56 protein-coding genes and 1 riboswitch (2 of these 57 only partly in view) are annotated in these 57,671 nt (G+C 35.6%); of the genes, 24 read left to right on the top strand and 32 right to left on the bottom strand.

Features of this window, described 5'->3' with window-relative positions; translation table 11 throughout:
• The 4 genes from brnQ to FC97_RS10205 all read right to left on the bottom strand — a co-directional run.
• Positions 1–888, bottom strand: the 5' portion of a protein-coding gene (gene brnQ, locus FC97_RS10220; RefSeq protein ID WP_054643955.1) for a branched-chain amino acid transport system II carrier protein. 450 nt of this gene lie to the left of the window's left edge; 888 of the gene's 1,338 nt are visible here — the first part of the coding sequence; it begins with the start codon at positions 886–888; its stop codon lies beyond the left edge, outside the window.
• Positions 889–1,016: 128 nt separating this feature from the next.
• The gene (locus FC97_RS13820; RefSeq protein ID WP_054643954.1) at positions 1,017–2,024 is read right to left on the bottom strand and encodes a glycoside hydrolase family 73 protein; all 1,008 of its coding nucleotides are present in this window, start codon (positions 2,022–2,024) and stop codon (positions 1,017–1,019) included.
• 394 nt (positions 2,025–2,418) lie between these two features.
• Positions 2,419–3,996, bottom strand: coding sequence for a peptide chain release factor 3 (locus tag FC97_RS10210; RefSeq protein WP_025084885.1), 1,578 nt, complete (start codon positions 3,994–3,996; stop codon positions 2,419–2,421).
• 88 nt (positions 3,997–4,084) lie between these two features.
• Positions 4,085–5,440 carry a hemolysin family protein gene (locus tag FC97_RS10205; RefSeq protein ID WP_054643953.1) on the bottom strand — a complete coding sequence of 452 codons (1,356 nt, stop codon included), beginning with the start codon at positions 5,438–5,440 and terminating at the stop codon, positions 4,085–4,087.
• A gap of 129 nt (positions 5,441–5,569) precedes the next feature.
• Here FC97_RS10205 and FC97_RS10200 point away from each other — a divergent pair, with 129 nt between their 5' ends.
• From FC97_RS10200 to FC97_RS10175, 6 genes are all read left to right on the top strand, one after another.
• Positions 5,570–6,031, top strand: coding sequence for a hypothetical protein (locus FC97_RS10200; protein ID WP_056968188.1), 462 nt, complete (start codon positions 5,570–5,572; stop codon positions 6,029–6,031).
• A gap of 249 nt (positions 6,032–6,280) precedes the next feature.
• Positions 6,281–7,078 (top strand): homoserine O-acetyltransferase/O-succinyltransferase family protein, encoded by a 798-nt coding sequence (locus FC97_RS10195; protein WP_056968187.1) that lies wholly within the window; start codon positions 6,281–6,283, stop codon positions 7,076–7,078.
• A gap of 13 nt (positions 7,079–7,091) precedes the next feature.
• Complete coding sequence (cysK, locus tag FC97_RS10190; protein WP_056968185.1) at positions 7,092–8,015, top strand: cysteine synthase A; 924 nt, start codon at positions 7,092–7,094, stop codon at positions 8,013–8,015.
• Positions 8,016–8,096: 81 nt separating this feature from the next.
• Positions 8,097–8,879 carry a transporter substrate-binding domain-containing protein gene (locus FC97_RS10185; RefSeq protein ID WP_054643227.1) on the top strand — a complete coding sequence of 261 codons (783 nt, stop codon included), beginning with the start codon at positions 8,097–8,099 and terminating at the stop codon, positions 8,877–8,879.
• 31 nt (positions 8,880–8,910) lie between these two features.
• Positions 8,911–9,606: an amino acid ABC transporter permease gene (locus FC97_RS10180; RefSeq protein ID WP_054643226.1), complete on the top strand. Its 696-nt coding sequence runs from the start codon at positions 8,911–8,913 to the stop codon at positions 9,604–9,606.
• Positions 9,606–10,352 (top strand): amino acid ABC transporter ATP-binding protein, encoded by a 747-nt coding sequence (locus FC97_RS10175; RefSeq protein WP_054643225.1) that lies wholly within the window; start codon positions 9,606–9,608, stop codon positions 10,350–10,352. Before FC97_RS10180 ends, FC97_RS10175 begins: the two co-directional genes overlap by 1 nt.
• Before the next feature lie 55 nt (positions 10,353–10,407).
• Here the strand turns inward: FC97_RS10175 and FC97_RS10170 are convergent, their stop codons facing one another.
• The 9 genes from FC97_RS10170 to recX all read right to left on the bottom strand — a co-directional run bounded on the left by FC97_RS10170 (position 10,408) and on the right by recX (position 16,953).
• Positions 10,408–10,983, bottom strand: a complete 576-nt coding sequence (locus FC97_RS10170) for a histidine phosphatase family protein (RefSeq protein WP_056968183.1) — start codon at positions 10,981–10,983, stop codon at positions 10,408–10,410.
• Positions 10,984–11,069: 86 nt separating this feature from the next.
• On the bottom strand, positions 11,070–11,654 hold the full coding sequence (locus FC97_RS10165) for a histidine phosphatase family protein (protein WP_054643223.1): 585 nt from the start codon (positions 11,652–11,654) through the stop codon (positions 11,070–11,072).
• A 1-nt stretch (position 11,655) separates the two neighbouring features.
• The gene (locus FC97_RS10160; protein ID WP_054643222.1) at positions 11,656–12,228 is read right to left on the bottom strand and encodes a histidine phosphatase family protein; all 573 of its coding nucleotides are present in this window, start codon (positions 12,226–12,228) and stop codon (positions 11,656–11,658) included.
• Position 12,229: 1 nt separating this feature from the next.
• Entirely contained in the window at positions 12,230–13,141 is a 912-nt protein-coding gene (locus tag FC97_RS10155) for an amidohydrolase family protein (RefSeq protein ID WP_054643221.1), read from the bottom strand.
• A gap of 26 nt (positions 13,142–13,167) precedes the next feature.
• A complete protein-coding gene (locus FC97_RS10150; protein ID WP_054643232.1) occupies positions 13,168–14,178 on the bottom strand; it encodes an aldo/keto reductase in 1,011 nt (336 codons plus the stop codon).
• A 2-nt stretch (positions 14,179–14,180) separates the two neighbouring features.
• Positions 14,181–14,531, bottom strand: coding sequence for a helix-turn-helix domain-containing protein (locus tag FC97_RS10145; RefSeq protein ID WP_054643220.1), 351 nt, complete (start codon positions 14,529–14,531; stop codon positions 14,181–14,183).
• A gap of 82 nt (positions 14,532–14,613) precedes the next feature.
• Complete coding sequence (locus FC97_RS10140) at positions 14,614–15,504, bottom strand: LysR family transcriptional regulator (protein ID WP_054643219.1); 891 nt, start codon at positions 15,502–15,504, stop codon at positions 14,614–14,616.
• 65 nt (positions 15,505–15,569) lie between these two features.
• A complete protein-coding gene (gene ntdP, locus FC97_RS10135; protein ID WP_054643218.1) occupies positions 15,570–16,103 on the bottom strand; it encodes a nucleoside tri-diphosphate phosphatase in 534 nt (177 codons plus the stop codon).
• Positions 16,104–16,182: 79 nt separating this feature from the next.
• Complete coding sequence (recX, locus tag FC97_RS10130) at positions 16,183–16,953, bottom strand: recombination regulator RecX (RefSeq protein ID WP_054643217.1); 771 nt, start codon at positions 16,951–16,953, stop codon at positions 16,183–16,185.
• Positions 16,954–17,019: 66 nt separating this feature from the next.
• Here recX and rlmD point away from each other — a divergent pair, with 66 nt between their 5' ends.
• Positions 17,020–18,399 (top strand): 23S rRNA (uracil(1939)-C(5))-methyltransferase RlmD, encoded by a 1,380-nt coding sequence (rlmD, locus tag FC97_RS10125; protein WP_054643216.1) that lies wholly within the window; start codon positions 17,020–17,022, stop codon positions 18,397–18,399.
• A gap of 175 nt (positions 18,400–18,574) precedes the next feature.
• Positions 18,575–19,309, top strand: coding sequence for a class I SAM-dependent methyltransferase (locus FC97_RS10120; RefSeq protein WP_054643215.1), 735 nt, complete (start codon positions 18,575–18,577; stop codon positions 19,307–19,309).
• A 140-nt stretch (positions 19,310–19,449) separates the two neighbouring features.
• On the opposite strand, the gene FC97_RS10115 is transcribed toward FC97_RS10120, so the two are convergent.
• Together FC97_RS10115 and FC97_RS10110 are read right to left on the bottom strand one after the other, a co-directional pair.
• Entirely contained in the window at positions 19,450–20,433 is a 984-nt protein-coding gene (locus FC97_RS10115) for a LacI family DNA-binding transcriptional regulator (protein ID WP_173585312.1), read from the bottom strand.
• 8 nt (positions 20,434–20,441) lie between these two features.
• Positions 20,442–21,878, bottom strand: a complete 1,437-nt coding sequence (locus tag FC97_RS10110) for a sucrose-6-phosphate hydrolase (RefSeq protein ID WP_054643213.1) — start codon at positions 21,876–21,878, stop codon at positions 20,442–20,444.
• Positions 21,879–22,095: 217 nt separating this feature from the next.
• Between FC97_RS10110 and FC97_RS10105 the strand changes: the two genes are divergently transcribed.
• Positions 22,096–24,048, top strand: coding sequence for a sucrose-specific PTS transporter subunit IIBC (locus tag FC97_RS10105; protein ID WP_054643212.1), 1,953 nt, complete (start codon positions 22,096–22,098; stop codon positions 24,046–24,048).
• 35 nt (positions 24,049–24,083) lie between these two features.
• Here the strand turns inward: FC97_RS10105 and FC97_RS10100 are convergent, their stop codons facing one another.
• The gene (locus FC97_RS10100) at positions 24,084–25,289 is read right to left on the bottom strand and encodes an MFS transporter (protein WP_056968180.1); all 1,206 of its coding nucleotides are present in this window, start codon (positions 25,287–25,289) and stop codon (positions 24,084–24,086) included.
• Between the two features lie 439 nt (positions 25,290–25,728).
• Between FC97_RS10100 and FC97_RS10095 the strand changes: the two genes are divergently transcribed.
• A complete protein-coding gene (locus tag FC97_RS10095) occupies positions 25,729–27,237 on the top strand; it encodes an ArnT family glycosyltransferase (RefSeq protein WP_054643210.1) in 1,509 nt (502 codons plus the stop codon).
• A gap of 174 nt (positions 27,238–27,411) precedes the next feature.
• Here FC97_RS10095 and FC97_RS10090 read toward each other — a convergent pair whose 3' ends face one another.
• Positions 27,412–27,768, bottom strand: coding sequence for a VOC family protein (locus FC97_RS10090; RefSeq protein ID WP_054643209.1), 357 nt, complete (start codon positions 27,766–27,768; stop codon positions 27,412–27,414).
• Positions 27,758–28,624, bottom strand: a complete 867-nt coding sequence (locus tag FC97_RS10085; protein WP_054643208.1) for a DegV family protein — start codon at positions 28,622–28,624, stop codon at positions 27,758–27,760. The genes FC97_RS10090 and FC97_RS10085 overlap by 11 nt, the downstream gene beginning before the upstream one ends.
• Before the next feature lie 145 nt (positions 28,625–28,769).
• Here FC97_RS10085 and FC97_RS10080 point away from each other — a divergent pair, with 145 nt between their 5' ends.
• The 5 genes from FC97_RS10080 (at position 28,770) to FC97_RS10060 (ending at position 33,180) form a co-directional block, all read left to right on the top strand.
• Positions 28,770–29,954 carry a galactokinase gene (locus FC97_RS10080; protein WP_054643207.1) on the top strand — a complete coding sequence of 395 codons (1,185 nt, stop codon included), beginning with the start codon at positions 28,770–28,772 and terminating at the stop codon, positions 29,952–29,954.
• Positions 29,954–31,399, top strand: a complete 1,446-nt coding sequence (locus FC97_RS10075) for a UDP-glucose--hexose-1-phosphate uridylyltransferase (protein WP_054643206.1) — start codon at positions 29,954–29,956, stop codon at positions 31,397–31,399. The genes FC97_RS10080 and FC97_RS10075 overlap by 1 nt, the downstream gene beginning before the upstream one ends.
• Positions 31,396–32,403 (top strand): LacI family DNA-binding transcriptional regulator, encoded by a 1,008-nt coding sequence (locus tag FC97_RS10070; protein WP_054643205.1) that lies wholly within the window; start codon positions 31,396–31,398, stop codon positions 32,401–32,403. The genes FC97_RS10075 and FC97_RS10070 overlap by 4 nt, the downstream gene beginning before the upstream one ends.
• A gap of 23 nt (positions 32,404–32,426) precedes the next feature.
• Complete coding sequence (locus FC97_RS10065) at positions 32,427–32,885, top strand: NUDIX hydrolase (protein ID WP_054643204.1); 459 nt, start codon at positions 32,427–32,429, stop codon at positions 32,883–32,885.
• Between the two features lie 73 nt (positions 32,886–32,958).
• On the top strand, positions 32,959–33,180 hold the full coding sequence (locus FC97_RS10060; protein ID WP_054643203.1) for an SHOCT domain-containing protein: 222 nt from the start codon (positions 32,959–32,961) through the stop codon (positions 33,178–33,180).
• 210 nt (positions 33,181–33,390) lie between these two features.
• Here the strand turns inward: FC97_RS10060 and FC97_RS10055 are convergent, their stop codons facing one another.
• Positions 33,391–34,242, bottom strand: coding sequence for an alpha/beta hydrolase (locus tag FC97_RS10055; protein ID WP_056968179.1), 852 nt, complete (start codon positions 34,240–34,242; stop codon positions 33,391–33,393).
• Positions 34,243–34,397: 155 nt separating this feature from the next.
• Between FC97_RS10055 and FC97_RS10050 the strand changes: the two genes are divergently transcribed.
• From FC97_RS10050 to FC97_RS10040, 3 genes are all read left to right on the top strand, one after another.
• Entirely contained in the window at positions 34,398–35,429 is a 1,032-nt protein-coding gene (locus FC97_RS10050) for a branched-chain amino acid aminotransferase (protein ID WP_056968177.1), read from the top strand.
• A 433-nt stretch (positions 35,430–35,862) separates the two neighbouring features.
• Positions 35,863–36,336 (top strand): nucleoside 2-deoxyribosyltransferase, encoded by a 474-nt coding sequence (locus FC97_RS10045; RefSeq protein ID WP_054643201.1) that lies wholly within the window; start codon positions 35,863–35,865, stop codon positions 36,334–36,336.
• A 192-nt stretch (positions 36,337–36,528) separates the two neighbouring features.
• Positions 36,529–37,317, top strand: coding sequence for an RlpA-like double-psi beta-barrel domain-containing protein (locus tag FC97_RS10040; RefSeq protein WP_056968175.1), 789 nt, complete (start codon positions 36,529–36,531; stop codon positions 37,315–37,317).
• A 58-nt stretch (positions 37,318–37,375) separates the two neighbouring features.
• Here the strand turns inward: FC97_RS10040 and FC97_RS13425 are convergent, their stop codons facing one another.
• The 5 genes from FC97_RS13425 to FC97_RS10025 all read right to left on the bottom strand — a co-directional run bounded on the left by FC97_RS13425 (position 37,376) and on the right by FC97_RS10025 (position 42,251).
• The gene (locus FC97_RS13425) at positions 37,376–37,549 is read right to left on the bottom strand and encodes a hypothetical protein (RefSeq protein WP_156314093.1); all 174 of its coding nucleotides are present in this window, start codon (positions 37,547–37,549) and stop codon (positions 37,376–37,378) included.
• A 17-nt stretch (positions 37,550–37,566) separates the two neighbouring features.
• Positions 37,567–37,710 carry a hypothetical protein gene (locus FC97_RS13580; RefSeq protein WP_156314092.1) on the bottom strand — a complete coding sequence of 48 codons (144 nt, stop codon included), beginning with the start codon at positions 37,708–37,710 and terminating at the stop codon, positions 37,567–37,569.
• A 994-nt stretch (positions 37,711–38,704) separates the two neighbouring features.
• Entirely contained in the window at positions 38,705–39,859 is a 1,155-nt protein-coding gene (locus FC97_RS10035) for a hydroxymethylglutaryl-CoA synthase (RefSeq protein WP_054643200.1), read from the bottom strand.
• A complete protein-coding gene (locus FC97_RS10030) occupies positions 39,859–41,085 on the bottom strand; it encodes a hydroxymethylglutaryl-CoA reductase, degradative (RefSeq protein WP_225868749.1) in 1,227 nt (408 codons plus the stop codon). Before FC97_RS10030 ends, FC97_RS10035 begins: the two co-directional genes overlap by 1 nt.
• A gap of 11 nt (positions 41,086–41,096) precedes the next feature.
• The gene (locus FC97_RS10025) at positions 41,097–42,251 is read right to left on the bottom strand and encodes a thiolase family protein (RefSeq protein WP_054643198.1); all 1,155 of its coding nucleotides are present in this window, start codon (positions 42,249–42,251) and stop codon (positions 41,097–41,099) included.
• 609 nt (positions 42,252–42,860) lie between these two features.
• Here FC97_RS10025 and FC97_RS10020 point away from each other — a divergent pair.
• Entirely contained in the window at positions 42,861–43,145 is a 285-nt protein-coding gene (locus FC97_RS10020; protein ID WP_054643197.1) for a hypothetical protein, read from the top strand.
• On the opposite strand, the gene galU is transcribed toward FC97_RS10020, so the two are convergent.
• Genes galU through map form a run of 3 tightly spaced genes read right to left on the bottom strand, consistent with a single transcriptional unit; the run spans position 43,146 to position 45,831 of the window.
• Positions 43,146–44,060, bottom strand: a complete 915-nt coding sequence (gene galU / locus FC97_RS10015) for a UTP--glucose-1-phosphate uridylyltransferase GalU (RefSeq protein ID WP_054643196.1) — start codon at positions 44,058–44,060, stop codon at positions 43,146–43,148.
• Complete coding sequence (locus FC97_RS10010) at positions 44,060–45,019, bottom strand: YihY/virulence factor BrkB family protein (RefSeq protein WP_225868748.1); 960 nt, start codon at positions 45,017–45,019, stop codon at positions 44,060–44,062. The genes galU and FC97_RS10010 overlap by 1 nt, the downstream gene beginning before the upstream one ends.
• A gap of 17 nt (positions 45,020–45,036) precedes the next feature.
• A complete protein-coding gene (gene map, locus FC97_RS10005) occupies positions 45,037–45,831 on the bottom strand; it encodes a type I methionyl aminopeptidase (RefSeq protein WP_025084677.1) in 795 nt (264 codons plus the stop codon).
• Positions 45,832–45,955: 124 nt separating this feature from the next.
• On the opposite strand from map, the gene FC97_RS10000 reads away from it, so the two are divergent.
• Complete coding sequence (locus FC97_RS10000; protein ID WP_054643194.1) at positions 45,956–46,411, top strand: flavodoxin; 456 nt, start codon at positions 45,956–45,958, stop codon at positions 46,409–46,411.
• 2 nt (positions 46,412–46,413) lie between these two features.
• Positions 46,414–46,875, top strand: coding sequence for a GtrA family protein (locus tag FC97_RS09995; RefSeq protein ID WP_054643193.1), 462 nt, complete (start codon positions 46,414–46,416; stop codon positions 46,873–46,875).
• A gap of 172 nt (positions 46,876–47,047) precedes the next feature.
• Here FC97_RS09995 and wecB read toward each other — a convergent pair whose 3' ends face one another.
• Positions 47,048–48,190, bottom strand: coding sequence for a non-hydrolyzing UDP-N-acetylglucosamine 2-epimerase (wecB, locus tag FC97_RS09990; protein WP_087882348.1), 1,143 nt, complete (start codon positions 48,188–48,190; stop codon positions 47,048–47,050).
• 400 nt (positions 48,191–48,590) lie between these two features.
• On the opposite strand from wecB, the gene fba reads away from it, so the two are divergent.
• Complete coding sequence (gene fba, locus FC97_RS09985) at positions 48,591–49,460, top strand: class II fructose-1,6-bisphosphate aldolase (RefSeq protein ID WP_054643192.1); 870 nt, start codon at positions 48,591–48,593, stop codon at positions 49,458–49,460.
• Between the two features lie 126 nt (positions 49,461–49,586).
• On the opposite strand, the gene FC97_RS09980 is transcribed toward fba, so the two are convergent.
• From FC97_RS09980 to FC97_RS09965, 4 genes are all read right to left on the bottom strand, one after another.
• On the bottom strand, positions 49,587–51,836 hold the full coding sequence (locus tag FC97_RS09980) for an HAD-IC family P-type ATPase (protein WP_054643191.1): 2,250 nt from the start codon (positions 51,834–51,836) through the stop codon (positions 49,587–49,589).
• Positions 51,837–51,846: 10 nt separating this feature from the next.
• Positions 51,847–53,130, bottom strand: a complete 1,284-nt coding sequence (gene eno / locus FC97_RS09975; protein ID WP_054643190.1) for a phosphopyruvate hydratase — start codon at positions 53,128–53,130, stop codon at positions 51,847–51,849.
• A 92-nt stretch (positions 53,131–53,222) separates the two neighbouring features.
• A riboswitch (Fluoride riboswitch) is annotated at positions 53,223–53,288 on the bottom strand.
• Between the two features lie 529 nt (positions 53,289–53,817).
• Complete coding sequence (locus FC97_RS09970; RefSeq protein ID WP_054643189.1) at positions 53,818–55,026, bottom strand: GGDEF domain-containing protein; 1,209 nt, start codon at positions 55,024–55,026, stop codon at positions 53,818–53,820.
• 168 nt (positions 55,027–55,194) lie between these two features.
• Positions 55,195–56,538 (bottom strand): FAD-dependent oxidoreductase, encoded by a 1,344-nt coding sequence (locus FC97_RS09965; RefSeq protein ID WP_056968173.1) that lies wholly within the window; start codon positions 56,536–56,538, stop codon positions 55,195–55,197.
• Positions 56,539–56,743: 205 nt separating this feature from the next.
• On the opposite strand from FC97_RS09965, the gene FC97_RS09960 reads away from it, so the two are divergent.
• Both FC97_RS09960 and FC97_RS09955 read left to right on the top strand, forming a co-directional pair.
• Positions 56,744–57,178, top strand: a complete 435-nt coding sequence (locus tag FC97_RS09960) for a GNAT family N-acetyltransferase (RefSeq protein WP_054643188.1) — start codon at positions 56,744–56,746, stop codon at positions 57,176–57,178.
• A 69-nt stretch (positions 57,179–57,247) separates the two neighbouring features.
• Positions 57,248–57,671 carry the 5' portion of an EAL domain-containing protein gene (locus tag FC97_RS09955; RefSeq protein WP_054643187.1) on the top strand. Its footprint extends 260 nt past the window's final position, so 424 of the gene's 684 nt are visible here — the first part of the coding sequence; the start codon lies at positions 57,248–57,250; its stop codon lies off the right edge, out of view.

The raw sequence follows: 57,671 nt of genomic DNA, 5'->3' as shown, positions 1-57,671 counted from the left end.
CAAACATGCAATAATTGCAATTAAGGCCAACAACAAACTGCCAAAAGAACCAAAGTAATAATTGAAGACTTGTGCTAAAGTTACTCCCCCATTAGAAGCCAATGGTAATTTTGCTACACTCATTGTTCCTATTAATGCTAAGAAACCATAAATCACACCCATAATTATTACGCTGATAAGGCCTGATTTAATGGTATCTTTGGCAATTTGACTGGGATGTGTGATTCCTAATGATTTAATCGTATCGATCACCACGACTCCAAATGCTAACGAAGCCAAGGCATCCATCGTATTGTATCCTTCGGTAAATCCGGTCAGAACTGGACTTGTCGCATATTGATTTTGTGGAACAGCCTGCAAATTCCCCATTGGTTTTACAAAAGCTGTCACTATCAAGATTCCTAATAAAATTAGAAAAATTGGCGTTAACCACTTACCAACATAAGTCATCAATTTACTTGGTTTTCGTGACAACAACCACGTTACAACAAAGAAAATGGCCGAAAAAATCAACAATACTAACCCCTGATGACCTTTATCGACAAAAGGAGCAATTCCTAACTGAAATGAGATTGTCGCTAACCTTGGAATAGCAAACAACGGTCCCATTGTCATATAAAGTAGAATCGTAAAAATATAAGCAAACGGGCGATTAACTTTCCCCGCTAAATCAAAAACACTATTACTAGCCGTGATTCCCATACTGGCAACGCCTAGAAGTGGCAATCCTACTCCAGTAATCAGAAGGCCAATAATTGCTAAGCCTACATTACTTCCGGCTTGTTGACCCAAGAAAACTGGGAAAATCAGATTCCCGGCTCCAAAGAATAACCCAAATAACATTGAACCAATGAAGAATAAATTTCTCCAAGTTAATTTTGTTTTCATTTATTTCACTCTCTTAACTAAACTCATCTAAATATCATAATCAAATCAACGTTTCGACACAACTAATATTTGAATTTTCGTAAAAAAAAGACACCCCATTGGGATGTCTAAATAGACTTACACGTCTATTATTTAACAACGTATGTATCTTGTACCCATTCGTTAGTAGCAACACGGTAATATGTGTGGCCATTAAGAACCCTAGTTTGATCAGTTTGCCATGGTGTGTTATTTCCTATAGCACGGTTAGTGATTACTGAATATGTACCATCACTTTGTAGGGCAAGCAATTTTACATAAGGACTTGCACTATTTCTAACTGTAATAACACCTTTTTGAGTATCTTGTGAACCACTGTTTGTTTGAGCATTACCATCATACTGTGTCAAATTGTATGTTGAAATGATGTTGTTCAATGAAGAAGCATAGTTAGGAGCTGTTGCATATCTACCCTGAAGCCATGCAGTTGCATCCTTATATGAACTTGTATTTTCTTTCCATGTACCCTTGTAATAGCTAGAATTCCATGAAACACCATTACGAAGTTTGTCACCATTATCTAAGAATGATTCGTAGTAACTAGGGTACTTTCTGAAGTTAGCATAAATTGTATACCAACCTTTTGAGACACTGTATTCAGATGTAGGCATTGTTACAAAAGCACCATTATAGTCACCCTTAATACCAAACAAGTTATGACCTTGAGTAGCTAATGTTGAAGCGCCCCAACCACTTTCAAGAATGGCTTGTGCCAACATTACTGACGTATATAGGTTATATTTTGAAGCGGCTTTTTGAGCCATAGGAACAGCTTCATTTAAAAAGGCTTGTTGTTGTGAAGATGATAAACCTGAAGCAGCTTGTACAATTGCAGTTGCATTTGAAGCTGCATATGATGACTCACTAGCTGCTTGCACGATTGATGAGTTAGCAACAGTTGTATCAGCCTTTTTTACGTCAGAGCCGGCAATGACGTTTTCATCGTTATTTTGTGATTTGTTATTTACTTGTTCTGTATTTGTGTCAGATGCTGTAGAATCTGCATCGGTTGTAGCAGCTGATACTACTGAAGGCGTAGCAGTTGCAGCCAATGTTCCAAGTACCAAGGCACTTGTAATTAGATTTTTTTTAGACATAGAATGTTTCCCCTTAATGAATAATCTAGTTATAGATTACTATTTACAAAATTTAGTTTCAATAAAACCCGGATTTTGTAACAAGAATTAAACATTCGAAAATAAATTGTAATTTTTTGTTACTTGACATTAATAAATCCTTAAGAAACTTAAGAATTTTTTACATCAAATAATCCAATTACATCTTTTCCAAAAGAAATTGGATAACAAATTCCATAAAAATGAAATGTTTAATTGAATAAACCCATTGGTAGCCAAATTAATTTTTTAAAAATGAAGAGCATAATCCCCTGCTTTCACGCCATCCGGGCTTTCTTTTGCACCTCCCTTATATGTGATTTTTTACACTACCATGAAAATTCTACAATAAAAAAAACCGCCATTCAGCGATTTCCTATAATTTTGAAGTTAACTTAACATTTGGATATTTGTTAGCAAACCAGTTTTCAGCAAATTTATTCTCAAACAAGAACAGTGGTTTGTCATCCAAATCTTTCACTAACATATTTCTAGTTGATGACATTGAAGCATCTAATTGTTCTGGATCTACCCAACGGGCAATTCTAGAACCAATTGGTTTCATAACAACATCACAATTATACTCGTTCTTCATTCTAAATTGGAAGACTTCAAACTGAAGTTGTCCAACGGCACCTAATATATAGTCATTAGTTGTATATTTCTTGTAAAGTTGAACGGCACCCTCTTGAACCAATTGTTGCATCCCTTTGTGGAACGACTTTTGTTTCATAACGTTCTTAGCTTGAACTTCCATGAACATTTCTGGTGTAAATTGAGGCAAGTCTTCAAATTGAACTGACTTTTTACCTTCATAAATCGTATCACCAATTTGAAAATTACCAGTATCGTATAAACCAACAATATCACCAGCAACAGCGGTCTTAACTGTTTCTCTTTGATCAGACATGAATTCAGTTGCATTGTTCAAACGCATCACTTTACCAGTACGGTTCAAGGTTACATCCATTCCCCGAACAAATTCACCTGAACAAATACGTACGAAAGCAATTCTATCACGGTGATTAGGATTCATATTAGCTTGGATCTTAAAGACAAAACCAGAGAATGTTGGATCATCAGGTTTTACAACTTCTTCACTATCTTGTTCCTTGTGTTCGGCTGGAGCTGGTGCCATATCCAAGAATGTGTTCAAGAAAGTTTCTACACCAAAATTAGTCAAAGCTGAACCGAAGAAGACAGGTGTTTGATTACCTGCTAAAACTTTATCTAGGTCAAATTTGTTCCCAGCTTCTTTGATCAAATCAACTTCGCCTAATGCTTGTTCGTAAACGCCTTCTTCTTCAATTGGATTAGATTCAGCCAATTGTCCTTTGTCATTCAAAGGTAGGAAACGGTCATCACCATCTTTACGGTAAAGTTCCAAACGATTATTACTAATATCGTATAATCCCTTTAATTCCTTACCCATACCGATAGGCCAGTTCATAGCACAACCTTCGATATTTAAAAGATCTTCCAATTCAGCAATCAAATCAAGCGGATCACGACCATCACGATCCAACTTATTCATAAATGTGAAGATAGGAATACCACGTTTTTTAACAACCTTAAATAGTTTCTTTGTTTGAGGTTCAATACCCTTAGCAGAGTCAATTACCATGACCGCAGCATCAACCGCCATCAATGTACGATAAGTATCTTCAGAGAAATCCTCATGTCCTGGAGTATCCAAGATATTGATATCCTTATCGTGGTAATGAAATTGCATAACAGAACTGGTAACAGAGATACCACGTTTCTTTTCAATTTCCATCCAGTCAGAAGTAGCAAATTGACCAGATTTTTTAGCCTTAACAGTACCAGCTGAACGAATAACTCCACCAAAGTAAAGCATTTGCTCAGTAATAGTTGTTTTACCAGCATCCGGGTGAGAAATGATAGCAAAAGTTCTACGTTTATTTACTTCTTGTTCTAATTGTTTTTGATCCATATTTTATTAACACACAAAAATTCTGTGTACTTTATTCCTCCATACATACTTTGTAACTCTATTCTTCATCGAAAAAAAAGAAATACAGTTAGTATTTCTTTTTGAACATGTTCGAAGTAACTGTCTTCAATTTACTATCTGGCACAGTCACAATAACATTTTCAATTCTTGATCCATTCAATTCACCAGATGTAATTACTGTTCCATCCTTTAACTCGAATGATTTGGGATGTTTAGGATCAGGTATCTCACCAATATTCATAATTAGATAACCTGCAATCGTATCAACATCCTCTACTTGAATCTCTTCTTCAAATAATTCATCAAAATCTTCAATTGTCATCAAACCAATGACAGAAAATTTGTTAGCACCCAAACGTTGGAAGTTCTTTGTTACAGGGTCATATTCATCATCAATTTCACCAACGATTTCTTCCAAAATATCCTCAATCGTAGCTAAACCAACAATTCCCCCATACTCATCAACAACCATAGCAATTTGAGTCTGTGTACTACGCATTTTTAAAAGCAAGGCGTCAATATTAGTTGCTTCTGGAACAAACAGTGGTTCTTTCATAATTGATTTTAAATTGATATTTTCAAAACCAATTTCCCGAGACTTCTTCAATAGATCCTTAATATGGACAATTCCAATAACATTATCCTTATCTCCACCATACAACGGAATCCTTGAATATGGTTGATCTAGAATTGCATCAATATTCTCATCGACCGGATTATTGATATCAATCATAAAGGTATCCATTCTCGGTGTCATAATCTCGCGCGCCGTCTTATCACCAAAACGAATGATTCCTTGCAGCATCTGATACTCATCAGAATTAATCGTTCCACTATTACGTGATTTACGTAAAGTAGCAATCATTTCATTCCTAGAAATAGGATCATCCTTTTGACTAAAATCAATTGGCGTGATCTTCGTCAACATATTAATTGTCTTATCCAATAACCAAACAAATGGATTTAAAATCTTGCCAACGAATCTTACAAAAGGTTCAGTAAAACTGGCTACTTCATAAGGCTTTTGTAACGCTATTCTCTTCGGATACAATTCACCGAAAACTAAGGTAATAAACGATAAAATTATCGTTATAATAATGATTGAAATCTCGTGACTACCTGGAAATTGGCCAATCAATGATTCTACCCTCGTACTTAAAGTAGTTGCCGCACTAGCTGATGACAAGAAGCCTGCTAAAGTAATCGCTACTTGAATCGTAGATAGGAACTTATTGGGATTATTAATCGCCTGTAATATTTTCTGAGCCCGTTTATTCTCATTCTTTGCTTTTTCCTCAACGGACGTCTTATTAACAGAAACTATCGCCATCTCGCCTGCTGCAAAAAAAGCATTTAATAATGTTAAAACTATTATTAAAATCAGCTGCCCAGAAAGCGACGCTCCAGAAGAGTCACCACTCATTTAACTCGCACTCACTTTCATTTGTAAACTTAAACATAAACAAAACAATTATAACAGGTGTTTATGTATTCAACAATAAACCTTTTTCATGTTAAAATAAGAACATTAGTATATAGGGAGTAATCAAAAATGTCTAATAAAAAAATTTCCATCATCTACCTATTCTTCTTCATCATCCCGTATGTTCTCTGTCTATCGATCATCGGGGTATCATATAACTCATTGGTTCTACATGCTTTGACTTGGAGAATCGTTGTTGGTGGATTCGTGGGTGCCTTTGGTATGTTTGCCGTTAAGGTAATTGCTCAACGTCCTGTTTTGATTATGTACCGTAGCTCAACTCGAAAAATCCTCAAAGATCTTTTACATTTCTTTGTTCTTGAACGCAACAAAGTTGTTATTGGTGCAAATCTTTTTGTTGATTTTTGGCTATCGATGTTAAGCATTTACTTAATAGCTCGATTCTTACCACTGAGTCTAATCCTTGGTCGAACAATGGGTTGGTTAGTCTTCTTATTGATGATCTCATTGACTTTGGCCTCATATTTAGAATTCGAATCACTTTCAATTTATACAGAAAAAAAGAAATAACACTTGACTAATTAATTTTTTAATTGTAAATTTGAGTCATCTTAATTGCAGGAGGAATTTGACATGTTGAAATTTAACCAAGAAAATATTAAATCATGTTGTTGTGTAGTAATTGACAAAAATTACTATACTTTTTCGACATGTCTAATACCACTCAATTGATAAACAAGTAGTGTAAACTGTAAATCAAGAGGAGCTGACATTAGTCGGCTCCTCTTTTTGTTTGCCCAACTTAGAAAGGAGATACTTGTGGAACCTATTAGAATTGGAATTTTAAACTTAATGCAAAATAAAATTGAAACCATGCACAATTTTCAAAACGCTTTAGATCTTGATAACGTTGAATTAACATTTTACTATTCAGCCACCCGCTACGTTGATCGTGTGCTTGATCCAGAAATAACAGATAACATGGAACCTTTAGATTTAGAAGAAATTAAAGACCTTGATGGTTTTATCATTAGCGGTAGTCCAGTTGAAAAATTAGATTTTCCTCAAGTTTCCTACTTTGATGAAATCAATGATTTAATCGACCAATTAAATCAAATTAACATTCCACAACTTTATGTCTGTTGGGGCGCCATGGCTGCCCTTAATCATATATATAACATTCAAAAAAAGCTTTTACCTCACAAAGTATTCGGAATTTTCCAAAATCAAATTTTGAAAGATTCTAAATATCTTGAAAACATCAGTGATAATTTTCCCGCACCTCACGCTCGTTACGCCGAAATGGATCACGAAGAAATGCAAAATAATCCACACCTATCAATCAAAGCTATCAGTGAAAACGGACTATTGACTTTAGTTGAGGCCGTCGACAAAAATCAAACTTTTATCTTTTCACATTTGGAATATCAAAAATATGGCTTAGATAAAGAATACCGCCGTGAATTGGCTAGTCTCAAAGTAAAGCAACCACTTCCCGCTTTGAATTATTATTCGCCATTAGATAAAAAGCCAACCTTTGCTTGGAAACAAACACAGCTTAACTTTTATCATAATTGGCTACAATCAGTTTCAGAATATAAATTAACTACTTGCTAAGGAGATTACTATTATGACAAAAATTGCTCAAAATATTACAGAACTTATTGGAAACACACCTATCGTCAAACTAAATAACGTCGTTCCTGAAGACGCCGCCGACGTTTACGTAAAATTGGAATTCTTCAATCCTGGTAGCTCTATCAAAGATAGAATTGCTCTTTCAATGATTGAAGCTGCTGAAAAAGCTGGCAAGATCAAACCCGGCGATACGTTAGTTGAACCTACTTCAGGTAACACTGGTATTGGTTTGTCACTAGTTGCTGCTGCTAAAGGTTACCATTTAATCATTACAATGCCTGAAACAATGAGTATTGAACGTCGCAAATTGATGCAAGGTTACGGTACTGAATTGATTTTGACACCTGGTAAAGATGGTATGGGCGGCGCCATTAAGAAAGCTACTGACTTATCTAAAGAAAATGGCTACTTCATGCCTATGCAATTCCAGAATCCTGCTAACCCTGCAATCCATGAGGCAACTACTGGTAAGGAAATTGTTGAGGCCTTTGGCGACACTCCAGTTGATGGCTTTGTAGCCGGTGTTGGTACTGGTGGTACTCTTTCTGGTGTTAGTCACGCTCTAACTAAGAAATATTCCAACGTAAAAGTTTGGGCTCTTGAAGCTGCTGAATCTCCTCTATTAAAGGAAGGAAAAACTGGTGCCCACAAAATTCAAGGTATTAGTGCTGGTTTCATTCCTGACACACTCGATAAGGATGCTTATTCAGATATAATAGAAGTAACTAGTGATCAAGCTATTAAGATGGCACAAGAAGTTAGCCACAAAGAAGGCTTTTTACCAGGTATTTCTGCTGGTGCCAATATTTATGGAGCTATTCAAATTGCTAAGAAACTCGGCAAAGGTAAAACTGTCGTGACTGTTGCACCTGATAATGGTGAAAGATACCTATCAACTGATTTATTTAAGTTTTAAAAGTCATATCTTTTTTAAGTATTTTTATTTTATGAGAGAATAGAAAATGGTAATTTTCTATTAGAGGGGGATTTTTTTATAATGAAAAAGCGTATTGCTTTAATTTTAACAATGATTGCAGCCTTTGTTTTGGTTCTAACTGGTTGCTCAAACAAGAGTGCTAACAGTGATACTAAGACTGATGGTACTTTAACAATCGGTTTGGAAGGTACTTATGCACCTTACTCATACCGTGACGATGGTAAACTTAAGGGATTCGAAGTTGATCTCGGTAAAGCCGTTGCTAAGAAGCTTGATTTAAAAGCTAAGTTTGTTCCAACAAAATGGGATTCATTAATTGCTGGTTTGAACTCAAATACTTTTGACGTTGTCTTGAACAATGTGGCTGAAAACCCATCACGTCAAAAACATTACATCTTCTCTACACCTTACATTTACTCAAAATCAGTTATCATTACTAAAGGTGGTACAGGTATTAATTCTGTAGATGACATTAAGGGTAAGAAGATTTCTGCAGGTACTGGTACTGATAATTACAATCATGCTGAAAAATTTGGTGCTAAAGTAGTTCCTGCTGCCGATTTCCAAACTGACATGTCAATGATCGATCAAGGACGTGTTGCTGGTGCTATTAACTCTAAGGAAGCCTTCTTATATTGGAAAGAAAGCCACAAGAATACTGATTTGAAATATATCACTATTCCTAATAGCAAACTTGAACCATCAAAGATTGCTCCAATTTACAACAAGAAATCAACTCATCTACGTAACCGTGTAAATAAAGCTATCAAAGAACTATACAAAGACGGTACAATGAAGAAGCTTTCTAATAAGTACTTCGGTGAAGATATCACCAAAAAATAAACTTTAAAATTATCGAGGGGGTTATAAGTTCATGTGGCACACTATCGTTACTTCATTACCGGCAATGATTTCTGCAATGTTGCAGTATACCATTCCGTTGGCCATCATTTCCTTTATCTTTGGCCTGATCTTAGCCGTATTAACAGCTTTAATTAAATTCATCCAACCGAGTGAAAATAAATTGATCAAATATCCTTGGCTAGTACTCCGTGCGATTGCTAACTTCTATGTTTGGTTATTCCGTTCCACTCCACTGTTGGTTCAATTATTCATCATCTTCTTTGGTCTTCCAAGTGCTGGCGTTCAACTATCACCATTCATTGCTGCCGTAATTGGTTTCTCATTGAACACTGGAGCCTACGCTTCAGAAACGATTCGTTCAGCCTTGTTATCAGTTCCACAAGATCAATGGGATGCAGCTTTTACATTGAATTTTACGACTAAGCAAACTTTAATGAAGATTGTGTTGCCACAGGCCGTTAGAATTGCTCTACCACCACTATCCAATTCATTCATTGGTTTAGTGAAGGATACATCTCTTGCCAGTTCTATTACAATTTTGGAAATGTTCCAGGTCAGTCAGCAAATTACTGCTAAGAACTTCCAACCATTATTGATGTACTCATTGGCCGCTTTCTTGTATGCTGTTGTCTGCTCGTTACTTACTTTATTGCAACATTATCTCGAACGGAGAACTTCAAAATACGTTAAAGGAAGTGAAGCCTAATGATTTCATTGAAGAATATTGTTAAAACTTATGGTAATAAACAAGTTCTTAAGAATCTCAGCGTTGACTTCCCTGATGGTAAAACAACCGTTATCCTAGGACCTTCTGGTTCTGGTAAATCAACACTACTAAGATCATTAGACCTTTTAGTTCGACCTGAGAGTGGAACTTTAAACTTCTCTGATCTAAAACTTGATTATTCTAAACCTGTTTCCAAAAAACTTAGTTTCGACGTTCGTAAAAAAACTAGTATGGTTTTTCAAAATTGGAATCTCTTTCCTAATCTAACCGTACTCAAGAACATCACTACCGCTCCTGAAACAGTACTTGGTAAATCCAAGAAAGAAACCGAAGAACGTGCCCATAAGTTACTTGCTCAAGTCGGATTATCAGAATACGCTGATCGTTATCCAAGCCAACTATCTGGTGGTCAACAACAACGTATTTCAATTTGCCGTGCTTTAGCAATGGATCCTGAATACATTCTTTTGGACGAACCAACTAGTGCACTTGATCCAGAATTGGAAACACAAGTCCTTTTGATTTTGGAAGAATTAAGCAAGATGGGCCAAGCAATGATTATTGTGACTCATAACATGGAATTTGCTCGTTCAGTTGCTGATAAAATCGTCTTTGTTGAAGATGGCGATATCCTCTTCGATGGTTCAACGGATGAATTCTTTAATCATCCAACAACACGAATCAAAGACTTTTTATCAGGTATTACATTTAACGAAGAAAAATAGTAATAACCCCTAATAAAAAAGCAGCCAATAAAATGGCTGCTTTTTTTGTTAGAAATTATTTTACTTGTTCAACAAATTCAAACTTATCATCATCAAAAGTTAATTTAAGCACGGCACAATTGTGAAAACTGATTTCTCTAGCAATCTTCCCCATCGGGAATAATGATTGCATAAACATCAACATGACCGCTCCATGACAAACTACTAATGCATTTTCATCATCAGATACTTGTGCCATTGTTTCCTTAAGAGTCTTAATAACACGAGCTTGGAATTCTGTAGCCGACTCTCCACCAAATTCAACGAAGAAGTCGCCATAAGATCCATCAGTATAGTAAGTTTTAGGCAAAAGTGTCTCGCTCTCGCCTTCAAAAATACCGAAGTTCCATTCTTTGACCCCTTTCAAACGTTGATAAGGTTGATCAGTTACTAATTCCAAAGTATCGGAAGCCCGCTCTTGCGTTGATGAAAAGCAGTAATCAAAATGCATTTGATGTTCTTCAAAAAATTGTCTTGTAGCCTTGGCATCCTCAATTCCCTCAACTGTTAACGGTGAATCGCAGGCTCCCTGTGTTTTCTCTAGTTTATTAAAAAGTGTTTGACCATGACGCATCAAATATAGTGTTTTCATCCTTAATTTCTCTCCCCAAATCTGATATACGCCTAGGATACGCGACTTTTAATTTTAGAACTACAAAATCAAGTCGAAAGTTTAAATTAATCTACCACATTGATTGTTTTAAGATATTTAAATTCGTTATTCTCAAATTCGAACTTTAAAACAGAACAATTTTTCATTTCTACATGCTTGACTATTTCCTCCAGTGGAATCCAATTCTTCAAGAATAAATAGATTGAGGCACCATGACCTACGACTAAAACATTTTGATTATCTTGTTGACTCATAATATCGGTTAAAACTCTTACCATCCGTGCTTGTACGGCATCAGCTGAGTCACCACCGTATGGAACAAAGGCATCGCCGACTGAACCAATTTTAGGATCATATTTAGGATTGAGTCGTTGATTCTCACCTTCGAATAAGCCAAAATTCCACTCTTTCAAACCCTTCAAACGCTGATAAGGTTGGTCAGTTACTAACTCCAAAGTATCAGAGGCCCGTTCCTGAGTTGATGAATAGGCGTGATCAAATTCTATTCGACTATCTTTAAAATATCTGCCAACTTTTTTGGCATCAGCAATACCTTTTGGGGTTAGAGGTGAGTCGCAGACACCTTGAATCTTGCCCAGTGCATTAAATTGTGTCTGTCCATGGCGCATTAAATATAAGGTTTTGACCATTCTAATTCACTTCAATCGTTTTTTGATATTTAAAAATGCCTTGATCATATTCAAATTCAATTACTGAACAATTAGTAATATGTGGCAATTTTTCTGTGATCCACTTCAAAGTAAACATATGAATTGCTCCACCATGACTGACAGCTAGGACATTTTCACCATCACTAGCTTGTTCCATAATGTCAGTTAATGTCTGATTAACTCTAGTTTGAACTTCACTAGCGGCTTCCCCTTCATAGGGTACAAAGAAATCACCGTATGAACCAATCTTTGGATCGGGATTAGGATTGAGCTTTTCACTTTCACCTTCAAAAACACCAAAATTCCATTCTTTTAACCCTTTAAGACGTTGATACGGTTGATTAGTTACCAATTCCAAGGTATCGGAAGCTCTTTCTTGAGTTGATGAATAAGCATGATCAAAAGTTAATTGATGTTCTTTAAAATACTGACCAACTTTTTTAGCATCATCAATACCCTTTTGCATTAATGGAGAATCACATGCCCCTTGAATTTTATGTAACTTATTAAATTGAGTTTGCCCATGGCGCATCAAATAAAGTTTTTTTGTCATGCTATTTCTCCTTCAACAGATTTATAAAATTGTCACGATAAATGCCGTCTTTTTGAATACCATTAATACTCATTTCATCAATTGCTTGCATGATTTCCTTTGTTGCTCCATTAGGCATCACTGCGAAAGGTGCATCCGTTCCAAATATCAAATGTTCAGGACCATAAAAATCTGATGCTAATTCTAAAGCTTTAGGATTGCCCAAAATTGCTGTATCAATATAGAATTTTTTAAAGTCTTCATAATACTTGGGCAAAGTATATTTAATACGTCCGGCAAAGAATGGAACCATTGCTCCAGCATGATGAACTATTATTTTTAATTCAGGATACTTCTCAAAATAATCAGCTAAAACCAGTTGATACATGGCCTGTGTTAATTCATATTCCCAACTGAAAGTCAGATTGTTATCTGGTTTTCTATCATCAAATACGGGATGCAACCAAATTGGCACATTTAACTCTGCAGCCGTTTTAAAGACTCTTTCAAATTCGGAATCAGCAATCGACTTTCCCAATGCTCTTGTAAAAAGTTGAATCCCCACTAGGGACTGATTTTTAGAAACTTCCTGAATAATTTTGACGGTTTCATCCAGATTATTCATAGGTACCATCGCCACAACTGACTCAAAAATATCAGAATTGTCTTTTTGAAGCTGTATCATTTCTTCATTAGCATCCCAGCACATCTGAGCAGATTTTTCCCCATCAAAATAATCTTCGGGATTCAAATTAACATTTGAAATAACTTGCTTAACATCCTGAGGAAAGTCCTGATGACGCAATTTCAAATCAGTTAAAGATGGAATTTGTAAAAAAAGATTATCCTCAATAATACTGGGGACATCTTTCTTAATACTCTTCAACAGATTGGCTGGCAAAACGTGTGCAAAAACATCTAATTTTTGATTCATAATTTTTCCACCTATCCTATCAATCATTAACGTGTAAAATCATTTTCTTCTTTAGTAAAAGCACCAACTAACTTATGTGGCAAATAAGGCGCCTCCATATATTTAATATCTTCATTATCCAATTTAACATTCAAAGCATCAACAGAACTAGCCAAATGATCTGGATTAGTTGCACCAATGATTGGAGCTACAACCTGTTTCTTTTGCAATAACCAAGCAATAGCAACTTGAGCCATCGTGACATGATGTTTAACTGCTACTTCTGAAACCCGTTTAACAATTTCCATATCATTTTGCTCAGCATTGTCATATTTACTTTCAGCCACTTTATCAGTCTGAGCACGTTTGGTCTCACCATTCCAAGTTGGACGTGTTAAATGTCCTGAAGCCAAGGGACTATAGGGAGTTACCGCAATATTTTCATCCTCACAAAGTGGCAACATCTCTCGTTCTTCTTCACGGTACAAGAGATTTAGATGATCTTGCATCGATATAAATTCGGTCCAATTATGTTCTCTAGCTACAGCTTGAGCACGTTCAAATTGCCAAGAATACATAGCTGAGGCCCCGATATATCTAGTTTTTCCTGATTTAACCACATCGTGCAAAGCTTCCATCGTTTCTTCGATCGGAGTGTTGTAATCCCAACGATGAATGATATATGAATCAACATAATCCATATTCAGCCTTTTTAAGCTTTTATCAATTTGAGTCATGATAGCCTTACGTGATAATCCATGTTGGTTCGGTTTGTCAGATTGACTGAAGAAGACCTTCGTAGCAACTACTACTTCATCACGATTAGCATACTTTTTTAGTGCTCTTCCTAAAAACTCTTCACTATCACCGTAAGAATAAATATTGGCCGTATCAAAGAAATTGATTCCCAAGTCTAAAGCTTTTTTAACCACTTGTTCACTTTTATCATAATCGACAGCCCAAGGGAAAACACCTGTTTCTGGGCGTCCAAAACCCATTGTTCCTAAACAAATTCTTGAAACATCCAATCCTGTGTTACCCAATTTACGATAATCCAAATTCAAAACTTCCTCTCATTTATTTCATGACGCAAATAATCGATTCGTTCCAACTGTTTTTCCTGTAAATGGATCTCATCTAATTTTGATTTACGTTTCTTTGTCAAAAAATCAATTCGTGCTTGCTTGGAATTAGGTGTTTCCAATAACAAGCGCATATATTGCTCGATTTCTTTGTTTCTAAATCCAATATCATGTAAAGCCATAATAGTACTTAACCGTTTCAAATCTTGGTCATCATACTGCCATTCTCCCATAACAATTTTAACAACATCACACAATCCCCACGATTCATATTCATTCAAAATACGAATGGGAATATTATATTTTTGACTAACTTCTTTTTTATTCATAAGTAATCTTTCCTACAAAAAAATAGACATCCCTTAATGGAATATCTATATTATTAAGCCATTTATATGAAATGTATAATGCTTATTCTTCATTATTTGAAATACTCTTTAGGTATTTCTTAGCAAAATTAATAAAAGTTGATACATTGCGAGCCGCTATTTGATCAGCTTTCCATGCCAAAACAGAATTGTATGTTAGCGCAGGTTTTAGAGGTATAAATTTCATTCCATCATAGTTAGCGTCCAATTTCAGACATAAAACATTGCCAAGACCAGCTCGAGCCATGACAACAGCATTGTAAAGTAAATTATAATTTGCGACTATATTAATTTTTTTTAAATCACTTCCAAACCAGTGATTCAGTTCGCTCTCCATAGGTCGACTATTAGAAAGAATCAATGTTTGATTCCGCAAGTCCTTTGATTCTATATAATCTAATTGAGCCAGAGGTGAATCAATTGCTGTCATAACGCCCCATTGTTCAGTTGGATGCATTCTAGCAAAATCATATTTCTCAGTGCTGACTGGTTCAATTAATAATCCCAAGTCCAATAATCCTTGCTCAATTCCCCATTTAGTATCCTTTGAATTACCACTTTGAATTTTGAAAGTTACTAATGGATATTTCTGACGAAATATTGTCATGATTTGAGCCAATTCATTCATACTCTGTAGTTCACCACCACCAATAGAAATTTCTCCAGCAATCTCCCCTTTGTCCTTAGTCATTTCTTCTTTGATTTTGTCGCTTAGTTGACGCATCTCTTCAGCTCTACGTCTTAACAATAGGCCATCCTCAGTCAAAGTTATTTTGTGACTTTGACGAACAAACAATTTTGTACCCAATTCCTCTTCCAAAGCTGCAATCTGCCGTGAAAGTGTTGGTTGGCTAACATGTAGCAAACTGGCTGCTCGAGTAATATTTTCTTCACGCGCAATCATCAAAAAATAATTCAAAACACGTAGCTCCATTGTCTTATTCCTCCTGAATACTAAAAAAGACCACCTATAGGTGATCTTATTAGGATATAGCAATCCTAATGGTGTGACAGTTCCTCATATCTTTGCATCCAAAGATCAACGTAGGCCTGTGAAAATGGGCCTTTCTTCTTATCGATCCAATCAATTAAAACGTCGACATTATAATGTAAAATCGTATCTATTTCGGGTGGATAATTCCACATTTTACTGTGCGCTGCATATTCATCTACATCGAGCAGTCTTTTCTCTCCATCCGGAAAAACTTTAACATCTAAATCATAATCAATATATTTAATGGCTTCTTTATCTAAGGCAAACGGTGTTGCTAGATTGCAATAATAGGACACTCCACTATTCCGAATCATAGTAACAATGTTGAACCAGTACTTTCTATGAAAATAGACTAATGCTGGTTCTCTAGTTACCCAACGACGTCCGTCCGCTTCTGTGACAAGAGTATTCTCATTACAACCGATAATCTCATTCTCACTTGTCTTTAGCACCATTGTTTCACGCCAAGTACGATGTAAATGACCATCATGCTTATAACTCTGGATTGCTACGTAATCCCCTTCTCTAGGAACTTGCATAACTTTACCCAGCTTTCTAAACCTAATTCTTATCCAAAAAAAGTATAACAGAGCTGTGAAACGATTGAAAGATAAACAGTTAATTGTTAGCGTCTAAAACACGTTTGATTTCATCATAATGATAACCTTTAGTCATTAAATAATTAATCAATTTAGCCTGTGTATCATAACGATGCTGAACTTTTTCAATCATCTTGTTTAATTTATCAAGTTCCTCATCTTCATCAACTTCTAAATCCAATTTTTTAATAGCCTCATTAGTAATCTCACTATTAAAGCCCTTTTGATATAAGCTCTGACGAATTTTCGTCAGCATTTGTTGAAATGAAGCCCGTTTTTGTTTTCTAGCTTGCTTTTTAGCAAATTCGATGGCATTCTCCAATAAAACATCCTGATCAATATCAAATAAACTGTCCTGAATGATATTGTCTGGCACACCCTTTTGAAACAATTTTTGTTCAATTATTTTAGGTCCATTAGCGGTCATCCGTAATTGATCAGTGATGAAACTCTTAGCATAACTAGCATCATCCAAATAGTGCAAATTACGCAACTTTTCTAATGTGAATTCAACAGCATCTTTGTGGTATTCCTTCTTATATAGATACTCTTTGATTTCTTTCTCTGTTCGCAATTGATAGCTCAGATAATTTACTGCATCACCGTAAGCCTTATTTACATTTTCTCGATGTTCGATCTCCGCAACTTCTTGATCCGTCAATTCCACATCTTTCATCAGACGAAATTCAATCAAAGTAGTCTCTGCTACAGGAAAAGCATACTTACCATCAAGATAGATATTGTAACGCCCCTTACGTTTCTGGGCCTGAATTTTCGTAACTTTTGCCAAATTATTATTACCTCACATGTTATACTCAAGTGTAAGTTTATCGCAAAAACATTCAAAGGAAAAATTATGGATACAAATATAACTCAAGAATTAAAAGTTGGTGACAAATTTCCACTAACTATCAAACGAATCGGTATCAATGGCGAAGGCATTGGCTTCTTCAAACATGTCATTGTTTTCGTACCAAAAGCCGTCCCCGAAGATGTCATCGTCTGTGAAGTCACTGACGTGCACCCTCGTTTTCTCAATGGTCGTATTCACAAAATCAGACAGGCCAGTCGTTTCAGAAATCCTGAAACACCTGCTTTAGCCGATAAAGTTGGTGGTCTAGATTTTGCCCACATTAAATATGAAGATCAATTAAAATTTAAGGCTGACATTCTCCGAGAATCACTTGAAAAATATAAGCCTTACGCATATGAAAAATATAATATTCGCCCAACCGTAGCTTCAGTTCAACAGGAAAAATATCGTAACAAAGCTCAGTTCCCTATCCAAGAAATAGATGGTGAAATTCGCTGTGGCCTTTATAAAACAGGTACACAAGAATTAGTCGATCTAACTGAAATGCCAACGCAAATGGATTTAACCATGTCAGCCATGCGTAAAATCGTTGAAATTGTTAAGGATTTGGAAATTCCCGTTTTCAATCCTAAACAAAAATCGGGAATTCTCAGCATGATCGTCATTCGTGAATCAGTTGAATTTAACCAACTTCAAGTTACTTTCATTACTCGTTCACCAAAATTCATCAAAGAACATCAATTAATTGAACGTATTCAGAAAGAAATTCCTGAAGTTAGTTCAATTTCTCAAAATATCAATAAAGAAGACCAAGGCGCTGTTTGGGGTGACGAAACTAAATTACTCTGGGGTGACGAATATCTACAAGAAGATATCAACGGTTATATTTTTAACTTTTCACCACGTGCCTTTTTACAATTGAACTCACTTCAAACTGATAAACTGTATGACCTAGTTAATCAAGCACTAGAACCAACTCAAAGAGACATCCTGCTAGATGCATATTGTGGGGTTGGAACAATCGGCATTACTATGTCAGAAACCGTTAAACATATTTACGGAATCGAAATCATTCCCGAAGCTATCGAAGATGCCAAAGCAAATGCCAAATTAAATGAAGTAGAAAATGCCGACTATTACGTTGGATCAACTGACAAGATCTACCCAGAGTTATTAAAAGACGGCATCAATGTCAATTCAATCGTCGTAGATCCACCAAGAACCGGACTTGAAGGCAGTATGATTACAACACTAAACCGCAATCCAGTTGATAAATTAGTTTACGTCTCATGTAACCCATCAACATTAGCTAAGGATTTAGTAAGATTAGCTGAACGTTATAAAGTCGTTTATCTACAACCAGTAGACATGTTCCCTCAAACACCACATGTTGAAACAGTCGTTAAGTTAGTTAAAAGATAGAGAGCGGAGTAAGCCTGCCTAGATTCTGAGTATTTGCAGGGCTTTGCGAATTGGCTGCGCAGCAGACAGTTCGTGAAGTCAGGCAAAGCACAGGAATCTGGCCTACGCAGCTCTTTTCCACTATTTTGCATAGAACCATGGTTATTTAAAACCTAACAAAAGAGATGAACTATTCATGGAAGAAAATGAGTACGATGACAAAAGTTTCTTTGAAGCCTACAGTAAATTTCCACGTTCTGTTGAAGGCCTAAAAGCCGCCGGAGAATGGCCAACCTTTCAAAAAATGTTACCCGATTTTCACGACAAAAGAGTTTTAGATATCGGTTGTGGCTTTGGCTGGCATGACATTTATGCAGCAAAAAATGGAGCAAAATCAGTTTTAGGAATCGATTTATCTGAGAACATGCTCAAAGTGGCTCAGGAAAAGAATCATTACGACAACGTTCATTACCAAAAAATGGCAATGGAAGATATCGATTTTTCCGAAAATAGTTTCGATGTCGTTATCAGTTCCCTAGCCTTACATTACACTCCAGATTTCAATCTTATTTGTCAAAAAGTTAGACACAGCTTATCCCCAAATGGAGCATTCATTTTCTCTGTTGAGCATCCCATCTTCACAGCCTATGGCAATCAAGAATGGTTTTATGATCAAAATGGAGAAATTTCCTGCTGGCCTGTCGATCATTACTTTGAAGAAGGCAAACGAGAAGCTGATTTCTTAAACCACAAAGTTGTTAAATATCACAAGACTCTAACAACCTATGTGAATACACTGTTACAAAACGGATTTACGCTAAAAGTCTTAGAAGAACCCACACCACCAAAGCATTTGCTAGATGTTCCAGGAATGAAGGATGAGTTTAGAAGACCAATGATGCTGATAATATCAGCAAAGAGAACGGAGTAAGCCTGCTCCCACTATTTTGCATAGAACTATGGTTATTAAAAATATTGCTACAAATAAAAATACGTTAAATTGGGTAATAATAAACTCAACTTAACGTATTTTTCATAAAAAAGTCGTAGACCTCACATCTACGACTTTTTCTATGCAGTGGTTTCACCAGTAATCAACTTAACTGGCAAAACATAGTTATCTTCTAATTCACAATCGTGATCATCGACCCGTTTTAATAACAAATCAATCATCACCATTACTATATCTGAAATTGGCTGCATAACTGTTGTCAACTCAGGATGATAAGACTGAATAAAGTTCGTCCCATCATATCCAACTAACCTCACATCTTCAGGAACCCTCATCCCTAAAGCTTTAGCTTGCTGTATGACTAACAATGCCGTCAAATCATCAGTACAGAAGATTCCATCAACTTCTCGCTTAGATAATAATTCTTTAATTTTCAAACCTTTAATATTAGGCGTGGCGGAAAAACTAATTTCCATCACATCAAAATCCAAATCACTCTTCTTTAATTCATCTTTAAAGCCCGTCAGTCTTGCATTGGTTGGACTGTTAGGATGATTGGCTCCTGTGATAATTTGTAACTTTTTACTACCTGATCTCACTAAAGCCTGAGCAGCAAGCTCGCCACCATGATAATTATCAGAACTAACTATCGGAATTTCATCTGATAAATAACGGTCAAACGAGATAATTGGTAAACCCACTTTTTGATATTCCTCAATACCCAAATTGTGTGAACCCGCAATGATTCCGTCAACTCGATTAGCCATCAACATTCTCAAATAATCTCGCTCTTTTTCAGCATCACTACCTGCGTTGCAAAGAATGATTCGAAAACCCTTTTTGAACAATTGATCTTCAATTTCTTGAACCATCTGTCCAAAGAAGGGATTACTGACACCAGGCAAAATAACTCCAATTAATTGAGTCTTCTTGCCTTTTAATGATCTCGCCAAACTATTGGGTTGGTAATTGAGCTCTCTCATAGCTTCAAAAACCTTTGTTTTAGTTTTTTCCGACAATGAACCATAGTTATTAATAACTCGTGAAACTGTTGTCGCTGAAACACCCGCCAATTTTGCAATATCATCTAATGTTGCCATAATCTACCTCATTAATAAATCTTGTCCAAACTAACTTTTTTTACTTCAATATTTTCTGATTCCACAGAGAATTGCTCACCTTGTGGAAAAATTCGACCGATGATAACTTTTTGTCCACCATTAACGTATAATTCAAAAACTGTATTATCTAAATACAAATCAGCCTGAATTTCTTTACCCGCAATAACTTTAGTACTTCTTGTCGTACCAAAGTTAGTTGCAAAAGGAACTCCAGCATTTGTGCGATCAACTAATATCTTACCATTAGTCGTATCAAGAATAATTTGTAATTCTTCATTAAGTTCCGTCTTAAGTGTTATCGATCCAGCTAAGTTTTTCCCCAGTTTGAATGATAACTTGGCTTGAGGCGTAATTTCTTTTGAGTTAAGTGTTTCCTTAACTAACTGTTTATTTTCGACTACTGGTATTTGATACAAATGATTATCTTTAATTTTTAATTCTTTGACTAAGCTAAAGCAGTTAGCCCAGCCTTCTTTATCTGAAGGATAAGTAGTATCCGGAAGACCGATCCAACTGACTGTTAAAGCTCGTCCATCTGGAGCATTGAATCCATGTGTAGCGTAAACGTCAAAACCCTCATCTAAGTTTGCAATTGCACTTGGATTAATAAAACTAAATGTCTCCCAGTCAAAGTCCTCACCGATGACTACAGCGTTGGGATAGACATTCGAGTATTGTAACACATCTTGTTCAATTCCTTGCGGACAAAACATCAAAACAGGACGATTATCAACAAATAGTAAGTTGGGACACTCAATCATATAACCACAATCTTTATCAGTAAACTTCAGTTCTGTTTTGTAAGACCAAGGACCTGTAACTTCAGAGGCCTGATATACCAAAACATGACCTGTATCATCGACTCGACGTCCACCAATTAAGCAATAGTAAGTATCTTCATGCTTAATAATCTGAGGATCACGGAAATGATCCGTATAGCCTGGTTTAGGGTTCTCAATCAATGGTATGGAAATTTTTTTAATTTGATTATCCTTATCCATCCAGGCACCATCTTGTTTGGGATGACGTACCCAATTCTTATCACGAACATTGCCGGTATACATCATAAATAACTTATCGCCGACAGGAATCGCAGAACCAGAATACGCACCGTGACTATCTTGAACATCCCCTGGTAACAAAGCTGGTCCATGATCTTGCCAATGAACCAAATCATCTGAAGTTAAATGAGCCCAGCTTTTCAAACCATGCACAGCTCCATAAGGAAATGATTGATAGAACAAGTGCCACTGATTATTAAAATAAGAGAATCCATTGGGATCATTTAAAAGACCAGTTGACGGTTGAATATGATAACCCAAGCGCCAATGTGATTGAGCAATCCTCTGTTTAATATCAATTAACTCCTGCTCTGACCATTCTCGATATGGTTTATACCTCAATGCGGTTGTCCATTTTGTAATCATAATTTTGACCCATACTTTCTTTGATATTGGCTTCATTGTAACTTGATTTGTTCTAAAATGTCAATCGTATAACATTTGTTTAAATCCTAGTTTTATATAATGTTAATCGGTTACAAATATTTTACAGGTTTATAATTGTCAAACGTTTGACAATTTTTAAAAACCATGTATTATTAATGTATCGAAACGCTTACATACGTTTTAGGAGGGAATTATTATGAATCATGAACAAGTTGCGGATCGAGTACTGAAATATGTGGGACGTGATAACTTAATTGCGGCAGCTCACTGTGCGACTCGATTAAGATTAGTTGTTAAAGATGAAAAGAAAATCGATCAAAAAGGATTGGACAACGATGACGACGTCAAAGGTACTTTCAGTATCAATGGTCAGTATCAAATCATTATCGGACCTGGCGATGTTGATAAAGTTTACGATTTCTTAATTCAAAAGACAGGACTTAAAACTGTTACTCCTGATGATCTTAAGAACTTGGCTACTAACGGCAAAAAATCTAATCCAATCATGGCCTTCGTCAAACTTCTTTCTGATATTTTTGTTCCATTGATCCCCGCTCTTGTAGCTGGTGGTCTATTGATGGCTTTGAACAACGTTTTAACATCACCCAACCTCTTTGGTGCTCAATCAGTTGTGCAAATGTATCCTGGTATGAAAGGTGTCGCCGAATTAATTAACCTTTTGGCATCAGCACCATTTACTTTCATGCCCGTACTAATTGGTTTTTCAGCTACTAAACGTTTTGGCGGTAATCCTTACCTTGGTGCTGCTATCGGTATGGCAATGGTTATGCCTGCTTTAGTTAATGGCTATGACGTCGCTAACGTTATGGCTGCTGGTAAGATGACTTACTGGAATGTCTTCGGTTTAAAAGTTGCTCAAGCTGGATATCAAGGTCAAGTTTTACCTGTTCTAGCCGTTGCTTGGATTCTAGCTACTATTGAAAAATGGCTTCATAAGCATATGCCTGCAACTTTAGACTTTATCTTTACGCCATTACTTGCTGTAATCGTAACTGGTCTACTAACATTTATTGGTGTCGGACCTATCATGAGAGTTGTTTCTGATGGTTTAACCAACGGTATCGTCTGGATGTACAATGCAACCGGATTTGTTGGTACTGCTATCTTTGGTACCTTCTATTCACCTATTGTTATTACTGGACTTCATCAAAGTTTCCCTGCCATTGAAACTCAGTTACTAACTAACATTGCTAAAACTGGTGGAGATTTCTTTTTCCCAATCGCTTCTATGGCCAATGCTGCTCAAGGTGCTGCCTGTTTAGCCGTCTTCTTCCTTTCTAAAGACAAGAAGCAAAAAGGTTTAGCATCATCAGCTGGATTATCAGCTCTACTAGGTATTACAGAACCAGCCATCTTCGGTGTTAACTTAAAGTTACGCTACCCATTCATCTGTGCCATGGTTGCTTCCGGAATTGCTTCTATTTTTATTGGTATTTTCCACGTTCTATCTAGTGCTTTAGGTGCTGCTGGTATCATTGGATTTATTTCTTTCCCACCTAAGTATTACCTTCCATTCTTCATCAGTATTCTAATCAGTATTGCTTTAGGTTTTACTCTTACATATCTTTACGGAATCAAGTTTGATAAGGTAACAACTGCTAAACCAGTTGAAAAAGCTGATGATGATACTGTTGCTGTGGCCGATGAATTAATTGCTGCACCTGTATCTGGCGAATTGATTCAGTTAAAAGATGTTAATGATCAAGTTTTCTCCGCTGAAATTATGGGTAAAGGTGCTGCCATCAAGCCTACTGATAATAATGTTTATGCTGTAGCCGATGGAACGGTTACCGTCGCTTATGCCACAAAACATGCTTATGGAATCAAGACTAACGATGGTGCTGAAGTCCTTATTCATTTAGGAATCGATACCGTTGATCTTAAAGGTCAATATTTCACATCCAATGTCAAACAAGGCGACACCGTTAAAAAAGGTGATTTACTTGGTACCTTCGATATTGAAAAAATTCAAGCTGCTGGTTACGATCCCACAGTTATGATTGTCGTAACCAACACAATGTCTTACGGCGACGTGGATAAATTGAATAAGACAGACGTCAAATCCGGCGATGACATCGTAGCTTTGACAGAACTAGCTTCAAATTATTCCGCTGCTGCAAATGTTTAACCCTTCATGAATCACATAAAAAATGCCTAAATAGATTAGGCATTTTTTTGTGGTTTTTTAAATTGTGTAAACAACAATGCTACTAAAATGGTTGTAATCAATCCATTAACCAAATATAGTATCCGATAATCAACAACTGCAAAAGCAGAACTATAAATCAAGACGCCAATTGGATTCAAAATTTGAACCATAGTGTACATCAAAGTATTGACCCGCCCTAAGGCTTTTTCAGGAATAACTTCTTGCACATACGTAAAAACTGGTGGATCAGAAATTGCTCCCACAAAGCCAGAAATGAATTGGATCACAGCAAAGATTGCCAGTGTATATTGTGAGGCAAATTTAATTAAGAAGCCTAATAAAAGAAGTTCAAATACTGATATCCAATAGGTTACCCTTTCAAATTTGAAGACATCCTTAATTTCAACAATCGTAATAACAATTCCGCCTAAGAACACTCCAAATGACAAAATACCTTGAACATTACCACTAACAACAGTTGAATACTTGAGAATATGAATCAAAACATAAGGAATTCCAATTTGTAGAGAAATACCAGCTAAATTCAATACCATTGCAATTACAGTCAAAATAATTAATTGTGGTTGTCCCTTTAGGACTTTAACCAAATCAACCTTCTCATCATCACCAGTGGCCGTCTTTTCAACCGTCACTTGATTGAAATGTGTACTCCAAGTAAACAATAAAGTCAGACTCTCCGTAAAAATCTCTACCAAAATAATCCACGTGAACGGTACAACTCCAAATAGAAAACCTGCTAAAGGTGCGGCCACAATACTAGCCATAGATACACCCGTTGTCTGAATTGAGTTAAGACGTTGAATAGATTTTTTACTAACAATTTGTGGCGTTGAAGATAAATATGTAATAGAAAACAGTCTGCCAAAAATATTCATGGCACAAACAACTACGATAGCCGTGTACAAAATATTAGTTCCTATTGAATACGCCAATAAATATAGTAATAACGAGGCTATCAATAATGCCTCAGAAATCAAAGCCAGTCGTTTATGAGAATATTTATCAATTATCTTTCCAATGATAGGTGCCAAAGCCAGTCCAACGATTGGACCGATAAATAAGCTAGTGCCATAGCCTAAAGCTGAACCAGTTACCTTCAATAGCTTTAAAGACAATGAGAATGAAAAAATGGTTTCTCCTAAGGCATTAATAACCGAAGTACTTCCAGCCTTGATCAATTGTAAATTATCTTGTTTCATAATAGTCATCCCTAACTTGATTGACCAAGTTATAGCACATAACAAGATGGAAAAATCCATTTCCCTTTCAAGCGGTCATCTAACCTGCCTATCAGGTAAAGATTATCAATTGACACGCTAAATAAACCAAATTCCGATTTTTCATCATAGTTTTTAGTTACTAGAATCCAAAAGTATTCCATTTATTTTCACTTCAAATCTTCAACTCATTTCTGTAACTCACAAAAAATAAAGAAGATAATTCACTTTTCTAGTAAAATGAAGAACGTAATATCAAAAACAGGGGGATTTAATTATTTTTAAAATAAAAAGTTCTAAAAGAACCTTCTATAATTGGCTACAATTATCATTATCTTTTATCCTGATAATAGGTTTAGGGATTTTACTACTTGTGAAATTAAATAGTACACCCGGTCTACATGTTGACGAGACAAATTATATGAATGAAGTTATAAGTAAAGTTAACTTTGGTACCGATATACACGGATTAAAGAATCCTATTTATTTCGCAAGCGTGTGGGGACAGGGACAATCTATTTTATATGCATGGATTATAGTTCCAGTCATTAAAATCTTTGGCTTTTCTCTATTTATGTTTAGACTCCCGATGGCTATTTTAACGTTAACAGCAATCATTGCTATAGTATGTTCTCTTTATCTCAGTTCTCCAAATAAAGCTTTACCTTTTTTGGTTACATTATCCTTAGTGACAACTCCTTGGTTCCTAGTATCAGGACGATGGGTCCTAGATGCTAACGTCTCTCCAATCTTTGTTATCCTTGGATTAATTAACTTTTATCTTTCAACCCTAGAGCACCCTATAAAAACAAAATACTACTTCTTAGTTTTATCATCTGTTTTTATTGCCCTATCAGCATACGGTTATGTAGCCTCTTGGATTTATCTACCTTTCCTCATAATTACAATGGCTTTAACAACAATTCTTAAAAAATGGCTTTCAAAAAAGGAAGTAATTCTTTGGGGTATTTTAATTTTTATTCTGGTTTTACCATTAATGGTATTTGCTTTTCGAGTAAATATTCAACATACCAATAAATTTTCAAAGTTTCTCATCTTTGATTTACCTTATTTACAAGCTAATCGTGTTAGCTCACTAATTAGTTTCAAAGGATCATTATTTAAAAACAGCTTAATGAATATTTTCTCTGGAACAAAGCAAATATTGACTGGTAGTGATAAATTACCACAGAACAGTAGCCTACCCTATGGAGCTATTCTTCCATTTATGCTCATTTTTGCTATTATAGGTTCATTAGGAAAAAAAGAGTTATTTAGTAAAAATGAAATCAAATTTAGAATTATAATATTAGAATCATTATTTACTTTTATACCTGGGTTAATGATTATCAAACCCAATTATAATCACTGGAATTTTTTATGGTTCCCACTGGCTATCCTCACAGGATTTGGTTTATACATTGTTTTTAACTCTATTGGAAAAGTAGGAAAATTAATTCTGATAACAATTCCCATTTTAGTATTTGGTACATTTACCTTTAATAACTACCTTGGCATTGGAAATCAAAAAACTGTTTTTAATGCATCTTCTGGGTCCTTTGCAAATACTCAAAATATTAATTCAATGATGGACAAATATTATAGTAATAACAATCTTTACATTGAGAACTTATCAGGAAACTTCCCAATATTCAGATTAGTACAGCATCCAATAAATGACTCCCAATATTTAAAGGTACAAAATAAAAACAGAAGAATACCTTATAAAATAATTTCCGCACCAACAAACCGTTATGGATACTTAAGGGACATTAATAATATTGCTAAATCTCGAAAAGGTGATTTGGCAATGGTTTACCGTCAAAATTTAGGTACCTACAGTAAACCACTTTCAAATAAATCCGAATGGAAATTTATAAAGAATGCTTATTTTAATCATTACCCTGTCATGTTTTTTCAAAAAAAATAAATTACCATCATATCTAATAAAGAGTCAATAAAGAAAAAAGCAGCATTTATTTAGAATATATAGCGTATTTGTAATACGTTTATTCTAATAAATGCTGCTTTTTTTCTAAATTACTGAAAATAAATAATTAAGCTCATTTTCCGGTTGGTAGCGACAACTTTGTAAATTTCAGAATTAATATTCTTCCCTAGCAACAACAAAATAATTACCTTCAGGATCTTGGAAGTTAAAAGTCAACACACCATTAACTTCAGAAACCTCACCTGCACTCAATAAATCATCATGCAGTTCATTGAAACGGTTAGAAAAGAACATCAATGATGGTACTGTTTCATCCACTTCTGGTGAATAAATTCTGACGTAATCCTTAGGAAAAATCGATAATTCAGTTTCCGCAGAGATTCCTACGATGACATTCTGGTAGCCACCATTTAAAGTCTGACGAGCCATTACTTTGGCTCCAAATTCTTCGACCCAAAATTCTACGTTCATATCAACGTCATCAACGTAAAGCATAATTCTAGTTTTCATCTAATAAATCCCTATCCCAGACAACACCCATAGTTTTTTCACCAGTATGTACACTGATAGCTGGTCCTAAATGACTCGTTGAAACCTTGGCATCAGGGAAGTTGGTTTGAAAATCATTACTCCACTTCTCCAACATTTCACGATTATTAGAATCAACTACTGTGATGTGTAACTTCCAATCTGGATGCGCATCTGCATATTTTTGTATCTCCAATGCAATTACACGGAAAGCTCGATGCATAGTTCTCTCTTTACCAATTGCAAAAATTTTACCATCTTTGAATGTCAATAATGGTTTAACATCCAACAAACTACCAATAATAGCAGAACGATTGCTTAAACGACCGGTACGACTCAAGTGTTTCAAATCGTTAACGGCAAAATAAATATCGGTTGAGTCTCGTAACTCTTCCATTTTAGCAACAATTTTTTCAGGATCTTCTCCCTTTTGAGCCATTGAACCAGCTAGCATAACCAAATCAGCCTCGGCGGCACTCGCAGCCATTGAATCGAATGGATAAACTTTAGCCTTATCATAATCCTTCACAAACATACGTAAGTTGTCCATAAATGAAGTAATTCCTAATGATAAGTGAATTGAGATAATTGTGTCATAGCCTTCTGATACCAAACGATCATAAGCCTCTTGTATCTGTCCCATCGAAACTTGAGCTGTGGTTGGTAATTCTGGTTCATTACGCAAATAGTCGTAAAACTCTTGATCCGTTAATTCTTCTGTTTCCTTATATTGTTCATTCCCCAAAATAACCGTGATTGGTAAGACGGTGATGTTGTATTGCTTGATTTGCTCAGGTGTTAGGTACGATGCTGTATCAGTTACAACTGCCGTTTTCATATTTTTCCTCTTTTTCAAGTGACTTTGTATTCATGCATATAATAATAACATTTTATTATATTTTTTAAATCTATAGGGTTGTTTTAGTTATTCGAAAGCGCTATCATTTTTGTTAAGTAAACATTTACTAAATGGAGGATCAATCATGAATACTAACGAAATATTACAAGGATTTGCAGATAAATTTAACCAAACAGCTGAAAAATTATTCTTTTCACCTGGTCGTATCAATTTAATCGGTGAACACACTGACTACAATGGAGGCAATGTCTTCCCTTGTGCTATCAGTTTAGGTACATATGCAGCTTACGGCAAACGTGATGACGATACTGTTCAAATGTTTTCCGAGAACCTACCCGACAAAGGTATCATTTCCTTCTCACTTGACGATCTTAAATTTAACAAAGAGGACGATTGGGCCAATTATCCTAAAGGGATGATCTATTTTATTACCAAAGCTGGTTATAAAATAGATCACGGTTTCAATCTTTATATTCACGGTAATTTGCCTGATGGCGCAGGATTATCATCTTCTGCTTCAATCGAATTATTAATGGGAACAATTCTCAAAGACGCATTCTCACTCGACATTGATCAACTTGATTTAGTAAAAATGGGTCAAAAAGATGAGAATGACTTTATCGGCGTCAATTCAGGAATTATGGATCAATTTGCTGTTGGTATGGGTAAAGAAAATCAAGCTATCTTACTCGACACCAATACAATGGAATACCATTACGCACCAGTTGAACTAGGTAATAACGTTATCGTAATTATGAATACTAACAAGCATCGTACCTTGGCTGACTCTAAATACAATGAACGTCGTAGTCAATGTGAAGAGGCTTTGAAACTGCTTCAAACTAAATTAGACATCAATTCATTAGGCGAACTATCAATTGACGATTTTGATCGTAACTCATATTTGATCAACGATGATATTTTGATCCGTCGTGCTCGTCATGCTGTTTTTGAAAATCAGAGAACTCTTAAAGCTATCAATTATCTTAAAGAAAACAACCTTGAAGAATTTGGCAAACTAGTCAATGCTTCTCATATTTCACTACACTACGATTATGAAGTAACTGGTAAGGAACTTGATACCTTGGTCGCCGCTGCTTGGAAACAAGACGGTGTACTCGGTGCTCGTATGGTTGGTGCCGGTTTCGGTGGTTGTGCTATTGCTATCGTTGATAAAGATAAGGTTAACGCCTTTAAAGAAAATGTCGGTCAAATTTATCAAAAAGAAATTGGCTATGCTGCTGACTTCTATATTGCTGAGATTGCTGACGGACCTAGAGAAATTGCTACAACCGAGGTGGAAAAATAATGTCTTGTGTCGATAAATTTGTCGATCAAATAATTAATGCTGATAATGATTACCAAGAAATGGATCGTGTTTACTTATACAATCGTATTTGTGCCTTGGTTGGCGACGATAACCATCTTCAAGCTGACGATACTAAAGAAGCTCTGATTAAAACAGCTATCCAAAATAAAAAAATTGAGAATAGCCAAACGGCTAAAGAAATCCTTAACGATCAATTAATGGACTTCGTTACCCCACTACCTTCACGTGTTAATCATAAATTCTGGAATCTTTATCAAAAGAATCCAACTGATGCTATCAAATATTTCTATCAAATGAGTCAAGACAATGACTACATCAAAGTTAAAGCTATTGCTAAAAATATCTCTTATCAAGTAGCGACTGATTATGGAAATCTTGAGATCACTATTAATTTGTCTAAACCTGAAAAGGACCCCAAGGCTATTGCTGCCGCTGGTAAAGCTAAACAAACCGGCTACCCTAAATGCCAACTTTGCTTAGAAAATGAAGGTTACTTAGGACGTTTAGGTTATCCTGCCCGTAGTAATCACCGTGTTATACGCTTTACACTCGGTGGCGAAACTTGGGGCTTCCAATACTCACCTTATGCTTACTTTAAAGAACATGCTATTTTCTTAAATACAACTCACAAACCAATGATTATCAATCAACATACCTTCAATAACTTAATTGAAATCATCAAAATATTCCCTAATTACTTTGTTGGTAGTAATGCTGACTTACCAATTGTTGGCGGTTCTATGCTTAGTCACGATCACTATCAAGGTGGACACCATATTTTTCCAATGATGAAAGCTCCAATTGATCGTCAAATTGAAATCGATGTCGATGGTGTCTCCGCAGGAATCGTTAAATGGCCCCTTTCCACAATTCGTTTAACAAGTAAAGATCCTGAAGAATTAGTTAAGGCTGCCACTTTGATTCATGAGCACTGGATGAATTATTCTGACGAATCAGTTGATATTAGATCCCATAGTGGTGAAATTCGTCATCATACTGTTACGCCGATTGCCTATCGTCAAGATGAAAACTACGTTATGGATATCGTCTTGCGTGACAACCAAACCTCTGATAAATACCCAGATGGAATTTTCCATCCCCACAAGGACGTCCAACATATCAAAAAGGAAAATATCGGTCTAATCGAAGTTATGGGACGTGCCATCTTACCTGCCCGACTGAAGACAGAATTAAAAGAAGTTGAACGTTACCTACTAGATCAACCTAATCAAATGGCTCAATATCACAAAGCTTGGGCAGATCAATTGAAACAAAAATACGAATTTACAACTGACAATGTGGAAAAAATTGTTGATAAAGAAACAGGTCTCGTCTTTAGCCGTGTTCTTGAAGATGCTGGTGTCTTCAAGTGGGATGAACAAGGACAGACTGCTTTTGACAAATTTATTCGGAGCCTTCAATAATGGCTACCTTACGTGACATTGCCAAGAAAGCCAGTGTCTCACCAGCCACTGTTTCCCGAGTTTTAAACAATGATTTGACGTTATCGGTTACTGATGAAACTAGAGCCAATATTTTAAAAATTGCGACTGACCTTAATTATAAAAAGGCCAATCATCCCAACAGTCATTATCAAAAACATTTAGCTCTAGTCCAATGGTATTCCGAATCTAAAGAACAAGACGATCTCTACTACATGACCGTGCGTGAGGGAATTGAACAGCAAGCACCCAAGTATGGATTCCAAATCAGTCGTATTTTTCACAACGATATTGAGGAAATCCCTAATGACACTGACGGTATCATTGCCGTAGGTAAATTCAGTCAGGAACAAGTTCAGACTATGGCTTTGATTTGTCCCAATATTGTTTTTATTGACGACGACCAATTCAGTAAAGGATTCGATTCAGTTCTAACTGATTTCAAATATGGCATTCAAAAAGTGGTTAATTACTTTGTCGATCAAAACATTGAAGACATCGGTCTGATTTATGGTGAAGAGACATCAACCGACAACCAAAGAATCATCCCTGACTTACGTTTTGATTCCTTCAAGTCAGCCATGGAAGAGCACAATTTGTTTGATCCACAAAATTGTTTTAAAGGTGACTTCACTAAAGATTCCGGTTACCTTCAAATGACAAAAGCTTTGGATAAAGAAGATTTTCCACATGCTTTCTTTATTACCAATGATTTGATGGCAGCTGGTGCATTAAAGGCTCTTCAAGAAAATAACATTGTCGTTCCTAAAAGAGTCCAACTCTTCAGTTTCGACAACACCGCCCTTTCCCGTTACGTCAATCCCGAGTTAAGTTCTGTGGATGTCGCTACTAATCAAATGGGTGCGACTTCAGTCGATTTAATGCAAGATTTATTAACTAACCAACAGCATGTTGCTAAACGAATCGAACTAGCTACTAAGCTCATCTTTAGACAATCCACTTACACAACAATTGAAGATCTATAAATAACGTTTTGCTGGAGGTAAAGATGGATTATATTCACGATATTCGCCAAAAAATTGGTCATGAACCGATTATCTTAAATTTTGTTGGAGGAATTCTAATTAACGATAAGAATGAAGTCCTTTTACAAAAGCATTCCGATATGAATAAATGGGACCTCCCCGGGGGTGCCATGGAATATGGTGAAACAGTTGAAGGTACTTGTCGCCGAGAATTTCGAGAGGAAACTGGACTTGAAGTTATACTAAATTCATTTTTAGGACTCTCTTCTAATCACATCCAACGCTACCCTAACAGCGACGTTGCCCAAGCCATCGTGACCTTCTTTCTAGTTGACTACTGCAAAGGTGAACTCAATTCCAAGAATAACGAAACTTTAGACTTAAAATACTTCTCTAAAGAAAACTTACCTGAAATATTCAATCGTCAACACGCAAGCTGTTTGCAGCACTATTTTGAACACGATTTTCCATACTTCGAATAGCAAGCAATATAATTGTTGAAACCCTAACTCCTACCTATAATTGAGACAATTCCATTTAAAGGAGATGCTAATTATGATGGGATTAACTGGTTGCCACTTATTCAGTGGCTTAAACTTCATGGGTGGAGGATTCCTCTTTTATGGAATCATTGCCTTATTGATCTTCGTTGCAATTGTTTACCTATTTAATAATCATCATCAAAATAGTGCCTTAGACATTTTGAATCGTGAGTATGCTCAGGGAAGAATCTCGGACGCTGACTATGCTAAACGAAAAGAGAATTTAAAAAAATAAAATAATAAAAAATAAGAACAACTCCTATTGAGAGATACTCAAGTACATAACATATGTCTCGAATACTTAATAGAAGCTGTTCTTTTAATTTAAAATCTTTATTTGGATTACATAAATACTGCAGTTTTACTCTCTAATAATTGGAACCAACGAACTAGTTGGTATTTAGTTACAATCAAATTACTTTTTTGTAGAGGACGGAATTTTTCCTTATTTCTTCCACAAGAAGTTAATTAAAATCTTATCGACTTGCTTATTTTCATGTAGTTTACTGTGAGCAGCCATCTTACCAACAATCTTCTTTTCCCGATAAGATTTAGCACGACCTGAAACTAAATATCTCAACGACTGCGAAGAAGCATTAGTTACGGCACCATCAGAATGAGTTCCATCATTCTTATCACCAAAGATATTAAGTACTCTAGTATTGGTTGGATAAACCCTTCTAAACTTCAACAATTCTTGATAAAACTGATTCATTGGCGTAGGTTTACCATTTTTATCTAAAGTAATACGACCAGGCTCATCATCCTCATCAATGATACCGTCAAAATGCCCGGCAATATCAACCACCTTATTAATTTTAGGTAATTTCTTATTACTATAATTATCCAAAATGTAATAATTAATAGCCATGTTTCCCATTGAGTGACCTACTAAATTAACCTTTTTAAATTTATAATCCTTCTGCAAAACTTCAATAACATTTTTAGCCCAGAGTCCCGCCGTATGATAATTCAACATCTTGTTATCATCATAGTTGACTTCAACAATTGGATTCTTAGCCTTCTTAGGAATAGAACCAATCATTTTAGCATAGCCATTGGGACTAACGTTGATTCTCACGATTGTTCTTGTGACTCCTGCTTCCTTAGCAACTTCAGTCATTTGGATTTCAGCCCGATAACTACTGCCATAGCCATGGAAAAAAATAGTTGGAATCGATTCTTGAACGTATTTTTTAGAATTTACCGCCTGTGCATGACAACTATATGTAAAGAAGCCAAAAACTACCAATATCATTGCCATTGCGGCCGAAAAAATAAACTTTTTCTTATTCATAATTTCTCCTCTCGCTTATACCCTTATATTGTAGCCATTCTCGCACTGGTCGCGTAAAGAAAACACTTAAACTTGATTGACACTTTTGAAATCATTAATTATGATGAATCTAATCTATTTAATATTATTTTAATTTTAGTAAGGAGATTTTTATTATGGCAAAAGCAGATCCATCAACAATTAATTGGAATGACCTCGGTTTTAATTATATGGACTTACCTTATCGATTCATCGCTCACTATAAGAACGGAGCATGGCAAGATGCTGGTTTAACTGAAGACAGTACACTTCATATTAGTGAAGCTTCTACAGTTTTACATTACGGTCAGGCGGCTTTCGAAGGAATGAAAGCTTATCGTACTCCTGATAATCATATTCAACTATTTAGACCCGATCGCAATGCTAGTCGAATGAGAGAATCATGTGAGAGATTACTGATGCCGGTCTTTCCAGAAGATAAATTTGTTGAAGCTGTAAAAGAAGTAGTTAAGGCCAACGCTAATTTTGTTCCTCCTTACGGAACTGGTGCCACACTTTATTTACGTCCTCTAATCATTGGTACTGGAGCTCAAATCGGTGTCCATGCTGCTCCGGAATACATCTTTACCATTTTTGCTATGCCAGTCGGTAATTATTTCAAGGGTGGACTTACCCCCGTTAACTTCACAACATCACAGTATGACCGTGCAGCTCACAAGGGTACTGGTCAAAGTAAAGTTGGTGGAAATTATGCTGCCAGTCTCTATCCTGGTGATGAGGCCCATAAAAATGGTTTTGCGGATTGTGTTTACCTCGATCCCATCAATCATGAAAAAATTGAAGAAGTTGGATCAGCTAACTTCTTCGGTATCACCAAAGATGATGTCTTCTTAACTCCTAAATCACCATCGATTTTACCAAGTATTACTAAATACTCTTTACTCTGGTTAGCCAAGAATCGTCTAGGACTTGGAGCAGAAGAAGGTGACGTCTACATTGATCAACTGGATAAATTCAAAGAAGCCGGCGCTTGTGGTACGGCCGCTGTCATCTCTCCTATTGGTGGCTTGGAACACAATGGTAATCTACATGTCTTCTATAGTGAAACAGAGGTTGGCCCAATTACCAAGAAACTATATGAAACCTTAACAGGAATCCAATTTGGAACTGTTGAAGCTCCTGAAGGTTGGGTTCAAATCGTAGAATAGCAAAAAAGCTGTGATTGATGAAGTCACAGCTTTTTTAATGGAATATTGTATGTTTGAGATTCTCAATATTAAAGTGCAGTATCGAAGGGTGAACTGTAACATTAATATTGGAGTAAATTAGTACACTACTGGTAATTAGGGAAAAACAGTGTTTTGATAGTACACATGTTACCTTCAACTATTATCCGAGGGTGATAATAAGTCAGAAGTTAGAACAATTATTTTGCTCTCTCGCATGTATCTATATTGTATATTTAAGCTACCAGTAAGGAATCTACAAATTTATAAAATAGTTTTTCTATTATTGAATTAAAATTCAAGCTAAATAATGGTATATTTTTTAGTTTACAGATAATTTTAAACTTTTACGATGAAAAATTAACAACATGATAGAATATTACAGAACACATAATATAGAAAGAAGGATTTTTTAATGAAAATATATTTTGCCAATGGACTCTTTGCTTTAGCTGACCGTATGTTTAACGAAGTCGTAGTTGATAAGATCAGAAAGATGGATTCCAATATTGAAGTTTATCTACCTCAAGAAAATGGTGACATCAATGACAAAATGAATTACGCCGATTCTATCAAAATTGCTCAAGAAGATAACAAAGAATTGCTATCTTCCGACTTAATCGTTGCAATTCTTGATGGTGACACAATGGATGACGGTGTGGCCTCTGAAATCGGTTTGGCATATGGTAAAGAAATTCCTATTATTGGCGTCTATACTGACCTCCGTCAACACGGTGGCGAGAATCCTGAAAAGCTTAAGGCTGTAGGTTCTATCGGTGAGAATCCTTTTGCTTATATCAACAATTACACTATTGGTTTAATCAAAATGAACGGTGTAGTTGTTAACAATATCGACAGTATGTTAAAAGAGATTCGCAAATACCTCTAATTTTTTTGCAATATTTTGATATACATTTATTTCAGTTTAGTTACATTACCTTTACAGTCCAATTATAACTAATTTACAGTTAAGTTATATTCAACATTTGTTGGTCTAGACGTTATATTATTAATTCCGTTGAGAAAATAGTACACATTAAATAAAAACAAACATAAGATTTACTCGGGGGAATTATTTTATATGAAGATCAAAAATTTTGTAGCATCAGTATTTACCGTAACTACACTTGCATTAATTGGAATCAGTACTCAAACACAAACGGTTAGTGCTGCAACAACAACAGCTAATGCTAGCGGCGTAGTTTATGTAACTAACGCTAATGGTGCCGGTATTTACACACAATCACAAAACGGTGTTACTAGAGCCGCTTCTATGCTTGGTAACAAAACAGCTTGGAGAATTGACAAGTCTATGAATGTTGATGGAGTTGTTTATTACGAAGTAGGTGCAAACGAATGGATCTCCGCTAATGATATCTCTACAGAAGCACCAGCAGTTTCTCTAAACAAAGATATGTATATCAATGTTGCTGGTGGCGTTAACCTCTATGATGGGCCCAATGGTAATTTTACAGGTAATGTAGCCACTGGACACACTATGGTTCATGTTTATGCAAGTAAAACTGATTCAACTGGTACTACATGGTATGATGTTGGCCGTAGTCAATGGATCAATGGAAAATACATGTCAACTGACAACGTTAAACAAACTCTAACAATGTCAGCTACAGCTTATGATCCCGTCGTTCTTGGTTCAAATATGGGTTACAGCGGTGTTGCTGCTAACTTATCAAAATTCCCTCGTGGAACACATTTAAGAATTACTGCTAATGGCAAGACTTACGATCGTGTAGTTAACGATACTGGTCTCTTCGCTTACAGCAATCCTAACCAACTTGATATTGCCATGCCTAACTCACAAGCATTACAATTTGGACGTCAAAATGTTACTGTTCAAGTTTTAGGTTAATTAGATAAATTTAATTTTGAGGTATCTCCTTTTTGGAGGTACTTTTTTTATTTCATAATTAATTCTTACTAAGTCGTTGCATTCTTTCGTCAAACTTAAAAACCTTCCAAGCTACCAGAACTATTCCTATCACAAAAGCTAAGATGGCATAAGGCAATGGAGCCGTTACAACAATATAAGTGGCAATACCCAAAAGAATACTAAAAAAAATATTAACTAGTTTCTTTAACATAAACTTATCCTCCCTTTTCAGCTGCTCAGAATCCTACTAAAGAGAATGATTATTCCAAAAACAAAGGCAATAATCGAACTAATAACACCACCTGTTATCCAGATATAAAAATCTAGTAGGATAAAAGCTAAAGTTAAACTTCCACGATATACTTGATCCATTAGTATCAAATCCTTTTTTCTGGTTTAAAGGTATTTTAATATTTTGAAGTTAATTGTCCAAGAAATTAGTCCACACAAAAAGCTGAATCCTTATCAATTCAGCTTTCCCAGTAATTATTTTACCAAAATGTCCATTTAGACCATAAAAAAAGAGCTCTCACTTGTGGAGAGCCCTCTAGTTAGATATAAGTGGTAAGATGAAATCTACTGCAGTTTCATCAATATTCAATGAATCTTACTACTTTTAAAACATATCTTACTATCTAAATATGTAATTCTTTTGTTCAACTAATGGATCCTAGCGAACCATGTATTGAGCTTGCGCGACTAACTAATTAGGTCGATCTTATGTTAACTTTTGTCGCTAGTTCCAAGAATGTCCTTAAACTGCACTGACTCTAACTTTCTATTTGCTCTTTACTGATCCTATCTTGTAACAGATAAAACTTTCTAAATCAAAAACTTTTAGGGCTGCAGTTACTGACACTTCATCTTTACCACATCTATAATATAACGCATTTCGTAAACGGTTACAACAAATAACTCTGATTAATTATAGACGCTCTGTCATTGAACCTTGGGGACAAAAAAAGAGTTCTCACTTATGGAGAACTCTTAAGTTAGATATGAGTGGTAAGATGAAATTTACTGCAGTTTCATCAACTTTTAAATTGAATCTATTTAAATAAATGAATCTTACTACCTGAAACATATCTTACTATAAATATATTTTGTTCAACTAATGGATCCTAGCGAACCACGTATTGAGCTTGCGCGACTACTTAAAAAGGTCGATTTTATGTTAACTTTTGTCGCTAGTTCCAAAAATGCCGTTGAACTGTATTACTCTAATTTTCCTTTGTTTTTGACTAATCCTACCATCTCCTAGAAACGATAAAACTTTCTCATTCAAAATCTTTTAGGGCTACAGTTCCTGACATTTCATCTTTACCACGTCTTTAATATAACATTTTAAGTAAGCGCTTGCAACAATTTATTTTAACTTTTTATAGAGTCGCTCATTCTCTTTAATTTCACTCAAATAGAACTTGCTATCAACCGATTTTGGATCAACAATTGTACCATCTTGATACTCAATTTGATACATTTTTTCATAATCCGTAATACTCATTTTTTGACGATTATCGAGCATTTCTAGAATACCACTTTGATCAATAACCTTATCAAAACCAGTTTGAATTTCGCCGCTATATAATTCACCAACAGCACCAGAACCGTAACTGAACAACAATAATTCTTCATTAGCCTGAGCAGCGTTAACCAAATATGACAACAATCCTAAGTAAAGTGAACCAGTATAAAGATTCCCTACCTCACGACTGAATTTGATACTGGCTTGATAATGCTCCGTTAATTCAGCATACTTTGCATCTGGAATTTTGCCTTCTAAAGTTCTTAAAGCCTTTGTACCCATCTTCGTATAAGGAATATGGAATAACAAAGTTGAGAAGTCATCAATTGTAGCTGAATATTTGTCTTGATACTTTTTCCATAAGGTATTGAAGAAGTCGACATAAACTTCATTAGAGAATTTACCACGGGCAAAAGCTGTCTTGGAGAATGTTGGACGCCAAAAATCACCTACATTACGTGTCATGTAAACCGATTTGCGAGTCAATTTCAAAACGCGTGGATTTTGACTAACAATCATTGCCACTGAACCAGCCCCCTGCGTTACTTCACCAGGAGTCTTGATACCATAACGAGCAATATCACTAGCAATAACTAATGCTTTTTTATCAGGATTTTGACTGACAAAATCAACTGCTGTTTGTAGTCCAGCTGTAGCTCCATAACAAGCCTGTTTTATTTCAAAGGAACGGATATCTTCTGGTAAATCTAATAGATCCATCAAAAAAGCTGCCGATGATTTGGACTCATCAATACTGCTTTCTGTTCCAACAATTAGTAAACCTAACGCTTGTTTATCTTCAGTGGTCAAAATACTATCAGCTGAGTTGGCGGCCATAGTTACAGCATCCTCATAAGGCTGTGGAACAGCTTGTTTGTCTTGTCCAATACCAATTGTAAATTTATTAGGATCAACATCCCTAGCCTTAGCTAATTCAACAATGTCGATATAATTCTTAGGAACGTAAACACCTATCTTATCAATACCTATATCCATTATTTACCTCTTAATTTCATTAAAATATTCTTTGCATTTTCAATTGTATAATTTTTTGTTTGATTTAGTTGTTTAGAAACTTCTTCGATTTCAAAGCCACTGGCACCAGCTGAAACAGCCAATGATTTACTCTGCAAGCCCATATGGCCAGCCTGGATTCCAGTCGTCACTAACGCCCTTAAAGCTGACAAATTATTAGCCAAACCAACTGCCGCCACGACTGACTGTAATTGTTTACTATTAGTGATTTTCATAATTGCTAAACTAAGTTGAGCCATCGGCAAAGCACTTATTGCCCCACCAACACTACCTAATTCAATCGGCATCTTCAGAGTACCTAATAATTGACCATCTTTAATCTGCCATTCACTGAAAGGTTGATATTGACCTGATTCAAAGGCAAAACTATGTGCTGCGGCCTCTTGAGCACGAAAATCATTACCCGTAGCCAGATAAACCGCATCAATACCATTCATAATGCCCTTGTTGTGAGTCACAGCTCGCTTAACTGACTGTTTAGCAAAATTGGCCAGTTTTACGATTCTAGTAGCTACTTCAGAACCGGACATAGATTTAGTCTTGAGTTGTTCAAAATCAACGGCCGCTTCAGCAGTAATGACTTGTCCCTGACCACTGTTAGACAAAATACTGCATAAAATATCGCCTGACACTAAATCAGAAATCTTGTGAGCTATCTTTTCCAAAATTGAATTGACCATATTAGCACCCATAGCATCAACTGTATCAATACCGAGTTCAATTTCAAAGAGGTCATCGTAGCGATTAAATTTCAATGAAACGATGCCACCACCGCGTTTAATGAGACTAGGATGAGCTTGTTGAGCAAATTCAAATATTTCCGAATCGTTCTTTTCCAAAGTCTCAATATCGGTCTCTGCCAGATTCTCTAAAACAATTTGACCATAAACCACTCGAGGACTAGGAAAAGTTCTGAACCCACCACTATTCTTAATACGTTTAGCAGCATTGGAAGCTGCGGCAATTACTGAAGGTTCTTCTATAACCATTGGCACAAGATAATCTTGCCCGTCGACTATAAAATCCGTAGCAAAACCATAGGGTAAGCTGAAACTGCCAATCTGATTTTCACTCAGACTATTAGCCAAATCTAAAGAGATGGTTTGACGATTCTGTAACAATTCAGCCTGTTTGGTTGTTAGGTAACCCGTTTGAACCAATAACTTAATTCTTTCTTCATTCGTCATTTCATAGATTCTCATAGTAATTTAATACCCATAGCCATACCCATACCGCCACCAATACATAATGAGGCTAAGCCTGTTTGCTTTTTTTCTTGTTGTAAAGAATTTATCAAGGTAGCAATCATACGAGCTCCTGTGGCTCCTAATGGATGTCCTAAGGCAATCGCACCTCCGTAAATATTCAAACGATTCATTGGTAAATTCAAGTCACGACTGACTGCTACTGCCTGTGAAGCAAAAGCTTCATTAACTTCATATAAATCAAAATCATTTAAACTAGTCTTATAACGATCAAAGTACTTATTTACGGCATAGTATGGAGCATATCCCATATAATTAGGATCAATCCCTACTTCCGTATATCCGGTAATTTCGGCAACTGGAGTCAATCCCAATTCGTTCGCACGACTCTGCTTCATTAGAATAACTGCTGCTGCTCCATCATTAATTGGTGAAGAATTTCCAGCTGTAACTGTACCCTGTTTGTCAAATACAGTTCTCAATTGGCCCATTTGTTCCAAAGTCGTTGTTGGACGAATTGATTGATCAGTCACTACCTCTTCGCCATCAACTTCAATTGGAATAATTTCCTTAGCTAATTTGGATTCTGCTTGATGAGCCTTTTGATGAGAATTGTAGGCAAACTCATCTTGTTGCTCACGACTGATATGGAATTTCTTAGCAACATTTTCAGCCGTTATACCCATAGGTAAATTGTTGAAGGCATCATTTAGACCATCATTGAATAATGTATCAGAAAGTTTAGGACTGACTTCCATTTTTCCGGTTCTAGGAGCATAGAAAGGTGCATTAGACATACTTTCCACCCCTCCAGCAACAACAATTTCTGCATTACCCATAGTAATTGCTGCAATACCTTCATAAATGGCCTTCATTCCAGAACCACAGACCTGATTAACCGTCATAGCTGTCGAATCTACTCGACCGCCAACATTCAAGCCAATTTGTCTGGCAGTATTTTGGCCCATTCCGGCTTGATATACATTTCCGAAAATGAATTGATCAATCTTTTTAGGGTCAATTTTATTCCTATCCAATAATTTTTGAACTAATTGTGTTCCTAATTGAACTGCTGTTAGATTAGCATATTGACCACGAAATTTACCAATAGCGGTTCTCTTTGCGTCTATAATTATAATTGGATCCATAATTTATTTCCCTTCAAACTTGATAAAATATCGGTTCTTATTGTAGCTATGATTCCGTCCTCCACAACAAGAAAATTTGGCTGGAACGCCATGGGCCGACTGGAAGCTAATGGATTTGCACTTTGTGCAAATTCATAGATCTTCAAGTTCGGCCTTTACCTAAGCAATAAATTGCTAAGGTAAATTTCATGGCTGAGCCAATTTTCTTGTTGTTCCGGACTAGTGTGTTGTTCTATCTTTCTACACTTAAATAGAATTAAAAGCTATCCAACCATCGTAATTCTAACCGATAATAATAGAAACAGAAATACAGTCGGTAGTAGAAAATCTGTGGGCCCTAAGTGGTGAAGTTCTACTTAGCTTGCGAAGCAAGGTTAGTAGAAGACCGAGCTTGGAGATCCATAATTTTTCGCGAAGTGAAAAATCATTAGCTTCAAGTCGTGTCCACCACGTTCCAGCGGCCCACAGATTTTCTACGGACGACGGCATCCTTAAACCATATCAGTTGATATCGACTACCATATAATTCCAATTTAGAACCAAAATATCCTTAAGCTTACATAATAATTTAATTGAACAATAAAAACAATTATTTAGTGGAGAATTCTTATGCGTACTATTGATTTAATCTTATTATTAAATGACTTCAAAAAGAACAATCGCATTTTTGTTGAAGATGGCGATCAAAGATTAGCCGTTGTCGATATTGAAATAATCGACGACACAGTTGTTTTGAAGACATCAACCAAACTACACGGTCTTAAAAACTGGGAATTCTTAGTTTTGCTGAATCAAAAAGACTACTATGAATTTCCAATTTTTTACCATAATAAAAACAGCCACAAACAACTCTTCGGTTTCAGAGTCGCTAATGACTGTCTATTACTTGGTTAATTATTTGCTTGATTTCTTGCTGGCAGGTTTATCTTCTGCTTGAAGTTTCTTAGCAAGATCCAAAATATATGGCTTCAATTCACCCTCAACTTCAGGATGAGTCAAACCATATTCAATATTTGTCTTAACATAGCCAAATTTGTTACCAACATCATATCTTTGACCCTTGAATTCATGAGCAAATACACGTTGGGTCTTATTCATACGATCAATTGCATCAGTCAATTGAATTTCGTTACCAGCACCTGGTTTTTGAGTTGCTAGTAAATCAAAGATTTCTGGTGTCAAAAGATAACGTCCAATAATAGCTAAATTACTTGGAGCATCTTCAGTCTTTGGCTTTTCAACGAATTTCTTAACATTGTATAGTCCAGGGGCTGTTTCGCCTTCAGGATCAATAACACCATACTTGGAAACATCTCTTTCTGGTACTCGCATAACAGCTAGAGTTGAAGCATGTGTCTTGTCATAATCGTTAATCAATTGCTTTGTCAAAGGAACCTTGTCCTTCATTAAATCGTCACCCAACATAACAACGAATGGTTCGTCACCAATAAATGAACGTGCTTGAGCAACAGCATCTCCTAAACCATTTGGATGAGCTTGACGACTGTAGTACAAGTTAACACCCAAATTAGTTGTGTCTTGAACAACTTTCAATAATTCTGTTTTGTTCTTTGCTTGAAGATTTTGTTCCAATTCTGGTACAGCATCAAAGTGGTCTTCAATGGAACGCTTATTCTTACCAGTAATGATCAAAATATCTTCGATACCTGAAGCCTTAGCTTCCTCTACGATAAATTGAATTGTTGGCTTATCAACAATTGGTAACATTTCCTTAGCTAAAGCCTTTGTTGCTGGTAAAAATCTTGTTCCTAATCCTGCTGCTGGTATAATTGCTTTTCTAACTTTCATCAATTATTCTCCTTTTCGTGCGATTTCAGATAACTAGTTAACTTACCAGTATTTCTTCTTAAAAATGGACCGCCATATGCTTCGGCAAAACCAACGTTAACGGCATTCCCAAATAAAAAGATTGTCACTGACATATTCACCCACAGTAAAAACACAATAATGGCACCAATCGCACCGTAATTGTCCCAAGCTGATCCAAAATACTTCAGATAGTAAGAAAACAGTTGCGATAGTCCTAGTAAACCAATACTAGTAATGATTGAACCGGTTATTACGTAATAAACCTTAAGATGAATATTAGGCAAAAAATAATACAAAGCAAAAACGATCATCAATATTATAACAATAGCAAAGGGCCATTTCCAACGCATAAAGACATCTAAAAGTGTTGACTTTATACGTAGCAATGGAACTAGCCAATTTAAAAATATTTGTCCAAATGTAAACGTTACAATTGCTATCACACCAATCATCAATAACATTAAGGTCATTAAAAAGGCTAAAGTCCGGCGAATAACATAATTTACAAAAGTTTGTTCAGCAAACAAATTGTTAATATCTAGTCCGTACCCTTCATTCATCGTCATCTGAGCAATATTCAATCCACGTGAAATTGCCCATAAAGATACGATAATACCTACTGACAAGACACCTTTGTTGGAATTAGACAAAACTTTTACTATCGTTGGTAAAAAATAATGATGCAAATCATCAGGCAAAATAAACTCAATATAACTAATAACTGTCGGTTTATCCAAATGTAATAATGGGATTAAATTTCCCACAACAATTACCGCTGGAAACAACGACAACAAAATATAATATGTGATTGCTTTGGAAGCCATGGGGACATTAGAATCACTCATTGCTTGAGTAACATATTTAACAAAGCCAAATAACTTCTGCTTTTTAGTTATCGATTGCCTAAACAGTGGTATTTGTTGCTTTTCTTCTTCCATTATTTATCCTCACTATTTTAAAGTAAGTATTTAGCATCATATTCGGGATCTTGAGATGTCAAGATCTTAGGACCATCTTTGGTAATGGCAATAGTATGCTCATATTGTGCTGAATCAGTTCCATCGGCAGAAACAAAGTATTCCCAACCATCAGCCTTAACAAACTTATCTTTGATTTCCCATGTTCCCAGGTTAACCATTGGTTCAATAGTAATTGTCATTCCCTCACGTAAACGCAAACCTTGTCCTGGTTCACCGTAATGAGGAACGTTTGGAGCTTCATGCATTGTTGGTTGAATACCATGCCCAATCAAGTCACGAACGTCTCCCATATGATTTTCATCTTCAACATAATGTTGAATGGCGTAACCAATATCACCAAGACGATTGCCAACTACAGCTTGGTCAATTCCTAAATATAGAGCCTTGTGAGTTACATCCATTAATTTTTGGTCTTCGGCTGACAAATCCCCAACCGCATAAGTCCAGCAAGAATCACTCTCATAACCGTTTAAGTTAACAGTCATATCCACTTTTAGAACATCACCGCTCTTTAAAATAAGATTCTTACGGGGAATACCGTGGGCGACTTCATCATTAACGCAGACACAAGTCGCATACTTGTAACCCTCGAAGCCTTTTTCTGATGGACGACCACCGTGTGAAACGATATAGTCGTTAGCAAAATTTTCAATTTCCATTGAAGAAATTCCTGGTTTAATAATGTCACGTAAACCAATATGCGTATTAGCAAGCAATTCTCCAGACTTTCTCATTCCTTCGATTTCTCTTGCAGATTTTAATGTAATCACTTTATAACATGTCCCTTCAAAAATATGTTAGTTTCATTATAACATTAGAGGGTTTCGGAATTAGATAGCCCATGATATTAATTTTTGCTATAATATCTAAAGATTAAATAATGAGGCGACAATTATGACAAAAGTAAAAATTGTTTTTGCTAGCATTACTGGTAACGATGAAGATATCGCTTATGTTCTAACCGAAAAATTTGAGGATTTAGGTTGCGATGTTGATATGAGCGAAGTTTCTCAAACAGATGTAGCTGACTTTGAAGATTCTGACATCTGTGTTATTGCTAGTTACACTTATGATCAAGGTGTCGTGCCGGATGAAGCATTGGACTTCTATGATGACATGCAAGATCTTGACTTAAATGGAAAAGTATATGGTGTCTGCGGTTCAGGTGACACTTTCTATGAAGATTTCTGCCGAGCTGTAGAAGAATTCGATAAAGTCTTCCAACAAACTGGAGCTACTCGTGGAGCCGATACCGTCAAAGTTGAATTAGGGCCAGAGCAGGAAGACATCGATAACCTCGACAATTTTGCTGAACAAATCTTTAAAAAGGCACAAGAAATGGATCTTTAAAAATGAACTTTTTAAAAAAATATCGTAATTTTGGAGTTTACTGCTTCTTTGGATTTTTAGCATCATTATTGAATATCGGAATCTTTGACTTATCACATAACTATTTCCATATTACTTTATGGATTGCTAATACTATTGCTTGGTTTGTCTCCAATTTCTTTTCATTCTTTGTAACGAAATTATATGTTTTCAAATCCGAAATGGAAAACCTGAAAAAACTATTTAAGGAAGGAATGTTCTTTCTTGTTTCGCGTATCTTCTCACTGATTTTTGATGATATTTTCATGATCGTGGCTGTTTTCATTTTTCCTTGGAATAACTTGATTATCAAAGCTATCGATCAATTGATTGTTGGGTTGTTTAATTACTTCTCATCGAAACTAATTTTCAATTATCAAAATCGTCATTTGATCGATCGTATTAAAAATTTAAAAGCGCGTCGAAAGAGTCGAAATGAAATTTAATTCGATTCTTTTTTGTTTGTTTGATTAAAAATTCCGTCTTCCGCAAAAGTTAAAAATAAGTAAAAAAAGTGTTCATATCAATCTCGTTCTATTACGAGTTACTGATATGAACACTTTTTTACTAAAATACGTTTTAAAACAAAATTTGAGAATCTAGGCACATCCTCGCCTTTTATTTAAATTCGTCTGGTTTTTCTGTTGTTTGTTTAAAGTAATAACTCATCGCACCCAAAATACGCTCGGAAGCTTTACCATCACCATATGGGTTCTTAGCATTTGCCATACGATCATATTCAGCATTGTCAGTAATCAAACGTGTCATTTCTCTTTCAACTACTTCGGCGTCTGTACCGACTAATTTCAAAGTTCCAGCTTTTACACCTTCAGGACGTTCTGTTGTATCACGTAAAACTAGAACTGGTTTCCCTAATGATGGGGCTTCTTCTTGAACACCACCGGAATCTGTCATAATAAAGTAACTTCTTGATGCTAAATTATGGAAGTCTACTACGTCTAATGGTTCGATCAAATGAATTCTATCCACTCCACCTAGAATTTCTTTAGCAGTTTGTTGAACAACTGGGTTCAAATGTACTGGATAAACCAATTCAATGTCATCATGTTTAGCAACAACCTTACGCATTGCCCTGAAGACTTCTTTCATAGGTTCACCCTGGTTTTCACGACGATGCATTGTGATTAAAATCATTTTCTTATCTGGATCAATTACATCCAAGATATCATGATGGTAATCTTTATGAACTGTACTCTTCAGAGCATCGATAGCTGTATTACCAGTTACAAAGATATTTTCACCATGATGATTTTCCTTCAATAAATTAGCCTTACTTTCGTCAGTTGGAGCAAAGTACAGGTCAGTTAAATCATCAGTCATTTGACGATTCATTTCTTCTGGCCATGGTGAATATTTGTTCCAAGTTCTCAAACCGGCTTCAACGTGTCCGATACGTGTTTGATGATAAAAAGCTGACAAGGCGGCACTAAATGTTGTTGTAGTGTCACCATGAACTAGCACAATATCAGGCTTTTCTTTTTCAATGATGCTGTCTAATTCCTTCAAAACTAAACCAGTGATACCACTAAGAGTTTGACGTTCCTTCATGATATTCAAGTCATAATCAGGCTTGATTTTAAAAATTTCAAGCACTGAGTCCAACATTTCACGATGTTGAGCTGTGACTACTGTTACAGTATCGAAACGATCACTATTTTCCTTTAATTTTAGAACTAAGGGTGCCATTTTAATTGCTTCGGGTCTGGTACCAAAGACCGTCATAACTTTAATTTTATCCAAAATTATCACCTCAATAAATTACCTACAGTATACCAAAGATGACTTTATTAATATAGGTAGATATACTTGTTTGATAAGATGTCGTTTTCTGAAAGTTTTGCGTATAATATAGGTATTATGATTAATATTCCAATACTAATGGTTCTCAGTATCTTAACAACTTTAATTGCCTTCTTCGTCGTCATGGCAATTTATAATACTCTCATCAAATCCACCAGTAAAAAATATTGGTGGTTCATTTTAATCGGCCTAGCAATCCTTTATATGATAGCGTTTTACATCTATTTTCACATTCATTAGTGGGTTTACAGAAATAGTTTGTTAAAAAAAGTATTAATTTCTACCATTTTGAGTTAGAATTATCAATGTATTCGAAAATGAATTTTATGGAGGTTTATCGATGGTTTTAACAAACGGTAACGAAATTTTCAATAACGCCCGTAAAGGCAAGTATGCTGTTGGTGCTTTTAACATCAACGACTTGGAATGGACACGCTCAATTTTGGCTGCTGCCCAAGAAACACAAACACCTATCTTGGTTCAAACATCAATGGGTGCTGCTAAGTACATGGGTGGTTATGAACTATGTCTACACCTTGTACAAGACACAATCAAGTCAATGGGTATCACAGTTCCAGTTGTAATGCACTTGGATCATGGTAACTACGAAGCTGCTAAGGAATGTATCGAAGTTGGATATAACTCAGTTATGTTCGATGGTCATGACTTACCATTCGCAGAAAACCTTGAAAAGACTAAGGAAATTGTTAAATTAGCTCATGCTAAGGGAATTTCTGTTGAAGCTGAAGTTGGTTCAATCGGTGGTACTGAAGATGGTATCGTTGGTTTAGGTGAATTAGCTGATGTTGAAGAAGCTAAGACTCTTGACGCAACTGGTGTTGACTACCTAGCTGTTGGTATTGGTAACATTCATGGTGTTTACCCTTCAAACTGGAAAGGCCTAAGCTTTGACCGTCTTAAGGAATTAGCTGACGTTATCAAGACACCACTTGTTCTTCATGGTGGTTCAGGTATTCCTAAGGAACAAATCATCAAGGCTGTTTCAATGGGTATCTCAAAGGTTAACGTTAATACTGAATTACAACTTTCATTCGCTAAAGCAACACGTGAATACATCGAAGCTAAGAAAGACTTAGATGTTGATGCTAAGGGTTATGACCCACGTAAATTGCTTGCACCTGGTGCTAAAGCTATTACTGATACAACTATCGAACGTATCAAGTGGTTCGGTACACCTTCAATCAAATAATTATTTGATAAATAAAAAACAGAGACTTTGGTCCCTGTTTTTTTTGTTCTAAAATACAACAAAAAATACCCTATTAGAGATTCCATACATTAAGGACAACTCTAATGGGGCATTTTTGCATAATTATCAGTCTTGTTTATAATAAGAAACTTTAATCAAATCCAATATCAAAAACATAACAAAGCAAATCAAGAAAACCGCCAACACATTTAATATAGCGGTATGTAACCATAATATACTTATCAAACTGGAGAGAACCAGATTAATAAATATAACAATTCCTACCGGTTTACTTGGTTTAATCGACCAGAAATGATCTCTTGTTCTTGTTGAAAGAATCATTCCCATAGCAGAATAAATCAGGTAAACAAACAATATTCCACTAATTTGAGCATGTGTGAAACTAGTAAATTTAACACTATACCACAACATTAAGAATCCTAGTACTAACCAGCCAACCGTATAGATGGCTGAAATTTTGGTTAAGTTCTTCAAATTCCACGCTTCTGGTAAATGATTGATTTTTACTCGATCAGTTCCCAACGTTAAAGTAACACAGTCGTTGAAAATAACTATAAAAACAATGATGTTCAACGATACCGGGAAAAAGTTAGTGAACAAATAACCGATTGTTAATAAAAGTGCCAATTGTGCCGTTCTCGCTAACTTAGTGATCAACCAAGTCATCATTCTTTGATAAACTCGATGACCGGCATCAACTAATTCTGTAATACCTTTCAACGAAGGTTCCGTCAAAATTATTCTTGCTGCCAATTTAGAAATATCCGTGGCAGTATCAATAGCAATTCCGACATCAGCTTTCTTCAAAGCGGGTGCATCATTAACACCATCACCCGTCATACCTACAACGTAGCCCTTATTCTGTAAAGATTTGACAATTTTAAATTTATCTTCTGGATAAACATTGGCAAATCCACCAAATGATAAAGGATCGGACAAGGCTTCAGCGACAGTTCCAATATGATTATTTAACCCAACCTTTTCAGCAATAGCTTTAGCAGTTGATACTGTATCACCTGTCAACATTAAAACGGTAATACCTTGTTTCTTTAACGCTGCAATTGTTTCCGGCATATCAGATTTAATTTGATCCTTGAAGGTTATCAAGCCAATGGCCTCTTGATTAATAGCTAAAACCATTACTTGTAATCCCTGCCGTGATAGTTCATCAATTTTAGATTTTACTCGATCTTCTAAATTACTTCTTACAGGTGATCCCAAAAATATTTCATCACCATTATTAAGAATGGCTTTGGCGCCCTTCAATTTCGGATCAAAAGAAATTTGTTTCTTTACCTCAATTGAGGTTACCTTATTCAATTTAGCCTTTTGTAGAATTGCTAAATCAAGTGGACTGACACTACTAGGCTTAACAGTTGCTAATGCATATTTGAACAATTGTATTTTATCCAATCCATTCAAACTTATGATTTCATCGACCTCTGGTCTATTTTGAGTAATCGTTCCGGTCTTATCCATTAACAAAATATTCATCGAACCAGCTTCTTGAATACCAGTTAATCCACTAACCAAGATGCCTTTTTTCGACAAATTTCCTGCTTCTAAAGAGTTAGCCACGGCAAAACTTGATGGCATTGAAATTGGAATTGTAGCCACAAATAGAATTACTAAAAATGGCAACAACGTAAGAAATGGTGTGTGTCTGATCAAAGCCGCAATGGTTAGAATAACTGCCAGGACAACATCTAAGTAAGCTAAATATTTAACAACTGTAAAAAGCAAATTTTCCAGTCTACCTGGAGCTTCGTTCGTTCTAACCAATTCAGTAGTTTTTCCCAGACTACTATGGACACCAGTTTTCTCAACTAATACATCTGCAGTGCCCTCAATAACTGTTGAACCGGAATATAGCTCATCGGCCTCCGCTTTAGTAACAGCTTTTGTCTCACCGGTAATAACTGATTGGTTAACCAGAATAACCCCTTTGATTATTTTACAATCGGATGGAATAACTGATCCAACAGATAAATGAATCAGATCACCAGGAACCAATTCGCGACTCGATAATTTTTGCCATTTATTGTCACGCAAAACACTCGTGTAAGCAATCAATTTAGTGTTCAATTCACCAATCGATTTCGAAGCTCGATTCTCCTGAATGGCTCCATCAATTGCTGAAAATAATAACAAAGCAAAGATGAATCCAACTTGAATAAAGTTACCCAAGATCAGTTCAATTACTAATGCTAATTCAATTACATAAGGAATCGGACCAACCAAACGTTTTAAAATCAAACTGATAAAAGACTTTTGAATCTTTGGTGTCTCATTATATCCATACTTTTGTCTGAGTTCCGCAACCTCTGGTGTGGTAAGTCCATATTTTTCTTTCATGATTTACTAATTAGTCAAAGTCAACATCATTAGGGAAATGAGCTAGATTAGATTCTTTGCCTAATTCTTCCTCAATTCTTAATAATTGATTGTATTTAGCTAAACGCTCACCACGAGCTGGAGCACCTGACTTCAATTGTTCAGCATGCATTGCAACTGTAAAATCAGCCAAGAATGAATCTTCAGTTTCGCCGGAACGATGTGACATCATTGTTGTATAGCCGTTCTTTCTAGCAACACGGATAGCTTCCATAGTTTCAGATACCGTACCAATTTGATTCAACTTGATCAAGAAGCTATTGGCCATACCCTTCTTGATGGCTTTTCTGAATAGTGCAGGATTTGTACATACATTATCATCAGTAATGATTTGAACGCGATTGCCGTTCTTTTGAGTAAATTTAGCAAAGTTATCCCAGTCATTTTCACCAAATGGATCTTCCATTGATACAATTGCTGGATATTTATCTAATAGGCCTTCATAGTATGTACCCATTTCTTCAGCACTACGTTTCTTACCTTCAAATAAGTATGAACCATCATCTTGGGCAAAACTTGAAGCAGCAGCATCAAAGGCAATGCCGATTTCTTCACCAGGAACATAACCAGCATCTTTAATAGCACGATTTAATTCATCAATAGCAGCTTCACTTGATGGAAGATCAGGAGCAAATCCACCCTCATCACCTAAGCCTGTTTGATAACCCTCTTTTTCAAGATTCTTCTTTAGTTGATGGTAAACATTGACGATCTTTTCAAAACCATCACGGAATGTTGTACGCTTGATAGGTGTAATCAAGAACTCTTGCATATCAATTCCATTATCAGCGTGTTCACCACCATTAATAACATTGTGGAATGTTTGTGGCAATTCTAGATCGACACCACCGAGATAACGATAGACAGGAATTCCTTCTGCATTAGCTGCAGCACGAACAGTTGCAATCGAAACACCCAAAATGGCATTAGCACCTAATTTAGCTTTATTAGGAGTGCCATCAAGATCAATCATCATTTGATCGATATGAGCTTGATTGAAAGGATCAGCACCCTTTAATTTATCATTGATCAAAGTATTAACATTGTTGACAGCCTTCAGGACACCTTTACCACCTAATCTGTCACCACCATCACGTAATTCAACTGCTTCATTATCACCAGTTGATTTACCTGACGGAACACTAGCACGACCCAAAACGCCATTTGAAAGAATAACATCTGCTTCAACTGTTGGATTACCACGTGAATCAAATACTTCTCTAGCTTTAACATTCTCAATTGTTACTTTTGTCATAATAAATACTCCCTTTCTTAATCATAAAAAAAGACGACTACTCCACATTAAAAGACCCTCAATAATTTTCCTCAATTATTACTGGTATTTTAAATAGAGTAGACGTCATCAATTACGATCAAGTAATATTTTCGGCGAACGTCATCGCCTCTTCGAACGAATTCATAGTATAATACTTTGTTTATTTAAACAAGTATATTCATTCACTTTTATGAGTATTTATTTGCTTGTGAAAGCTTTTGTTTAAACAAAAAATAATTATATTTATCAATCAAACTTTACTGTCTGTAACATTTGGCATACTATTATTTTTCTAATTATAAGCATAGAAATTGTAGAATTCACAAAAACTTGCTATACTTCAGTTGTACCATAAAGAAAGCGCTAACATAGAAAGGAGGACCACTTATAGCAACTTTGTTTACAACTAGAATAAGTAGTTTTCAAAGTCCTATCTCGTGCCTCCCATGTAGAAAATCTAATTCTATGCTTAAATACTTATTCTAGTAGTTGATTTCCAAAGTAGGAGCTCACTCAATTCTTCGATTTGCCCAGAATTTAACTCCCAGACCAATTTTGATCTCCTGTTAATTGGATACCCCATCATTCAATGACATATTAATTTTTGCTCCTACCAGAAATTAGCTTATATAAAAAGACAGTCAGGTTCCCCGCCTGGCTGTTTTTTTATATTTTAATTATTGGAACTTTCTCGTACTGAAAAATTTTACCTTCAATCGTCATCTCATCTCGCCCATTATTTTTTGATTGATAGAGATATTCATCAACTCGTTTAAAGATATCATCAAACGAATTATCAGTTTTACGTAACATCGTTACACCAAAGCATAACGTCACATCCAGCTGTGTTTCTTGAATAAATAAAGGCATCCCCACTAAGGTTTGATTGATTCTATTAACGATTTCTTGAGCTTTGTGTGTATCGGTATTTCTCAACAGAATAACAAACTCTTCACCGCCATAACGGAATAATTGTCCTCGACTACCATCAACATGTAGTTCCCGTTCAACTGTGTGTGAAACATGACGCAAAACTTCATCACCAATTTCATGACCATAATGATCATTGAATTCTTTAAAATGGTCAATATCAAACATCATTACTGTTAAGGGAACTGAACTTTGACTAAATTTTTCAAAGACTTCTTTAGAAATTTTATTCAAATTAGCTCGATTCCTTACACCCGTTAAGGCATCATAATTAACTTTATTCTCCAAATCGTTATATGCATGCATATATGTACTCATTTTTAGTTCAATTATACGTACAATAAACATATAGATTTCAAATAGAATCAACATCCCAATAATATCAACTAATGGAAATTTATAATCTATCCAAATAAAGATCCACCAACAAATTCCGAATAACATTTGGGACAACAAATATCGATAATTGGAGATTGCTAAAACATCTTTATGACTGTATAAGTAATCTATCACAACTATCAAAATAAGATAAGAACTGATAAATAACCATGAATATGGTCCTTGAATTCTCGATATATCTGACGACGGATGGTACAAGAATGGCAGAAAAACATTTAATAAAACAATTAAGCGATTATTGAAAATAAACAAACCGTAGAATAAGATGGTTAATTCAGCATTAGCTAGTAATCCCCCTAGCTCGACTTGCGAACCACCTGTCAAACTTTTGAAGACGATGGTGACCAATAATAGCATTAAAAATAATAGAAACATTTCAGCCATATTTATTCCAACCTTCCTAAAGAAGGATGACGCTGTGCTGACTTTTCGTTCCAATACAAAAGATATATAAGTAATAATAGTAACTAAACCGATTGTAACTATTCCCGTTACTAAGGCATTTGCACTGAAACAGATTCTTAAAATCTCTGTTAAATTACCCAAAAGGAACCCCTCGTATATTCATTTATATATTTCAGTCTAGCATGAATGAAATGTCTATTAAATTGAAAGTATCACATTATGTGTATTCGTATATAATTTTCAAAAAAATGTTCAGATCAGCCAACTTTAATTGGTTAATCTGAACGTTTTTTTATTGATCAATATTTTTTAATTATTATCTTCTTTATCAATTGCTTGTTGTGCAACTAAATTAAGGTAATTGAACGGATTATCATAATTTGGTTGGAACAACATATCAACATAGGCCAAATCATCAATTGTATTATCATTTTGAATACAAATTGATAAAGCATTTGCTGACTGAGCAACTTCATGTTTACTGAATAACTGTGCACCCAAAACTTTTCGAGTATCCTTATCATAAATCAGATAAATCGTTAGCATTTCCGTCGTTGGCATATAATCTGGACGATAATTGTCGTGGTATGTAACACAATCAGCATTCAAACCATTTGCCAAAGCCTTTTTCAAAGTTAACCCCGTTTCAGCCAAAGTATAGCCAAACAATGCCATAGCCGTGGTAGCCTGTGTTCCCATATATTTGCGAACATTTCCATAAATATTCATTCCAGCCAAAGTACCTTGACGCACAGCACTAGAAGCTAGTGGAATATACTTCATTTCACCTGTTGGATTAAACTTAACTGCACAAGAATCACCAGCAGCAAAAATGTCAGGATCTGATGTTTGCATATAGTCATTAACTAAAATGGCTCCATATCCATCCATTTGAACTTGTCCACGCAATAAGTCTGTATTAGCAAAAAAGCCTGTGCAGACAATTACTAAATCAGCCTTATAACTATGACCGGCTTTAGTATTGATAGTTAATTGGTCACCGTCTTCAATTTCAGCAACACGTTCACCTAATGCAACCTTAACATCGTGTTCCTTAAGCTTTTCAATGATTGTTTGTGATAGTGGTTCATCGACATAATTATTGAGAATCTGCTCTCTTGATTGAATTAAGGTCACTTCATGAACAGTGTTAGCATAGCTTTCAGCCAACTCTACTCCAACATATCCCGCTCCAACAATGGCAATGCTAGGATAGTTCAAAGCTGATTCATAAATCTTCTTAGCTTGATCATAACTCTTACACAACAAAACACGTGGATTATCCATACCACCAATTGGTGGTACACCAACTTCTGAACCAGTGGTCATAATCAATTTATCATAACTATCTTCAAAAATTTCCTGTGTATTAAGATCTTGAACTACAATCTTTTTATTCTTTGAATCGATTTTAATGACATTATGCTTCATATGGACCTTGGCACCGTAACCTTCTAGCGTGGTTGGATCAGCGTAAAACATATCCTCTAGTCGATTGACGATCCTTCCTAAATACAATGCTATCCCACATGACAAAAATGCAATATTATCATCACGTTCATATACGGTAACTTCTGTATCTGGATGCTTTTTCAATATTTGTTCCACTGCAGCCGTTCCAGCATGTGTACATCCGACAACGATTACTTTCAACAGTCGGTTCCTCCTCTATAGTACCCAATAAATTATTCTCTCTGCTTTTTAAGCTTCTACGAACACTTAGTTACATTATATCAATCTATTTAATTTTTTATATATTATAAATGGACTTTTTAAATTTCAAATATCGATAATGCATCGCAGACTATTTGTAATATAATAACAAGTGTATTGACTTTTTTAAAAGTGGTGATAATCAATGAACAAAATCAAATCTTCTAATGATATAAATTCTGATATCTATTATGACAGTGTAGATATTCGTAAAAAAGTTTTTGTGGATGAACAAAATGTTCCCGCCGAAATTGAAATAGATAATGATGAAGACAAATGTACGTATTTTGTTCTTTACAGCAATCATCAAGCTGCTGCTACTGCTAGATTCCAAACTACATCTGACAATGGAATTCATATCCAAAGAGTCGCTGTACTAAAACAATTCCGTCACCAACATTTAGGAACAAATCTTTTAAAATATATTTTCGATTATGCTAAAGAACAAAATTTCGATTATATTATTTTAGGAGCCCAAGATCACGCCCAAGCTTTCTATACACAGTTAGGTTTTAAAGTCATCGGAGAACAATATGAAGAAGCCGGTATTCTTCACCATGACATGAAACTAAGCTTGTAGTATTATGAGTTTGATACGTTATTCACGTGATTAATCAAGAATCGATTAGGACTAACAAAGGAGTTCATCATGTATAGATACTTTATTCAACCCCAACTTGACAAGGTGAATAATTCATTAATCGGTTATGAACTATTAATGAAGGAAAAAAAGCCCGAAGGATGGCGTCCACCAGCAAACTTTTCTGACGTCCCTTCACACCTTATGGCTCAAGTTTTAGTTGCCACAACGAAATTATTATCTTTAAAGATTGGTTCCGTTTCAGTAAATATCAATCGTAATCAATTAATGGATGAAGAAGTTCGCGATGCTATCATCGAGGCTCAAAGAATCTTACGCCCATTAAGACTAGTAGTGGAACTGACCGAAGATACACCAAATAAAAATTGGAGCAATGAAGAATACATTTCCTTGATTAAAGAATTCATTGATTATGGCATGGACTTCAGTCTTGATGACTGTGGAACCGGAACAAATCAAATAGATCAAATTA

It is taken from the genome of Companilactobacillus kimchii DSM 13961 = JCM 10707, from assembly GCF_001435445.1.
GTDB lineage: Bacteria > Bacillota > Bacilli > Lactobacillales > Lactobacillaceae > Companilactobacillus > Companilactobacillus kimchii.
This window is presented reverse-complemented; position numbering and strand designations above follow the sequence as displayed.

Bases quoted from the DNA above. Each gene is read 5' to 3' on its own strand.
- FC97_RS13820 (WP_054643954.1), bottom strand. From the start codon at position 2,024: ATGTCTAAAAAAAATCTAATTACAAGTGCCTTGGTACTTGGAACATTG.
- FC97_RS10210 (WP_025084885.1), bottom strand. From the start codon at position 3,996: ATGGATCAAAAACAATTAGAACAAGAAGTAAATAAACGTAGAACTTTT.
- FC97_RS10205 (WP_054643953.1), bottom strand. From the start codon at position 5,440: ATGAGTGGTGACTCTTCTGGAGCGTCGCTTTCTGGGCAGCTGATTTTA.
- FC97_RS10200 (WP_056968188.1), top strand. From the start codon at position 5,570: ATGTCTAATAAAAAAATTTCCATCATCTACCTATTCTTCTTCATCATC.
- cysK (WP_056968185.1), top strand. From the start codon at position 7,092: ATGACAAAAATTGCTCAAAATATTACAGAACTTATTGGAAACACACCT.
- FC97_RS10185 (WP_054643227.1), top strand. From the start codon at position 8,097: ATGAAAAAGCGTATTGCTTTAATTTTAACAATGATTGCAGCCTTTGTT.
- FC97_RS10180 (WP_054643226.1), top strand. From the start codon at position 8,911: ATGTGGCACACTATCGTTACTTCATTACCGGCAATGATTTCTGCAATG.
- FC97_RS10175 (WP_054643225.1), top strand. From the start codon at position 9,606: ATGATTTCATTGAAGAATATTGTTAAAACTTATGGTAATAAACAAGTT.
- FC97_RS10170 (WP_056968183.1), bottom strand. From the start codon at position 10,983: ATGAAAACACTATATTTGATGCGTCATGGTCAAACACTTTTTAATAAA.
- FC97_RS10165 (WP_054643223.1), bottom strand. From the start codon at position 11,654: ATGGTCAAAACCTTATATTTAATGCGCCATGGACAGACACAATTTAAT.
- FC97_RS10160 (WP_054643222.1), bottom strand. From the start codon at position 12,228: ATGACAAAAAAACTTTATTTGATGCGCCATGGGCAAACTCAATTTAAT.
- FC97_RS10155 (WP_054643221.1), bottom strand. From the start codon at position 13,141: ATGAATCAAAAATTAGATGTTTTTGCACACGTTTTGCCAGCCAATCTG.
- FC97_RS10145 (WP_054643220.1), bottom strand. From the start codon at position 14,531: ATGAATAAAAAAGAAGTTAGTCAAAAATATAATATTCCCATTCGTATT.
- FC97_RS10140 (WP_054643219.1), bottom strand. From the start codon at position 15,504: ATGGAGCTACGTGTTTTGAATTATTTTTTGATGATTGCGCGTGAAGAA.
- ntdP (WP_054643218.1), bottom strand. From the start codon at position 16,103: ATGCAAGTTCCTAGAGAAGGGGATTACGTAGCAATCCAGAGTTATAAG.
- rlmD (WP_054643216.1), top strand. From the start codon at position 17,020: ATGGATACAAATATAACTCAAGAATTAAAAGTTGGTGACAAATTTCCA.
- FC97_RS10120 (WP_054643215.1), top strand. From the start codon at position 18,575: ATGGAAGAAAATGAGTACGATGACAAAAGTTTCTTTGAAGCCTACAGT.
- FC97_RS10110 (WP_054643213.1), bottom strand. From the start codon at position 21,878: ATGATTACAAAATGGACAACCGCATTGAGGTATAAACCATATCGAGAA.
- FC97_RS10105 (WP_054643212.1), top strand. From the start codon at position 22,096: ATGAATCATGAACAAGTTGCGGATCGAGTACTGAAATATGTGGGACGT.
- FC97_RS10100 (WP_056968180.1), bottom strand. From the start codon at position 25,289: ATGAAACAAGATAATTTACAATTGATCAAGGCTGGAAGTACTTCGGTT.
- FC97_RS10095 (WP_054643210.1), top strand. From the start codon at position 25,729: ATGAATGAAGTTATAAGTAAAGTTAACTTTGGTACCGATATACACGGA.
- FC97_RS10090 (WP_054643209.1), bottom strand. From the start codon at position 27,768: ATGAAAACTAGAATTATGCTTTACGTTGATGACGTTGATATGAACGTA.
- FC97_RS10085 (WP_054643208.1), bottom strand. From the start codon at position 28,624: ATGAAAACGGCAGTTGTAACTGATACAGCATCGTACCTAACACCTGAG.
- FC97_RS10080 (WP_054643207.1), top strand. From the start codon at position 28,770: ATGAATACTAACGAAATATTACAAGGATTTGCAGATAAATTTAACCAA.
- FC97_RS10075 (WP_054643206.1), top strand. From the start codon at position 29,954: ATGTCTTGTGTCGATAAATTTGTCGATCAAATAATTAATGCTGATAAT.
- FC97_RS10065 (WP_054643204.1), top strand. From the start codon at position 32,427: ATGGATTATATTCACGATATTCGCCAAAAAATTGGTCATGAACCGATT.
- FC97_RS10060 (WP_054643203.1), top strand. From the start codon at position 32,959: ATGATGGGATTAACTGGTTGCCACTTATTCAGTGGCTTAAACTTCATG.
- FC97_RS10055 (WP_056968179.1), bottom strand. From the start codon at position 34,242: ATGAATAAGAAAAAGTTTATTTTTTCGGCCGCAATGGCAATGATATTG.
- FC97_RS10050 (WP_056968177.1), top strand. From the start codon at position 34,398: ATGGCAAAAGCAGATCCATCAACAATTAATTGGAATGACCTCGGTTTT.
- FC97_RS10045 (WP_054643201.1), top strand. From the start codon at position 35,863: ATGAAAATATATTTTGCCAATGGACTCTTTGCTTTAGCTGACCGTATG.
- FC97_RS10040 (WP_056968175.1), top strand. From the start codon at position 36,529: ATGAAGATCAAAAATTTTGTAGCATCAGTATTTACCGTAACTACACTT.
- FC97_RS13425 (WP_156314093.1), bottom strand. From the start codon at position 37,549: ATGTTAAAGAAACTAGTTAATATTTTTTTTAGTATTCTTTTGGGTATT.
- FC97_RS13580 (WP_156314092.1), bottom strand. From the start codon at position 37,710: ATGGATCAAGTATATCGTGGAAGTTTAACTTTAGCTTTTATCCTACTA.
- FC97_RS10035 (WP_054643200.1), bottom strand. From the start codon at position 39,859: ATGGATATAGGTATTGATAAGATAGGTGTTTACGTTCCTAAGAATTAT.
- FC97_RS10030 (WP_225868749.1), bottom strand. From the start codon at position 41,085: ATGACGAATGAAGAAAGAATTAAGTTATTGGTTCAAACGGGTTACCTA.
- FC97_RS10025 (WP_054643198.1), bottom strand. From the start codon at position 42,251: ATGGATCCAATTATAATTATAGACGCAAAGAGAACCGCTATTGGTAAA.
- FC97_RS10020 (WP_054643197.1), top strand. From the start codon at position 42,861: ATGCGTACTATTGATTTAATCTTATTATTAAATGACTTCAAAAAGAAC.
- galU (WP_054643196.1), bottom strand. From the start codon at position 44,060: ATGAAAGTTAGAAAAGCAATTATACCAGCAGCAGGATTAGGAACAAGA.
- FC97_RS10010 (WP_225868748.1), bottom strand. From the start codon at position 45,019: ATGGAAGAAGAAAAGCAACAAATACCACTGTTTAGGCAATCGATAACT.
- FC97_RS10000 (WP_054643194.1), top strand. From the start codon at position 45,956: ATGACAAAAGTAAAAATTGTTTTTGCTAGCATTACTGGTAACGATGAA.
- FC97_RS09995 (WP_054643193.1), top strand. From the start codon at position 46,414: ATGAACTTTTTAAAAAAATATCGTAATTTTGGAGTTTACTGCTTCTTT.
- fba (WP_054643192.1), top strand. From the start codon at position 48,591: ATGGTTTTAACAAACGGTAACGAAATTTTCAATAACGCCCGTAAAGGC.
- FC97_RS09980 (WP_054643191.1), bottom strand. From the start codon at position 51,836: ATGAAAGAAAAATATGGACTTACCACACCAGAGGTTGCGGAACTCAGA.
- eno (WP_054643190.1), bottom strand. From the start codon at position 53,130: ATGACAAAAGTAACAATTGAGAATGTTAAAGCTAGAGAAGTATTTGAT.
- FC97_RS09960 (WP_054643188.1), top strand. From the start codon at position 56,744: ATGAACAAAATCAAATCTTCTAATGATATAAATTCTGATATCTATTAT.